Origin of the sequence: Streptomyces sp. NRRL S-1022, from assembly GCF_000720135.1 — a bacterium.
GTDB lineage: Bacteria > Actinomycetota > Actinomycetes > Streptomycetales > Streptomycetaceae > Streptomyces.
This window is the reverse complement of sequence record NZ_JOIU01000016.1, coordinates 57,461-111,117: the sequence shown is the minus strand read 5'-3', so window position 1 is coordinate 111,117 and position 53,657 is coordinate 57,461. Positions and strand designations below refer to the sequence as shown.

Annotated in this window: 65 protein-coding genes and 1 pseudogene (2 of these 66 running past the window's edge); 9 read left to right on the top strand and 57 right to left on the bottom strand. The window is 69.8% G+C overall.

All coding sequences use genetic code 11. The features are described from left to right. A protein-coding gene (gene tsaB, locus IG05_RS0123455) for a tRNA (adenosine(37)-N6)-threonylcarbamoyltransferase complex dimerization subunit type 1 TsaB (protein ID WP_030345482.1) crosses the window boundary here: on the bottom strand, positions 1–539 show its 5' portion. Its footprint begins 118 nt before the window's first position; the window shows 539 of its 657 coding nt (coding positions 1–539); it begins with the start codon at positions 537–539; the stop codon falls past the left edge of the window. Positions 540–661: 122 nt separating this feature from the next. On the opposite strand from tsaB, the gene IG05_RS0123450 reads away from it, so the two are divergent. Next, positions 662–1,213, top strand: a complete 552-nt coding sequence (locus IG05_RS0123450; protein ID WP_030345480.1) for a hypothetical protein — start codon at positions 662–664, stop codon at positions 1,211–1,213. Positions 1,214–1,302: 89 nt separating this feature from the next. On the opposite strand, the gene tsaE is transcribed toward IG05_RS0123450, so the two are convergent. The 5 genes from tsaE to IG05_RS0123425 form a co-directional block, all read right to left on the bottom strand. Continuing rightward, positions 1,303–1,815 carry a tRNA (adenosine(37)-N6)-threonylcarbamoyltransferase complex ATPase subunit type 1 TsaE gene (gene tsaE, locus IG05_RS0123445; protein ID WP_030345479.1) on the bottom strand — a complete coding sequence of 171 codons (513 nt, stop codon included), beginning with the start codon at positions 1,813–1,815 and terminating at the stop codon, positions 1,303–1,305. Next, entirely contained in the window at positions 1,781–3,040 is a 1,260-nt protein-coding gene (locus IG05_RS0123440; RefSeq protein ID WP_030345477.1) for an alpha/beta fold hydrolase, read from the bottom strand. The genes tsaE and IG05_RS0123440 overlap by 35 nt, the downstream gene beginning before the upstream one ends. Before the next feature lie 153 nt (positions 3,041–3,193). Beyond that, positions 3,194–4,357 (bottom strand): alanine racemase, encoded by a 1,164-nt coding sequence (alr, locus tag IG05_RS0123435; RefSeq protein ID WP_030345476.1) that lies wholly within the window; start codon positions 4,355–4,357, stop codon positions 3,194–3,196. Between the two features lie 173 nt (positions 4,358–4,530). Further along, on the bottom strand, positions 4,531–5,964 hold the full coding sequence (locus tag IG05_RS0123430; RefSeq protein ID WP_030345474.1) for a bifunctional ADP-dependent NAD(P)H-hydrate dehydratase/NAD(P)H-hydrate epimerase: 1,434 nt from the start codon (positions 5,962–5,964) through the stop codon (positions 4,531–4,533). 56 nt (positions 5,965–6,020) lie between these two features. Next, a complete protein-coding gene (locus IG05_RS0123425; protein WP_030345471.1) occupies positions 6,021–6,392 on the bottom strand; it encodes a holo-ACP synthase in 372 nt (123 codons plus the stop codon). Between the two features lie 78 nt (positions 6,393–6,470). Here IG05_RS0123425 and IG05_RS0123420 point away from each other — a divergent pair, with 78 nt between their 5' ends. Both IG05_RS0123420 and IG05_RS0123415 read left to right on the top strand, forming a co-directional pair. Further along, on the top strand, positions 6,471–7,250 hold the full coding sequence (locus IG05_RS0123420) for an SDR family NAD(P)-dependent oxidoreductase (RefSeq protein ID WP_030345469.1): 780 nt from the start codon (positions 6,471–6,473) through the stop codon (positions 7,248–7,250). A 104-nt stretch (positions 7,251–7,354) separates the two neighbouring features. Continuing rightward, on the top strand, positions 7,355–7,705 hold the full coding sequence (locus tag IG05_RS0123415; protein WP_030345468.1) for a hypothetical protein: 351 nt from the start codon (positions 7,355–7,357) through the stop codon (positions 7,703–7,705). Between the two features lie 54 nt (positions 7,706–7,759). Here IG05_RS0123415 and glmS read toward each other — a convergent pair whose 3' ends face one another. Further along, entirely contained in the window at positions 7,760–9,607 is a 1,848-nt protein-coding gene (gene glmS / locus IG05_RS0123410; protein ID WP_030345466.1) for a glutamine--fructose-6-phosphate transaminase (isomerizing), read from the bottom strand. Positions 9,608–9,782: 175 nt separating this feature from the next. Between glmS and coaA the strand changes: the two genes are divergently transcribed. Beyond that, positions 9,783–10,751: a type I pantothenate kinase gene (coaA, locus tag IG05_RS0123405; RefSeq protein WP_051790162.1), complete on the top strand. Its 969-nt coding sequence runs from the start codon at positions 9,783–9,785 to the stop codon at positions 10,749–10,751. A 22-nt stretch (positions 10,752–10,773) separates the two neighbouring features. Continuing rightward, positions 10,774–11,706 (top strand): DUF389 domain-containing protein, encoded by a 933-nt coding sequence (locus tag IG05_RS0123400; protein ID WP_030345462.1) that lies wholly within the window; start codon positions 10,774–10,776, stop codon positions 11,704–11,706. An 11-nt stretch (positions 11,707–11,717) separates the two neighbouring features. Here IG05_RS0123400 and glmM read toward each other — a convergent pair whose 3' ends face one another. The 3 genes from glmM to rplM all read right to left on the bottom strand — a co-directional run bounded on the left by glmM (position 11,718) and on the right by rplM (position 14,231). Next, positions 11,718–13,076, bottom strand: coding sequence for a phosphoglucosamine mutase (gene glmM, locus IG05_RS0123395; protein WP_030345459.1), 1,359 nt, complete (start codon positions 13,074–13,076; stop codon positions 11,718–11,720). 156 nt (positions 13,077–13,232) lie between these two features. After that, entirely contained in the window at positions 13,233–13,745 is a 513-nt protein-coding gene (gene rpsI / locus IG05_RS0123390) for a 30S ribosomal protein S9 (protein WP_030345457.1), read from the bottom strand. A 42-nt stretch (positions 13,746–13,787) separates the two neighbouring features. After that, on the bottom strand, positions 13,788–14,231 hold the full coding sequence (gene rplM, locus IG05_RS0123385) for a 50S ribosomal protein L13 (RefSeq protein ID WP_030345455.1): 444 nt from the start codon (positions 14,229–14,231) through the stop codon (positions 13,788–13,790). Between the two features lie 278 nt (positions 14,232–14,509). Between rplM and IG05_RS0123380 the strand changes: the two genes are divergently transcribed. Next, positions 14,510–15,382: a hypothetical protein gene (locus tag IG05_RS0123380; RefSeq protein WP_030345453.1), complete on the top strand. Its 873-nt coding sequence runs from the start codon at positions 14,510–14,512 to the stop codon at positions 15,380–15,382. 5 nt (positions 15,383–15,387) lie between these two features. Here IG05_RS0123380 and IG05_RS0123375 read toward each other — a convergent pair whose 3' ends face one another. From IG05_RS0123375 to IG05_RS0123150, 46 genes are all read right to left on the bottom strand, one after another. Then, positions 15,388–16,131: a polyprenol monophosphomannose synthase gene (locus tag IG05_RS0123375; RefSeq protein WP_030345450.1), complete on the bottom strand. Its 744-nt coding sequence runs from the start codon at positions 16,129–16,131 to the stop codon at positions 15,388–15,390. A 39-nt stretch (positions 16,132–16,170) separates the two neighbouring features. Further along, positions 16,171–18,054 (bottom strand): glycosyltransferase family 39 protein, encoded by a 1,884-nt coding sequence (locus IG05_RS0123370; protein WP_030345449.1) that lies wholly within the window; start codon positions 18,052–18,054, stop codon positions 16,171–16,173. Next, the gene (locus IG05_RS0123365) at positions 18,051–19,079 is read right to left on the bottom strand and encodes a glycoside hydrolase family 26 protein (protein ID WP_030345447.1); all 1,029 of its coding nucleotides are present in this window, start codon (positions 19,077–19,079) and stop codon (positions 18,051–18,053) included. The genes IG05_RS0123370 and IG05_RS0123365 overlap by 4 nt, the downstream gene beginning before the upstream one ends. After that, positions 19,079–20,695: a glycosyltransferase family 2 protein gene (locus IG05_RS0123360; RefSeq protein WP_420707618.1), complete on the bottom strand. Its 1,617-nt coding sequence runs from the start codon at positions 20,693–20,695 to the stop codon at positions 19,079–19,081. The genes IG05_RS0123365 and IG05_RS0123360 overlap by 1 nt, the downstream gene beginning before the upstream one ends. 185 nt (positions 20,696–20,880) lie before the next feature. Beyond that, a complete protein-coding gene (truA, locus tag IG05_RS0123355) occupies positions 20,881–21,744 on the bottom strand; it encodes a tRNA pseudouridine(38-40) synthase TruA (protein WP_030345443.1) in 864 nt (287 codons plus the stop codon). A 74-nt stretch (positions 21,745–21,818) separates the two neighbouring features. Beyond that, positions 21,819–22,313, bottom strand: coding sequence for a 50S ribosomal protein L17 (rplQ, locus tag IG05_RS0123350; RefSeq protein WP_030345442.1), 495 nt, complete (start codon positions 22,311–22,313; stop codon positions 21,819–21,821). 85 nt (positions 22,314–22,398) lie between these two features. Continuing rightward, on the bottom strand, positions 22,399–23,421 hold the full coding sequence (locus tag IG05_RS0123345; protein ID WP_003966937.1) for a DNA-directed RNA polymerase subunit alpha: 1,023 nt from the start codon (positions 23,419–23,421) through the stop codon (positions 22,399–22,401). Between the two features lie 151 nt (positions 23,422–23,572). Beyond that, positions 23,573–23,977, bottom strand: coding sequence for a 30S ribosomal protein S11 (gene rpsK, locus IG05_RS0123340; protein WP_003956432.1), 405 nt, complete (start codon positions 23,975–23,977; stop codon positions 23,573–23,575). 65 nt (positions 23,978–24,042) lie between these two features. Then, complete coding sequence (gene rpsM / locus IG05_RS0123335) at positions 24,043–24,423, bottom strand: 30S ribosomal protein S13 (RefSeq protein WP_014674386.1); 381 nt, start codon at positions 24,421–24,423, stop codon at positions 24,043–24,045. A 192-nt stretch (positions 24,424–24,615) separates the two neighbouring features. Further along, positions 24,616–24,729 (bottom strand): 50S ribosomal protein L36, encoded by a 114-nt coding sequence (gene rpmJ / locus IG05_RS0123330; RefSeq protein WP_003998809.1) that lies wholly within the window; start codon positions 24,727–24,729, stop codon positions 24,616–24,618. A 60-nt stretch (positions 24,730–24,789) separates the two neighbouring features. Beyond that, positions 24,790–25,011 (bottom strand): translation initiation factor IF-1, encoded by a 222-nt coding sequence (infA, locus tag IG05_RS0123325; protein WP_003948620.1) that lies wholly within the window; start codon positions 25,009–25,011, stop codon positions 24,790–24,792. Between the two features lie 145 nt (positions 25,012–25,156). After that, complete coding sequence (gene map, locus IG05_RS0123320; protein ID WP_030345441.1) at positions 25,157–25,993, bottom strand: type I methionyl aminopeptidase; 837 nt, start codon at positions 25,991–25,993, stop codon at positions 25,157–25,159. Positions 25,994–26,091: 98 nt separating this feature from the next. Beyond that, positions 26,092–26,757, bottom strand: coding sequence for an adenylate kinase (locus tag IG05_RS0123315; protein WP_030345440.1), 666 nt, complete (start codon positions 26,755–26,757; stop codon positions 26,092–26,094). Beyond that, positions 26,757–28,070, bottom strand: a complete 1,314-nt coding sequence (secY, locus tag IG05_RS0123310; protein ID WP_030345439.1) for a preprotein translocase subunit SecY — start codon at positions 28,068–28,070, stop codon at positions 26,757–26,759. The genes IG05_RS0123315 and secY overlap by 1 nt, the downstream gene beginning before the upstream one ends. A 189-nt stretch (positions 28,071–28,259) precedes the next feature. Further along, positions 28,260–28,715, bottom strand: a complete 456-nt coding sequence (gene rplO, locus IG05_RS0123305) for a 50S ribosomal protein L15 (RefSeq protein ID WP_014674382.1) — start codon at positions 28,713–28,715, stop codon at positions 28,260–28,262. A 2-nt stretch (positions 28,716–28,717) separates the two neighbouring features. Next, positions 28,718–28,900, bottom strand: coding sequence for a 50S ribosomal protein L30 (gene rpmD / locus IG05_RS0123300; RefSeq protein ID WP_003974250.1), 183 nt, complete (start codon positions 28,898–28,900; stop codon positions 28,718–28,720). Between the two features lie 2 nt (positions 28,901–28,902). Further along, entirely contained in the window at positions 28,903–29,508 is a 606-nt protein-coding gene (gene rpsE, locus IG05_RS0123295) for a 30S ribosomal protein S5 (RefSeq protein WP_014674381.1), read from the bottom strand. Between the two features lie 36 nt (positions 29,509–29,544). Then, entirely contained in the window at positions 29,545–29,928 is a 384-nt protein-coding gene (rplR, locus tag IG05_RS0123290) for a 50S ribosomal protein L18 (RefSeq protein ID WP_014674380.1), read from the bottom strand. A 3-nt stretch (positions 29,929–29,931) separates the two neighbouring features. After that, on the bottom strand, positions 29,932–30,471 hold the full coding sequence (rplF, locus tag IG05_RS0123285; RefSeq protein ID WP_030345438.1) for a 50S ribosomal protein L6: 540 nt from the start codon (positions 30,469–30,471) through the stop codon (positions 29,932–29,934). A gap of 24 nt (positions 30,472–30,495) precedes the next feature. Next, positions 30,496–30,894 carry a 30S ribosomal protein S8 gene (gene rpsH / locus IG05_RS0123280; protein WP_014674378.1) on the bottom strand — a complete coding sequence of 133 codons (399 nt, stop codon included), beginning with the start codon at positions 30,892–30,894 and terminating at the stop codon, positions 30,496–30,498. A gap of 237 nt (positions 30,895–31,131) precedes the next feature. Continuing rightward, positions 31,132–31,317, bottom strand: coding sequence for a type Z 30S ribosomal protein S14 (locus IG05_RS0123275; protein ID WP_003948630.1), 186 nt, complete (start codon positions 31,315–31,317; stop codon positions 31,132–31,134). Positions 31,318–31,322: 5 nt separating this feature from the next. After that, on the bottom strand, positions 31,323–31,880 hold the full coding sequence (gene rplE, locus IG05_RS0123270) for a 50S ribosomal protein L5 (RefSeq protein ID WP_030345436.1): 558 nt from the start codon (positions 31,878–31,880) through the stop codon (positions 31,323–31,325). Continuing rightward, positions 31,880–32,203 carry a 50S ribosomal protein L24 gene (rplX, locus tag IG05_RS0123265; RefSeq protein ID WP_030345434.1) on the bottom strand — a complete coding sequence of 108 codons (324 nt, stop codon included), beginning with the start codon at positions 32,201–32,203 and terminating at the stop codon, positions 31,880–31,882. The genes rplE and rplX overlap by 1 nt, the downstream gene beginning before the upstream one ends. A gap of 2 nt (positions 32,204–32,205) precedes the next feature. After that, positions 32,206–32,574 carry a 50S ribosomal protein L14 gene (gene rplN / locus IG05_RS0123260; RefSeq protein WP_003998823.1) on the bottom strand — a complete coding sequence of 123 codons (369 nt, stop codon included), beginning with the start codon at positions 32,572–32,574 and terminating at the stop codon, positions 32,206–32,208. A 100-nt stretch (positions 32,575–32,674) separates the two neighbouring features. Beyond that, on the bottom strand, positions 32,675–32,959 hold the full coding sequence (gene rpsQ, locus IG05_RS0123255; RefSeq protein WP_014674375.1) for a 30S ribosomal protein S17: 285 nt from the start codon (positions 32,957–32,959) through the stop codon (positions 32,675–32,677). Continuing rightward, complete coding sequence (gene rpmC, locus IG05_RS0123250; protein ID WP_003974259.1) at positions 32,959–33,183, bottom strand: 50S ribosomal protein L29; 225 nt, start codon at positions 33,181–33,183, stop codon at positions 32,959–32,961. Before rpmC ends, rpsQ begins: the two co-directional genes overlap by 1 nt. Continuing rightward, positions 33,183–33,602, bottom strand: coding sequence for a 50S ribosomal protein L16 (gene rplP / locus IG05_RS0123245; RefSeq protein ID WP_009190136.1), 420 nt, complete (start codon positions 33,600–33,602; stop codon positions 33,183–33,185). Before rplP ends, rpmC begins: the two co-directional genes overlap by 1 nt. Before the next feature lie 5 nt (positions 33,603–33,607). Next, positions 33,608–34,429 (bottom strand): 30S ribosomal protein S3, encoded by an 822-nt coding sequence (rpsC, locus tag IG05_RS0123240; protein ID WP_014674374.1) that lies wholly within the window; start codon positions 34,427–34,429, stop codon positions 33,608–33,610. Then, positions 34,429–34,776: a 50S ribosomal protein L22 gene (gene rplV / locus IG05_RS0123235; protein WP_030345431.1), complete on the bottom strand. Its 348-nt coding sequence runs from the start codon at positions 34,774–34,776 to the stop codon at positions 34,429–34,431. The genes rpsC and rplV overlap by 1 nt, the downstream gene beginning before the upstream one ends. Before the next feature lie 43 nt (positions 34,777–34,819). After that, positions 34,820–35,101 (bottom strand): 30S ribosomal protein S19, encoded by a 282-nt coding sequence (gene rpsS / locus IG05_RS0123230; protein WP_009190133.1) that lies wholly within the window; start codon positions 35,099–35,101, stop codon positions 34,820–34,822. A gap of 12 nt (positions 35,102–35,113) precedes the next feature. Beyond that, entirely contained in the window at positions 35,114–35,950 is an 837-nt protein-coding gene (rplB, locus tag IG05_RS0123225) for a 50S ribosomal protein L2 (protein ID WP_030345428.1), read from the bottom strand. 38 nt (positions 35,951–35,988) lie between these two features. Beyond that, on the bottom strand, positions 35,989–36,408 hold the full coding sequence (gene rplW, locus IG05_RS0123220) for a 50S ribosomal protein L23 (protein ID WP_030345427.1): 420 nt from the start codon (positions 36,406–36,408) through the stop codon (positions 35,989–35,991). Then, positions 36,408–37,058: a 50S ribosomal protein L4 gene (gene rplD, locus IG05_RS0123215; RefSeq protein WP_030345426.1), complete on the bottom strand. Its 651-nt coding sequence runs from the start codon at positions 37,056–37,058 to the stop codon at positions 36,408–36,410. The genes rplW and rplD overlap by 1 nt, the downstream gene beginning before the upstream one ends. Before the next feature lie 8 nt (positions 37,059–37,066). Continuing rightward, positions 37,067–37,711, bottom strand: a complete 645-nt coding sequence (rplC, locus tag IG05_RS0123210) for a 50S ribosomal protein L3 (protein ID WP_020135811.1) — start codon at positions 37,709–37,711, stop codon at positions 37,067–37,069. A gap of 17 nt (positions 37,712–37,728) precedes the next feature. Continuing rightward, positions 37,729–38,037 (bottom strand): 30S ribosomal protein S10, encoded by a 309-nt coding sequence (rpsJ, locus tag IG05_RS0123205; RefSeq protein WP_003948644.1) that lies wholly within the window; start codon positions 38,035–38,037, stop codon positions 37,729–37,731. Between the two features lie 432 nt (positions 38,038–38,469). Beyond that, the gene (locus tag IG05_RS0123200) at positions 38,470–39,540 is read right to left on the bottom strand and encodes a hypothetical protein (protein ID WP_158838998.1); all 1,071 of its coding nucleotides are present in this window, start codon (positions 39,538–39,540) and stop codon (positions 38,470–38,472) included. Between the two features lie 28 nt (positions 39,541–39,568). Further along, a complete protein-coding gene (locus IG05_RS0123195; RefSeq protein WP_030345422.1) occupies positions 39,569–41,803 on the bottom strand; it encodes a hypothetical protein in 2,235 nt (744 codons plus the stop codon). A 46-nt stretch (positions 41,804–41,849) separates the two neighbouring features. Further along, a complete protein-coding gene (locus IG05_RS0123190; protein WP_030345421.1) occupies positions 41,850–42,230 on the bottom strand; it encodes a hypothetical protein in 381 nt (126 codons plus the stop codon). 165 nt (positions 42,231–42,395) lie between these two features. Next, positions 42,396–42,866 carry a hypothetical protein gene (locus IG05_RS0123185; protein ID WP_030345419.1) on the bottom strand — a complete coding sequence of 157 codons (471 nt, stop codon included), beginning with the start codon at positions 42,864–42,866 and terminating at the stop codon, positions 42,396–42,398. A gap of 61 nt (positions 42,867–42,927) precedes the next feature. Continuing rightward, positions 42,928–44,787: an alpha/beta hydrolase gene (locus IG05_RS0123180; RefSeq protein WP_234335976.1), complete on the bottom strand. Its 1,860-nt coding sequence runs from the start codon at positions 44,785–44,787 to the stop codon at positions 42,928–42,930. After that, positions 44,784–45,230 carry a hypothetical protein gene (locus tag IG05_RS0123175; protein ID WP_030345415.1) on the bottom strand — a complete coding sequence of 149 codons (447 nt, stop codon included), beginning with the start codon at positions 45,228–45,230 and terminating at the stop codon, positions 44,784–44,786. Before IG05_RS0123175 ends, IG05_RS0123180 begins: the two co-directional genes overlap by 4 nt. 257 nt (positions 45,231–45,487) lie before the next feature. Continuing rightward, positions 45,488–46,087 (bottom strand): hypothetical protein, encoded by a 600-nt coding sequence (locus IG05_RS0123170; protein WP_158838996.1) that lies wholly within the window; start codon positions 46,085–46,087, stop codon positions 45,488–45,490. Further along, positions 46,084–47,871 carry an alpha/beta hydrolase gene (locus IG05_RS0123165; RefSeq protein ID WP_030345412.1) on the bottom strand — a complete coding sequence of 596 codons (1,788 nt, stop codon included), beginning with the start codon at positions 47,869–47,871 and terminating at the stop codon, positions 46,084–46,086. The genes IG05_RS0123170 and IG05_RS0123165 overlap by 4 nt, the downstream gene beginning before the upstream one ends. Before the next feature lie 8 nt (positions 47,872–47,879). Continuing rightward, positions 47,880–48,302 (bottom strand): hypothetical protein, encoded by a 423-nt coding sequence (locus tag IG05_RS0123160; protein WP_030345411.1) that lies wholly within the window; start codon positions 48,300–48,302, stop codon positions 47,880–47,882. 120 nt (positions 48,303–48,422) lie between these two features. Next, a complete protein-coding gene (locus IG05_RS0123155; RefSeq protein WP_030345409.1) occupies positions 48,423–48,674 on the bottom strand; it encodes a DUF397 domain-containing protein in 252 nt (83 codons plus the stop codon). Further along, on the bottom strand, positions 48,671–49,516 hold the full coding sequence (locus tag IG05_RS0123150; protein WP_030345408.1) for a helix-turn-helix domain-containing protein: 846 nt from the start codon (positions 49,514–49,516) through the stop codon (positions 48,671–48,673). Before IG05_RS0123150 ends, IG05_RS0123155 begins: the two co-directional genes overlap by 4 nt. Positions 49,517–49,654: 138 nt before the next feature. On the opposite strand from IG05_RS0123150, the gene IG05_RS0123145 reads away from it, so the two are divergent. The 3 genes and pseudogenes from IG05_RS0123145 (at position 49,655) to IG05_RS0123135 (ending at position 51,859) form a co-directional block, all read left to right on the top strand. Next, positions 49,655–50,203, top strand: coding sequence for an ATP-binding protein (locus tag IG05_RS0123145; protein ID WP_030345406.1), 549 nt, complete (start codon positions 49,655–49,657; stop codon positions 50,201–50,203). Between the two features lie 140 nt (positions 50,204–50,343). After that, positions 50,344–51,221: pseudogene (locus IG05_RS42480) on the top strand (helix-turn-helix domain-containing protein). A 47-nt stretch (positions 51,222–51,268) separates the two neighbouring features. After that, on the top strand, positions 51,269–51,859 hold the full coding sequence (locus IG05_RS0123135) for a Uma2 family endonuclease (protein ID WP_030345404.1): 591 nt from the start codon (positions 51,269–51,271) through the stop codon (positions 51,857–51,859). Here the strand turns inward: IG05_RS0123135 and IG05_RS0123130 are convergent. After that, on the bottom strand, positions 51,850–53,657 hold the 3' portion of the coding sequence (locus tag IG05_RS0123130) for a glycosyl hydrolase 115 family protein (protein ID WP_030345403.1). The gene runs 1,264 nt beyond the window's last position; only the last 1,808 of its 3,072 coding nucleotides appear in the window; the start codon falls outside the window, past its right edge; it ends in the stop codon at positions 51,850–51,852. The two genes, IG05_RS0123135 and IG05_RS0123130, sit on opposite strands and share 10 nt — an antisense overlap.

The window sequence follows — 53,657 nt, the reverse complement described above, 5'->3', positions numbered from 1 at the left end:
GCGAGGGCGGCGGCGGACACGTGCTCGGGCTCGTGGACGCTCGGGAACGTGTCCGGGTAGAGCAGCGCGCCCGCGCCGACCGCGGGCAGGCCCGCGACCTGCTCGGCGATGTCGGCCGGACGGTCGACGGCCGGGCCGGTCAGCCGGGTCCGGGAGTCGGCGTACGTGGCCCAGTAGACCTCCTTGCGGCGGGCGTCGGTCGCCACCACGAAGGGGCCCTTCTCGATGTCGGCGGCGTAGGCGAGGCCGTCCAGCGTGCACACGCCGTGCACCGGGACGCCGAGCGCGAGGCCGAAGGTGTCGGCGGTCATCAGGCCGACGCGCAGACCGGTGTAGGGGCCGGGCCCGGTGCCGACGACGATGCCGGTGACGGCGTCGAGTTTCAGGCCGGCCTCGGCCAGGACGCGGTCGACGGCCGGCAGCAGCAGCTCCCCGTGCCGGCGCGCGTCCACCTGGCTCGACGAGGCGATGACGCGGGTGCCGTCGTGCAGCGCGACGGTGACAGCGGGTGTGGCGGTATCCAGAGCGAGCAAGAGCACGCGAACAGCCTACGGCGCCCGCGGCTCGCGCATCGCCGTCCCGGACGGACGGTCACCGACTGCTACGGTCGGTACGAAGTACGACATATGACACGAGTCCGACGAGGCAGAGGTGGGCGCAGGTGGCAGGGACCAGCTCGGCGATCGTGGCCGGCCTCACCGCGGCGGCTCTCGGAACCGTCGGTTTCCTCGGCTACCGGGCCCAGGCGACCGCCCCGGCCCGCCCCGGCGCGGGACCGGTGGCGCACGCGACGGCCCCGTCCAAGGCGCCCCGGGACCGGAACCACCCGACCGCCCTGCCGGGCGGCTCCGGAACGGGAGAACGGGTCGTGTACTCGGTGGACGACGACCGGGTCTGGCTGGTGTCCCCCGGGAACCGGGTGCAGCGCACCTTCCCGGTGCACCCGGGCCGCGTCGACCCGCCGGCCGGCACGTACTGGGTCACCTCCCGCTCCAACGCGGCCACCGGCACCGACGGCGTCCCCATCGAGCACGTGGTGCGGTTCACCAGCGTGGACGGGGTGGCCGTCGGGTTCAGCGCGGCCGTGGACGACGGCTCGGGCATGGTGGCCGACGCGAGCGCGAAGACGGGCGGCATCCGGGAGAGCCGGCCGGACGGGGACGCGATGTGGAGGTTCGCCACGATCGGGGTGCGGGTCGTCGTGATCCGCTAGCCGGGCACGCCCGCGCGGCGGCGGCCCGCCGGTTGCCGCACCGTCGTGCGCGCCAGGGTGCCGGGGCCCGCCGGTGCCTTCCGCCGGGCTCAGCCGGGCAGCGTCCCCAGGCCGGCCCCGGACCAGCGCTCGCCGAGCCCCGTGACCGTCACGTGCCGTACCTCGTCGGTGGTGTCGCCGACCGCGCGGTGGATGACGACCTGGAGCCGTTCCTCGGTCAGCTCCTCGACCTTGCCCTCGCCCCACTCCACGACGATCACCGAGTCGGGCAGCGAGACGTCGAGGTCCAGGTCCTCCATCTCGTCCAGGCCGCCCGAGAGCCGGTAGGCGTCGACGTGCACCAGGGGCGGGCCGTCGCCGAGGGACGGGTGGACCCGGGCGATCACGAAGGTCGGCGAGGTGACCGCGCCGCGCACGCCGAGGCCCTCGCCGAGCCCGCGGGTCAGCGTGGTCTTGCCCGCGCCCAGCTCCCCGGAGAGCATGACCAGGTCGCCCGCGCGCAGCAGTTCGGCCAGCCGGCGGCCCAGCTCCCGCATCTGTTCCGGGGAGGTGACGGTCAGCCGGGTCTCAGCGGGGTCGTGCGGTGCTGCTGGTGCTTCCATAGCCACTTACCGTAGCTCCTGCCGGCACCGCGCCCGCACGGGTGAGCAGGTCGGCGAGCCGGTCGGTGACCACTTCCGGGTGCTCCAGCATCACCAGGTGCCCGGCGTCCGGCACGAGGACCAGCTCGGCGTCGGGCAGCAGGTCGGCGATGGCCTCGCTGTGCTCGCTGGGCGTGACCAGGTCCCGCACCCCGGCCAGCACGAGCACCGGTATGTCCCGGAAGCAGGCGAGCGCCTCGGTCTTGTCGTGGTCGGTGAAGGCCGGGTAGAACTCGGCGACCACGTCGATCGGGGTGGACTCGATCATCCGCTCGGCGAACCGCTCGACGGCCGGGTCGACGTCCCGCCCGGCGAACGAGTACCGCTTGATGACCCCGGCGAACAGGTCGGCGGTGGCCCGGCGCCCCCTCTCCACCAGCTCGGCCTGCTGCCCGAGGGCCTTCAGCACGGCGGGGAGGATCCGGCGCACCGCGTTGACGCCGGCCACCGGGAGCCCGAAGTTGACCTCGCCGAGCCGCCCGGACGACGTGCCCACGAGGGCGGTGGCGACGACCCGGTCCCGGATCAGCTCCGGGTACTCGGAGGCGAGGGCCATCACGGTCATGCCGCCCATGGAGTGGCCGACCAGGACGAGCGGCCCCTCCGGCGCGGCGGCGTCGAGGACGGCCTTGAGGTCGCGGCCGAGCTGGTCGATGGTGAGGGGCTCCCGGTCCCGGGTCTGGGCCACGCCCCGCCCGGACCGCCCGTGGCTGCGCTGGTCCCAGTACACGGTCCGCACCACCCCGCGCAGGGCCGCCCGCTGGAAGTGCCAGGAGTCCTGGCTGAGGCAGTAGCCGTGGCAGAAGACGACGGTGACCGGGGCGGGCGCCTTGCGGCCGAAGAGCCTGCGCCGGCGCGGTGAGACGTTCGGGCCGGGGTCGGGCTCGGCCTCGTCGACCTCGTAGTACAGCTCGGTGCCGTCGTCGGCGTACGCCTTGCCGGGGGTGCCGCGCAGGGTGCCGTAGGGGCCCGCCGAGTCCAGCGCCAGCCGTGCCTTCCTGCGCATCCCGCGGCCCACCGTCATCCGCTCGACGGCGACGCCGGCCGCCGCGCCCGCGGCGAGCACGCCTATCGCGGCACCGGCGATGCCGGTCGCCCTGCGCCAGCTCCCGGCCGCCCCCGCGGCGGACGCGGCGGCCGCCGCGGCGACGACGTCCGCCACGGCCTCCGCGCTGCTCTCGCTCACGTACCGCTCCTCTTCGCCGTACTGCAGTTCGCCTGGACGGGTGTCGCTGCGGAACGGTTACCCGACTTCTTCCCCGTTCACAGAAGCGCGTTCACACGGCCCGGCCTTCACATGGACCCGCGTTCGGAAGGACCGTGTTCAGTCGGACCGTGTTCAGTCGGACCCGTTCACATAGACGCGGGGAACGCGCGTTCCGATGCGTGTGACGATCTCGTACGCGATCGTGCCGCAGGCCTGGGCCCAGTCCTCGGCGGTGGGCTCGCCCCGGTCACCGGGGCCGAACAGCACCGCCTCGCTGCCCACCGGGGGCTCGTCGCCGCCCAGGTCCACCACGAACTGGTCCATGGCGACCCGCCCGGCGATGGTCCGCCACTTGCCGTCGACCAGCACCGGACCGGCGCCCGAGGCGTGCCGCGGGACACCGTCCGCGTAACCGACCGGCACCAGGCCGAGGGTGGTCTCGCCGGGGGTGACGTAGTGGTGGCCGTAGCTGACGCCGTGGCCGGCCGGGGTGCGCTTGACCAGGGCCAGCGAGGCGCTGAGCGTCATCACCGGGCGCAGCCCGAGATCGGCGGGGGTGCCGAGCTCCGGGCTGGGCGAGACGCCGTACACGGCGATGCCCGTGCGGACCAGGTCGAAGTGGGACTCGGGCAGGGTGAGGGTGGCCGGCGAGTTGGCGATGTGCCGCACCTCGGGCCGCACGCCCCGCTCCTCGGCGTACGCCGTCATCTCCCGGAACCGGGCGAGCTGGGCGGCGACGGACGGGTGGCCCGGCTCGTCGGCGCACGCGAAGTGCGACCACAGCCCGGTGATCCGGACCAGGCCCTCGGCCTCCGCGCGCAGGGCCGCGGCGACCAGTTCGGCCCAGTCCTCGCCGGGCTGGCAGCCGTTGCGTCCGAGTCCGGTGTCGGCCTTGAGCTGCACGCGTGCGGGGCGCCCCGCCGCCCGGGCGGCCTCGACGACCTCCCGCAGGGCCCACATGCCGCTCAGCGAGACGTCGAGGTCGGCCTCGATCGCCTGCCGCCAGGGGCCGCCCGGCACCCACAGCCAGCACAGGATGCGGCCGGGCAGCCCGGCCGCGCGCAGCGCGAGGGCCTCCTCGGCCGTGGCCGTGCCGAGCCAGGTCGCACCCGCGGCGAGGGCCTCGCGGGCGCACCGCAGCGCGCCGTGGCCGTACGCGTCGGACTTGACGACGGCCATCACGGCGGCGCCCCGCGCCCGGGCGCGCAGGGCCCGCACGTTGGCGCGCAGGGCGCCCAGATCGATCTCGGCGCGGGCGCGCAGGGCGGCGGTCGGCTCAGCTGCTGTCTCACTCATGGCGCCCCCAGTGTCTCAGAGGCCGCCGACCGCCCCCGGGCACCGCCCCCTCCGGGCCGGCGGACAGCGGCCCGGACGCCCCGCCGCTGCTGCCCGCGGGCCGTCGCCCGGGTCGCCCGCGCGGTTCCCCGCGCCCCTCCGGGCCCCCCCCCGCGGGGCCCGCGCCCGGTGGGTCAGGACCGTACGTTCCGCCAGGCCTGCGGGATGTGTGACGCGACGTCATGGGCGCCCGCGGGTGCGCCGGCCGCGGCGAGGCGGCCCGCCAGGCCGTGCAGGTACGCGGCGACGCTGCCCGCGTCCGGCGCGCTCAGCCCCGCCGCCAGCAGGGACCCGGCGAGCCCGGACAGCACGTCCCCGCTCCCGGCGGTGGCCAGCCACGGCGTCCCGGTGGCGTTGACCCGCACCGCCCCGCCCGCCGGCCCGGCGACCAGCGTCGTCGAGCCCTTCAGCAGCACCGTCGCCCGGTAGCGGGCCGCCAGTTCGCGCACCGCCGCCAGCCGGGCGCCCTCGACCTCCTCGCGCGGCACACCCAGCAGCGCGGCGGCCTCCCCGGCGTGCGGGGTCATCAGCGTCGGCGCCGTACGCCGCCGTACCGTGTCCCGCTCGGCCAGCCGCAGCCCGTCCGCGTCCAGCAGCACCGGCACGTCGGCCTCCAGCACCTCGGCCACGTTCCCCGCGTCGTCCCCGGCCCCGGGACCGGCCACCCAGGCCTGCACCCGGCCGGCCCTGGCGGGTCCGGCGTCGGACACGAGGATCTCCGGGAAGCGCGCGAGGACCGCGTCCCCGGCCGGCCCGACGTACCGGACGGCCCCGGCCCCGCCCCGCAGCGCCCCGGACACCGCCAGCACGGCCGCCCCCGGATACCGCTCCGACCCCGCGGCGATCCCGACGACGCCCCGCCGGTACTTGTCGCTCTCCGCCGCCGGCGCCGGCAACAGCCGGGCCACGTCGGCGTGTTGCAGCGCCTCCAGTTCGGCGGCGGCGGGCGGCGGCGCCAGCCCGATGTCGACGAACCGCACCACCCCGGCGTACTCCCGCGCGGGGTCCACCAGCAGTCCGGGCTTGTACGCGCCGAAGGTGACGGTCAGGTCGGCCCGCAGCGCGGCCCCGCGCACTTCCCCGGTGTCCGCGTCCACGCCACTGGGCAGGTCCACGGCCACCACCGCCGCCCCGGACCGCGCCACCACCCCGGCCAGCCGCTCGGCGTCCGGCCGCAGCCCGCCCTTGCCGCCGATGCCGACGATCCCGTCCACCACCAGGTCGGCCCGCAGGACCGGTTCCTCCGGGGAGCCGGCGGCGGCGACCGTGCCGCCCGCCCGCCGCAGGGCCGCCAGTCCCCCGCCGTGGGCCCGTTCCGGTGTCAGCAGCACGGCCGTCACGCCGGCGCCGCGGCGGGCCAGCCGGGCCCCCGCGTACAGGGCGTCCCCGCCGTTGTCCCCGCTGCCCACGAGCAGCACCACCCGGCTGCCGTACACCCGCCCGAGCAGTTCGGCGCAGGCGGCGGCCAGCCCGGCGGCGGCCCGCTGCATCAGCGCATCCTCCGGCAGCCGTGCCAGCAACGCCCGCTCGGCCGCCCTTACCGTCTCCACGCTGTACGCAGTACGCATGGCACCGAGTCTGCCCCGCAACCCCCACCGTCCACACCCGCGGGCCGCGTCGCCGGTCAGCCCTCGGCGATCACCACGGCGGAGGCCACGCCCGCGTCGTGGCTGAGCGACACGTGCCAGGCCCGTACACCCAGCTCCGCCGCGCGCGCGGCCACCGTGCCCTTCACCCTGAGCCGTGGCTGCCCGGTGTCCTCCACGTACACCTCGGCATCGGTCCACTGCAGCCCGGGCGGCGCGCCCAGCGCCTTGGCCAGCGCCTCCTTGGCGGCGAACCGGACCGCGAGCGAGGCGATCCCGCGCCGCTCCCCGCTGGGCAGCAGCAGTTCGCGCGTCACGAACAACCGGTCGGCCAGTCCCGGCGTCCGCTCCAGGGACGCCCGGAACCGGTCGATCTCGGCGACGTCGATGCCCACCCCGATGATGCTCATGGCGAGCACCCTACGACTCCGGCGGAACGGGATCCGGCGACGCCACGTCGGCGGACCGCGCTCTAGGCTTCCGGCATGATCTCGTCACACGCGTATCTCTCCGGCCTGTTCTCCCTGGACGGCCGCACCGCCGTGGTGACCGGGGGAAGTTCCGGTATCGGACGGGCCGTCGCGGGGGCACTGGCCCGGGCCGGGGCGGGCGTGGTGGTCGTGGCCCGGCGGCCGGAGGAACTGGCCGCCACGGTGGACGAGCTGACGGCCGACGGCTGCCGGGCGGCCTGGGTCGCCGGGGACCTGGGGTCGCGGGAGGGCGTGCGCGCGGCGGCCGAGGAGGCCGCGGCCGTCTTCGGCGAGCCCGACATCCTCGTCAACTCGGCCGGGATCAACCTCCGGCCGCCGATGGGCGAGTTGGGCGAGGACGTCTGGGACGCCACGATGGCGGTGAACCTGGAGGCGCCCTTCCTGCTGGGGCAGCGGTTCGGTCCGGGCATGGCCGAGCGGGGCTTCGGGCGGATCGTCCACATCAGCTCCCAGCAGGCCCACCGCGCCTTCGTGCACAGCGGTGCCTACGGCGTCTCCAAGGGCGCGCTGGAGTCCCTGGCCCGCTCCCAGGCGGAGGCCTGGTCGCCGTACGGGGTCACCTGCAACACGCTGGTGCCGGGCTTCGTGATGACTCCGCTCAACCGGCGGCTGTCGTCCGATCCGGAGCGGGTGGCGGCGCTGGCCGCGCGCACGATGACGGGCCGCAACGGGCTCGCCGAGGACTTCGCGGGCGCGGCGGTGTTCCTGGCGAGCCGCGCCTCCGCCTACGTCACGGGCCAGTCGATCCACGTGGACGGCGGCTTCTCCGTGCACTGAACACACCCCCGGGACCGGCCGGGTTCGCCGCTCCCGTAATGTTCCCGGCGATCGGCGCTCCGTCCGCGGACGGGCGCCTCGCACCACAACGGGAGGACGAAGTAGTGAAGTTGAAGTCTCTGGGCACCGCGCTCACCACCGCGGCCCTGATCGGTACGGCCCTCACCGGCGCCGTCGCCACCGCCGGCACCGCTTCCGCGGCCACCCTGCCGAGGGACTGCAGCAAGGCGATCATCAACGTCAAGGCCAAGCAGACCGTCAACGTCCGCACCTCGCCCAAGACGTCCGCCACGGCCGTCGGCATCTGGGGCAAGGGCAAGAAGGGCTCCGTCTGCAACGACGGCAAGGCCTACAAGGGCGGCTCGTACACGGCCTGCGGCAAGAAGAGCAACCTGTGGTACTACGGCGGCGACAAGAAGACCGGCTGGGTGCCGAAGACCTGCATCAACTGGTGATCGCCCGAACAGGGTGCGGGGGGCGAACGGCAGCCGGCCGTCCGCCCCTCCCGCTCATTCCACCGTGACCGACTTGGCCAGGTTCCTCGGCTGGTCCACCTCGTTGCCGCGCGCCGTCGCCAGCTCGCACGCGAAGACCTGGAGCGGGACCGTCGCGACCAGCGGCTGGAGCAGCGTCGGGGTGGCCGGGATCCGGATCAGGTGGTCGGCGTACGGGACCACCGTCTCGTCGCCCTCCTCCGCGATCACGATGGTGCGCGCGCCCCGGGCCCGGATCTCCTGGATGTTGGACACGATCTTGTCGTGGATGACCGACCGGCCCCGCGGGGACGGTACGACGACGACCACCGGCACGTCCTCCTCGATCAGCGCGATCGGACCGTGCTTCAGCTCGCCCGCGGCGAAGCCCTCGGCGTGCATGTACGCCAGTTCCTTCAGCTTGAGCGCGCCTTCCAGGGCCACCGGGTAGCCCACGTGCCGGCCGAGGAAGAGCACGGTGTCCTTCGAGGCCAGGGTGCGCGCCAGCGCCCGTACCGGCTCCATGGTCTCCAGGACCCGCTCGACCTCCTCCGAGATCCGGGACAGGTCCTTGATCACGGCCTGGATCTCGTCGCCCCACTTGGTGCCGCGCACCTGGCCCAGGTACAGGGCGACCAGGTAGCAGGCGACCAGCTGGGTGAGGAACGCCTTGGTCGAGGCGACCGCGACCTCGGGGCCCGCGTGCGTGTACAGCACCGCGTCGGACTCGCGGGGGATCGTCGAGCCGTTGGTGTTGCAGATCGCCAGCACCTTGGAACCCTGCTCGCGGGCGTGCCGGAGCGCCATCAGGGTGTCCATCGTCTCGCCGGACTGGGAGATGGCGATCACCAGCGAGCGCCCGTCCAGGATCGGGTCCCGGTAGCGGAACTCGCTGGCCAGCTCCACCTCGCAGGGGATCCGTGTCCAGTGCTCGATGGCGTACTTGGCGATCAGGCCGGCGTGGAAGGCCGTACCGCAGGCGACGATGACGACCTTGTCGATCTCGCGCAGTTCGGAGGGGCTGATCCGCACCTCGTCCAGGGTGAGCGAGCCGGACGGGTCGATGCGGCCGAGGAGGGTGTCGGCGACCGCCTTCGGCTGCTCGGCGATCTCCTTGAGCATGAAGTAGTCGTAACCGCCCTTCTCGGCGGCGGAGGCGTCCCAGTCCACGTGGTAGGAGTGGACCTCGGCCGGGCGGCCGTCGAAGCCCGTCACGGTGACGCCGTCCCGGCGCAGCTCCACCACCTGGTCCTGGCCCAGCTCGATCGCCGACCGCGTGTGCTCGATGAACGCGGCGACGTCGGAGGCCAGGAACGCCTCGCCCTCCCCCACGCCCACCACCAGCGGCGAGTTGCGGCGGGCGCCGACCACCACGTCCGGCTCGTCGGCGTGCACCGCGACCAGCGTGAACGCGCCCTCCAGCCGCCGGCACACCAGCCGCATCGCCTCGGCCAGGTCGGCGCAGGAGGAGAACTCCTCGGCGAGCAGGTGGGCGACGACCTCGGTGTCCGTCTCGGAGGTCAGCTCGTGGCCGCGCTCGGCCAGTTCCGCGCGCAGGAGCGCGAAGTTCTCGATGATGCCGTTGTGGACCACGGCGACGCGGCCCGCGTTGTCCAGGTGCGGGTGCGCGTTGCCGTCCGTGGGACCGCCGTGGGTGGCCCAGCGCGTGTGGCCGATGCCGGTCGAGCCGGCCGGCAGCGGCCGGTCGACCAGCTCCTTCTCCAGGTTGACCAGCTTCCCGGCCTTCTTGGCGGCGGCCAGCCCGCCGTCCGCCAGCACGGCGACACCGGCCGAGTCGTACCCCCGGTACTCCAGCCGCTTCAGTCCGGCCGTCACGACGTCGAGTGCCGACTGTGACCCTACGTATCCCACGATTCCGCACATGAGCGGCAGCCTACGGTCCCACGACGATCAGAAAAGGCCTTCGGCTGCCCGGATTCGGAAATTCCCACCACCGTACGAAGGCCCTGACGGAGCCGGGCCGCGCGCGTGACGGACCCCACCCGCCGGCCCGTTCAAACTCCGTTAACAATGGACTGTGATCTCACCGGTCTCCTCGATGCCCCGGAGCGCCCACCGGCACAGGCCGGAGGCGACTCCCTACGTCGATCTCACCCGCGCCGAGTGGAGCGCGCTGCGCGACAAGACACCACTGCCGCTCACCGCCGAGGAGGTGGAGAAGCTCCGTGGTCTCGGCGACGTCATCGACCTGGACGAGGTACGGGACATCTACCTCCCGCTCTCCCGGCTCCTCAACCTCTACGTCGGCGCCACCGACGGCCTCAGGGGCGCGCTGAACACGTTCCTGGGCGAAAAGGGCTCCCAGTCGGGCACCCCGTTCGTCATAGGGGTCGCCGGCTCCGTGGCCGTGGGCAAGTCCACGGTGGCCCGGCTGCTGAGGGCCCTGCTCTCCCGCTGGCCCGAGCACCCGCGCGTGGAACTGGTCACGACGGACGGCTTCCTGCTGCCCACCCGGGAGCTGGAGGCCCGCGGCCTGATGTCCCGGAAGGGCTTCCCCGAGTCCTACGACCGCCGCGCCCTGACCCGCTTCGTCGCCGACATCAAGGCCGGCAAGGGCGAGGTGTCCGCGCCGGTCTACTCCCACCTCATCTACGACATCGTCCCGGACGAGAAGCTCACCGTCCGCCGCCCGGACATCCTGATCGTGGAGGGCCTGAACGTCCTCCAGCCCGCCCTGCCCGGCAAGGACGGCCGCACCCGGGTCGGTCTCGCCGACTACTTCGACTTCAGCGTGTACGTCGACGCCGGCGCCGAGGACATCGAGCGCTGGTACCTCAGCCGCTTCAGGAAGCTGCGCCAGACCGCCTTCCAGAACCCGAACTCGTACTTCCGCAAGTACACCCAGGTGTCCGAGGAGGAGGCCCTCGACTACGCCCGCACGCTGTGGCGGACCATCAACAAGCCCAACCTGGTGGAGAACATCGCCCCGACCCGCGGCCGGGCCACCCTCATCCTGCGCAAGGGCCCGGACCACAAGGTGCAGCGCCTGCGGCTGCGCAAGCTGTAGCCGACCCTGTTGGATGGGCGCCATGCTGCATCTGCGCCTGATCACCCCGGCGGAGCGGACCGACGAGGTGGTCCGTCTGATCGACAAGACGGTCGGTACCACCCACCTCGTCGTCCTGCCGGGCGCCGCCCGCGACCCCGCCGGCGACCTCGTCCTGTGCGACGTGGCCCGCGAGGCGGCCGACGAACTCATCGCCGGGCTGCGGCGGCTCGGCCTGGACGGCACCGGATCGATCGCCGTCGAGACCATCGACCTCTCGCTGTCCCGGCGCGCCGACGAGGCCGAGGCCCGGGCGCCGGGCGAGGGCGCGGACGCGGTGCTGTGGGAGGGGCTGACCGAGGCCACCCACGAGGAGTCGACGCTGTCGTTCACCTATGTGGCGTTCATCACCCTGGCCACGATGATCGCGGCCTGCGGTGTGGTGCTGGACAACGCGATCCTGATCGTGGGCGCGATGGCGGTGGGACCGGAGTTCGGGCCGCTCGCCGGCATCTGCACGGCCGTGGTCCGGCGCCGGCCGCGCCTGGCCTGGCGCTCAACTATCGCGCTGCTGGTGGGCTTCGCGGTCGCGATGGCCGTGACCTCGGGGTTCGGCCTGCTGATGGACGCGGTGGGCCTGTTCAGCAAGGCGCGGTTGGAGGCCGACCGGCCGAACACCGGGTTCATCTACGCCCCGGACTGGTTCTCGTTCGTCGTGGCCGTGCTCGCCGGGACCGCCGGGACACTGTCCCTGACCTCGGCCAAGTCGGGCGCCCTGGTGGGCGTGGCCATCTCGGTGACCACGGTCCCGGCCGCGGCCAACGCGGCGGTCGCGCTGGCCTACGGCGACACGTCCCAGACCAGCGGCTCGACGGTCCAGCTCCTGCTGAACCTGCTGGGCATCATCCTGGCGGGAACGCTCACCCTGCTGGCACAGAAGTACTTCTGGGCCAGGCAGAGGGAACGTCACGGCTGAGGTTTCGGACCTCAGCCCAGTGCGGACTTCACGGCGTCGGCCAGCCGCCCGGCGACCGCCCGGGCCTGCTCGATGTCCGCGGCCTCGACCATGACCCGGACCAGCGGCTCCGTACCGGAGGGCCGCAGCAGCACCCGCCCCGTGGCCCCCAGCTCCTTCTCGGCCTCGGCCACGGCGGCGGCGACGTCGGCGGACGTCCTCACCCGGGACCTGTCGACATCGGGAACGTTGATGAGGACCTGCGGCAGCCGCTCCATGACGGAGACCAGCTCCCGCAGCGTACGGCCGGTCCCGGCGATCCGCGCCGCCAGCAGCAGGCCGGTCAGCGTGCCGTCCCCGGTGGTCGCGTGGTCGAGGATGATGACGTGCCCGGACTGCTCGCCGCCGAGGGCGTAGCCGTGCTCCTTCATCTCCTCCAGGACGTACCGGTCGCCGACGGCGGTCTGCACGAGCCGGATGCCCTCGCGCTCCATGGCCAGCTTGAAGCCGAGGTTGGACATCACGGTCGCGACGACGGTGTCGGAGCGCAGTGCGGAACGCTCCCGCATCGCCAGCGCGAGCACGGCGAGGATCTGGTCGCCGTCGACCTCCTCGCCGGTGTGGTCCACGGCCAGGCAGCGGTCGGCGTCGCCGTCGTGCGCGATGCCGAGGTCCGCGCCGTGCTCCAGGACCGCGGCCTTGAGCTGGTCCAGGTGGGTCGAGCCGCAGCCGTCGTTGATGTTGAGGCCGTCCGGCTCGGCGCCGATCGTGACGACCTGGGCACCGGCCCGGGCGAACGCCTCCGGCGAGACCCCCGAGGCCGCGCCGTGCGCTTCGTCCAGGACGATCTTCAGTCCGTCGAGCCGGTTGGGCAGGACCGACAGCAGGTGGGCGATGTACTGCTCGAAGCCCTCGTCGTACGACCGTACGCGGCCCACCCCGGCGCCCGTCGGCCGCTCCCAGGGCTCACCGTGCCGGTGCGCGTCGTAGACCGCCTCGATCCGGTCCTCCAGCTCGTCGGCGAGTTTGTGGCCGCCGCGGGCGAAGAACTTGATGCCGTTGTCCGGCATGGCGTTGTGGCTGGCGGAGAGCATCACACCGAGGTCGGCGCCGAGCGCGCCGGTCAGGTGCGCCACCGCGGGCGTCGGCAGCACGCCGACGCTCAGCACGTCCACGCCCGCGCTCGCCAGGCCGGCGACCACGGCCGCCTCCAGGAACTCCCCGGACGCGCGCGGGTCCCGTCCGACCACCGCCGTCGGCTTGTGGCCCTCGAAGGTGCCCGCCTCGGCCAGCACGTGCGCCGCGGCGACGGAGAGGCCGAGCGCCATCTCGGCCGTCAGATCCGCGTTGGCGACACCGCGCACGCCGTCCGTGCCGAAGAGTCGTCCCACTTGTCCTCCCGGGGAAACATGACGAGGAAGCATGCGATCACACAAGCCTTTGAGCGTCTTGTGTCGTTATACGCCCTTGGCTCGGATAAGCGAACGCCCCGGGGGCACATGTGGCGTGCCGCCGGGGCGTTCGGAGTACGAGCAGGCAGCTCTTGATTAGCGCTTGCTGTACTGCGGAGCCTTGCGGGCCTTCTTCAGACCGGCCTTCTTCCGCTCGACCGCGCGGTCGTCGCGGCGCAGGAAGCCGGCCTTCTTCAGCGGGCCGCGGTTGTTGTCGACGTCGGCCTCGTTCAGCGCACGGGCGACACCGAGACGGAGCGCACCGGCCTGGCCGGAGACACCGCCACCGGCGATGCGGGCGATGACGTCGTAGCGGCCCTCGAGTTCGAGCACCTTGAAGGGCTCGTTCACTTCCTGCTGGTGCACCTTGTTCGGGAAGTAGTCCTCGAGGGTGCGACCGTTGATCTTCCACTTGCCGGTGCCCGGGACGATCCGGACGCGGGCGATGGCGTTCTTGCGGCGGCCCAGGCCGGCGGCCGGCTGGGGCTCGCCGAAGCGGGAGGCCATGGACTCCGAGGTGTACTCGCCCTCGACGGGGACCTCGGACTCGGTGGTGTAGCTCTCGATGTCGATCTCTTCGATCGGCTGCTCGGCAGTGGTCTCGGCCACGATTCTCCTCAGATTCTCTTCAGTCTTAGGGGGTGGCCGGACTTACTGCGCGACCTGGGTGATCTCGAACGGCACCGGCTGCTGGGCAGCGTGCGGGTGCTGGTCACCCTTGTAGACCTTCAGCTTCGAGAGCATCTGACGGCCCAGAGTGTTCTTGGGGAGCATGCCCTTGACGGCCTTCTCGATGGCCTTCTCGGGGTTCTTGTCGAGCAGCTCGTCGTAGCGGACGGAGCGCAGACCACCCGGGTAGCCGGAGTGGCGGTACGCCATCTTCTGGGTCCGCTTGTTGCCGGACAGGTGCACCTTGTCGGCGTTGATGATGATGACGAAGTCACCAGCGTCGACGTGCGGCGCGTAGATCGGCTTGTGCTTGCCCCGCAGGAGGGTCGCAGCAGTGGTGGCGAGACGGCCCAGGACAACGTCCTGAGCGTCGATGACGTGCCACTGGCGCGTCACATCGCCGGGCTTGGGGCTGTACGTACGCACGGTTCGTAGCCTTCGCTTCGAGTGAATGGTCCTAAACAAGGTCACCGAAACGATCACGACAGCCCTCACCCACTGCGGCGACGCATACCGCGTACGTGGGGTCGCTGGTCATCGGCCCGGTGGACCGGTGTAAGGGCCCGTCCCGTGAGAATGAGCAAGCCAATACACAACGAAGAAGTAGGTTACCGGGCGGCCCCCGGACGGGTCAAAACGAGGCAGGCCGACATAGGCCGACAGACGGACCCCGCACCCCCGGTCCCCCGTCTAAGATGCGCCCCATGAGTTACGGGCAGGGGGGACCCCAGTCTCAGTGGGATCCCTGGAAACCGCAATCCCAGCAGCCGTGGAACGCCGGAGACGACGGGACACCGGACTGGGCCGCGCTCGCCGAGGCCTCGGAGACACGGAACAAACGCCGCAAGCTGCTGTTCATAGCCGGCGGCGGCCTCGCCGTGGCCGCGATAGGCACCGCGGTCGCCATGGCCGTGGTCTCCGCGAACGGCGGTGATCCGCAGGCCGGCCCCGGCGACCTGCCCGCCAGCGCCTCCATACCGGGCTCCGCCGGCGCGACGCCGTCCTTCGCGCCCACCAGCGCCCCGCCGCCGCTCGACCCCGCGGACTTCATATCCAGCGCCAAGAAGGACACCGCCCCGCTCAGCCCGGACACCCTGTTCCCGGGCAAGCAGCTCACCATGAGCGGCACGGTGTACAAGAAGGGCCTGACGGCCGACACCACGAGCTGCGCCACCGCCGCGGGCGGCACCCTGCCCAAGATCCTCACCGCCAACGGCTGCACCCGCCTGATGCGCACCACCTACAGCAACGGCGGCATCGCGGTCACCGTCGGCGTCGCCGTGTTCGACACCGCGGCCCAGGCCACGAAGGCCAAGGCGCAGACCGACGACCGGAGCATCGTGCGCTCGCTGTTCGGCAAGGGCGTCAAGCCGTTCTGCGACGGCGCGTTCTGCCGCTCCACCCGCAACGCCTACGGCCGCTACGCCTACTTCACGATCTCCGGCTTCACCAGCGGCAAGAACGTCACCACCAAGGACACCAAGGTCTTCCGCACCGGCAACGATCTGGCCCAGTTCACCGCGAACCAGATCCACCGCCGCGGCCAGGCGCAGGCCTCGGCCGCCGCCAACCGGTAGCCCGGCTAGCGCCGCCGCAGCCGCAGCCGCAGCGGGATCACCGCCGACTCCAGCTGGGTGCGCAGGGTCATCTTGGAGACACCCTCCGTGCGCTCGGTGAAGCGGATCGGGATCTCCACCGCCGGGTGCCCGGCCCGTACGGCCTTGTACTTCAGCTCCACCTGGAAGCTGTAGCCCGCGCTGTCCAGGGACGACAGGTCCACGTCCCGCAAGGTCGGCGCCGACCACAGGTTGAAGCCGGCGGTGATGTCCCGGATCTCGGTGCCGAGGACCGCGCGCGCGTACCGGTTGGCGAAGCGGGACAGCAGCACCCGGTGCGCCCCCCACGCCTCGTCCAGCGAGCCGCCCTCGACGTACCGGCTGCCGACGACCAGCCCGGCGCCGGAGTCCAGGGCCGCCCGGAGCATGCGGGGCACGGCCTCCACGGGGTGGCTGCCGTCGGCGTCCATCTGGACGACGTACGCGGCGCCCTCCTCCAGCGCGGCGGACATGCCGGCCGCGTATGCCCGCCCCAGCCCGTCCTTCCCGGTGCGGTGCAGCACGCTCATCCGGCGCCGGCCGGCCCGGTTGTACCGCTCGGCCAGCTCCTCGGCGATCCGCCCGGTGCCGTCCGGGCTGGAGTCGTCGACGACCTTCAGATGGAGTCCGTCCAGCGGCAGGGCGAGCACCGCCTCGGCCATGCCCGGCAGGTTCGCCGCCTCGTTGTAGGTCGGCATCACCACGGTGACCGCTGTCTCGTCGTGCGTCATCCTCGCTCTTCTTTCCCCGTGGGCGTCTTGGTCAGGAGGTCACGGTCGTGAGGTCTTGACCCAGACGCGGTAGTGACCCGTGCCGCTGGAGTTGCGGAACGGCAGGTCGGCGAGGAGCCGGTAGTGCGCGTTGCCCTTGAGCGCGTCCGCGACGACGGTGTCCACCCGCGGGTTGGTCAGGCCGTCCAGGACGATCAGGTCGTACTCGCCGTCGCGCAGCGCGGCCCGGTAGCCGGCGTCACCCGAGTGGTGCCGGCCCTTCCTGTCCGTGTACTCCATGGCGAACGCGCCCTGCCACTGCCGCTGGCTGGTCTTCTCGCGCAGGTAGTAGACGGGGACCTCGGGCGTCGACGCCAGGTAGTGGCCCTTGCGGTCCACGTGGGAGTCGATGACCTGGATCATCTTCGCGGAGTCGGGCCAGACGCCGAACCGCCAGTCCGCCTGGGAGATGCCGAGGCAGAGCGTCGCCGTCCACAGCATGATGCCGAGCTGGGGATAGCGGAAGTGGGCGCCGATCAGCCGGGTCACGCCCACGCCGGCCATCGGCGCGGCGAAGAGCAGTCCGAAGCCGACGTGCTTGAACAGCGAGACCACGGTCCCCAGGTGCACCTGGTACGCGGGCGCGAGCAGGGCGGTGCCGCACAGCACCAGACCGAGCAGCGCGCGCCAGCGCCAGCCGGGGTTGCCCAGCCGCTGGGCGAGCGGCGACTCGTTCATCCGGCTGCGCCGCACGTAGGAGAGCGCGCCGCCGACGGCGGTGAGGAACATCAGCCCGCCCCACTCGGCCGACCGCTGGAGCAGGAAGGCGGCGCTGTCGGAACCGTGGTCGCGGTCGGTGGTGGTCTGCCGCACGCCGGCCAGCAGGTCGGTGCTGTACATGCCGGCCGCCAGCAGGGCGCCGATGCCGAGCCCGAGCAGCAGCATCCGCACGAAGGCCTTGCCGCCCTTGTGCGGCCAGCCGGTGAGCAGCGCGAGCACGACGATGGTCGGCAGGTACAGCGCGGAGGCGTACTTCACGCCGACGGCGAGCACGGCGACGGGCGCGGCGAGCAGCACGGCGGCCACGGGTGCCCGGTCGGTGCGTACGACGATCCAGGTGGCCAGGGCCAGCAGGAAGACGGCGGCGGCGTCGTAGGTGGCGAAGTACCCCATGACGACGGTCGACTGCACCACGGCGAAGAGCGCCGCGCCGGCCAGCGCCGCCCGCTCGTTGAACAGCCGCCGGGTGAAGGAGTACAGCAGCGCGGTGGTGCCCAGCATGAAGGCCAGGCTGAGGGTGCGCGCCCCCGCGAGCCCGAAGCGGTCGTCGACGGCGGCGGCGAGCACCGGGTACAGCTGCGGCGAGCCGGAGAAGTACGCCGCGTAGTTCACCGGCAGCGGGGTGCCGTGCACCAGGTGCTGCAGCTCGGCGTGGCCGGCCGACAGGTACAGGGCCTCGTCCTGGAACGCCGAGTTGGCAAGGCGCAGCGAGAGCACCGCCTGGACGGCCAGCACGAACAGCAGCACGGCCCGGCTGACCCAGGCGCGCCGCCGGCTGGCGGCCATGTCCCAGCCGACCTCGGGGGTCTCCGGCACGTGGTACCCCGGCTCGGCCTCCTCGGCCGCTTCCGGCACGGTGTGCAGGGCGAACGTCGGCTGGTCGGCCGGCTGCTGGTACGGATAGGTCCGGGGGTCGTAGTCGTACCCCTCGGGTGTCTCGTACCCGTCGGGGGTCCCGTACGTCCGGGGGACCTCGTGCGCCTCGGGGACCTCGTACGCCTGGGGGGCGTCGTAGGACTGGGGGGCGTCGTAGGACTGGGGGACGTCGTAGGACTGCGGCTGGCGCGGGATGTGGCCGTCGGAGTTGAACCAGCCGTCCTGCGGCTCGTCGTCGGCGTACGGGTCGTACGGCTCGGGGGTGTAGTACTGCGGTCGTGAGGTCATGACGGCTTCCGTACGTCGAAGCCGAACCGGTCGTCGGCTGCCAGGTGCTTGAACTCCTTCAGCGCCCGCGGGCTGGCCTCCAGCCGCCAGTCGGCGCGCTTCTTGTGGTTGAACCAGACGAAGCCGAGCATGTCGTCGTCGGCCGCGACGCCCGCGAACAGGTTGCGGATGTCGGCGCGGCGCCGCTCGCCGGGCATGGCGGCGGTCTCCAGGAGCAGGAACGGCTTCTTGGTGAAGGTGCGGATCCGGTCGCGGGTGAGCCCGAAGACGCTGTCGAAGGTGTTGTCGGAGCCGGTGGTGAAGTAGCCGATCAGACCGATCCAGTCGACGTAGGCGTCGCCCGGGTAGTACGGCTCCAGCTTCACGTTCCGCACCGGGTTGACGATGTTGGGCGACCAGGCCCAGATGACGTTGGTGGCGCCGGCGTCCACGAAGGTCTGGTGGATGTGCCGCCAGGCGGCCACGTACTGGGCCGGGGTCACGTCGTCCGTGCCCCACTTCTCCCAGTGGCCGTTGAACTCGTCCGCGAAGTCGATCACCACGGGCAGGTTCAGCCGGCGGACGGCGGTCGCGTACTCCTTGATGTACGCGTCCGACCTGGCCGCCGCGATGTCGGTGAGCGGGGTGTCGAAGGGCTCCCAGGACATCAGCGTCAGCGCGCCCTCGGCCCAGGCGTTGCGCACCCCGGTGGCGTCGAAGCCGTCGCCCCAGCCGGCGTAGTACTCGACGAGGTTCGGCTGCTTGCCGGTCATCCCGGTGTACGCGTCGACGCTCTTCATGGAGGTCGGGGCGCCCGGCACGGCCACGCCGTAGTACTTCTTCGCGGGCTTCAGCAGGGGCGTGACGTCGTAGGGGATGTCCTGGCCGGCCCTCGCGGAGGAGTGCGGGGCCACGGTGCCGGTGCCGGACCCCGGCGAGCCGCCGTCGTCGTCGCCGAGGAGCGAGCAGCCGGTGAGCGCCAGGAGGCCGGCGAGAGCGCCGGCCAGCGCCGCACGGCCCCTGGCGGGAGGTTTCGCCGATCGCATCAGACGGCCTCCGCCCCCACGCGCGGCTGGACCAGGACGCGGCCGACGACCAGCGCGTAGAACAGCCCGGAGGACAGGACCAGGGCGAAGTCCGGGGCGTTCATGGTGAACGTCCGGTACACCGCAGCGGTGACCCAGACCAGCGCCGTGCCGCCGCTCCACGCCCACATGCCGATCCAGAAGCGCCGGGTCTTGTTCTTCTTGGCGCCGGAGGAGCCGGTCGGCTGCCAGCCCATGCGGTTCTTGCGCAGGATGTCCCAGATGGCGAAGACGTGCGCCCAGCCGTACATCATGCGGGCCGCCCACGCCTCCAGGCGGTACGGCGCCCGGTGCCACATCGGGAAGACGATCGTGGTGTAGAGGATGCTCGGCAGCACCAGCAGCAGGTGCTCGACCTTGAGCTTCTCCGGCATCATCAGCAGCAGCACGATCGGGATGACCGGGGCCGCGAAGGTGAACAGCGCGGTGTGGATGTAGTAGAAGAACCCGGACATGTAGCACAGCCGGCTGGAGAGCCGGATCCTGGCCTGCCAGAACTTGCGGCTGCCCAGCAGGCTCATCGAGCCCGAGCACCAGCGGTACTGCTGGTTGAAGAAGGCGCCGGCGTTGTCCGGGCACACGCCGGTGGAGACGGCGACCGGCACATAGCGCAGGTCCCAGCCGAGCCCCCGCAGGTCGAAGCCGGTGTGCACGTCCTCGGAGTGCTCGATCAGGGTCGTGCCGCCGTTGGTCTCCAGGGCCGCCCGCCGGTAGATCGCGCAGGAGCCGACGCAGATCGCGCCGTCACTGCCCTGCCGGGACACCTGCACGGAGCGGTAGAACAGCTCCTGCACCGCGCCCGCGCCGCGCTCGATCCAGTTCTGCGAGTCGAGCACCCGGAAGTACTGCGGGGACTGGACGATGCCGATCCGCGGATCGTCGTCCATGTACGGCAGCAGCTCCTCCAGCAGGTCGGCCCGCGGGGTGAAGTCGGCGTCGAGGATGAGGATGTACTCGCCGTCGGACTGCCCGAAGCCGAAGTGCAGGTTGCCGGCCTTCTTGAACCAGCCCCGGTTCTCCCGGGTGCCGTAGCGGAAGCCGAAGTCCCGGGCCATCGCCGCCAGCTCCGGGCTCGCGCCGTCGTCCAGCACGAACGGCACGCAGACCCCGGGGTACCGGTCGGCCATCGCCCGCACGTGCCGCCAGGTGTTGTGCAGCACCTCGATGGGCTCGCCGCACACCGGCAGGAACACGTCGACGGTCGGGTACACCGCGGGCCGCCAGTTCTGCGCCAGCCGCCGGTGGTGGGCGATGTCGAAGTCCCGGGTGAAGCCGTTCACCCGGAGCGACACCAGGTAGTAGACGACCGTGAACACCAGCAGCGGGGTGTAGATCCACAGCACCGGCGTGGACTGCGCCAGCTTGAACTGGCTCGTCACCAGGCAGCAGAAGCTGATCAGCGAGCTGATCGTCAGGATCCACAGGTTGCGGTGCGCGTAGGAGTACTTCTCCTTGTCCGAGGGCGGGAGCGGCAGCAGCCCCAGCGCGGGGCGGCCACCGCGCCCCGCCCGTCGCCGCCCGCTGCTCCGGGGCGCCGCGCGACGCCCCCCGGTCCGCGCGGGACCCACTGAAGTCATGCCGTTGTCCAACCCCGGGCCCGTACGACCCGTCGACCCCCCAGCCAACCCGGCCACCCCCTGTGGAACATGCGGCCGGAAGGCGCAACAGTAATCGAGAGGTATGAACGGCGTAAGAGGCGACCAGGACGACTACGCCCGGTAAGTCCAGACATGGGGCATAAGCGCTGCTAAATGCAACGTAACTAACAGGTTTCGCAGCCAGGTGCGCCGGGCAACGACCGCTTGTTCCGGGCCTCCTTGTTCCGCGCCGCCAGCAGCTCGTCCGCCGGGTAGCCGACCTCCTCCAGCGTCAGCCCGTGCGGCCGTACGACATGGACGGCCGAGTCCCGCACCCCCGCGGCCAGCACCTTCCCGGGCCACTCCGGCCCCCGGTGCCCGTCCCCCACGAACAGCAGCGCCCCGATCAGCGAGCGCACCATGTTGTGGCAGAACGCGTCCGCCCGCACGGTAGCGGTGATGATGCCGTCGTCGCCCCGGACCAGGCTCAGCTCCTGGAGTGTGCGGATGGTGGTCGCGCCCTCGCGCCTCTTGCAGTAGGCGGCGAAGTCGTGCTCGCCGAGCAGCGCCCGGGCCGCCTCGTTCATGGCGCCCACGTCGAGCGGCCAGTCGTGCCAGAGGACGTGTCCCCGCAGCAGGGGGTCCACTCCCCCGGGGTTGTCGGTGACCCGGTAGGCGTACCGCCGCCAGACGGCGGAGAACCGCGCGTTGAAGCCGCTCGGCGCCTCCCGCAGCGCCCAGACCCGCACGTCCCTCGGCAGCCGGCCGGCGAGCCGCTTGAGCAGCTTCTCGTGGTGCTCGCGCCACACGCCTTCGGGCAGATCCACATGGGCCACCTGCCCGCGCGCGTGCACCCCGGCATCGGTCCGCCCGGCGACCGTCAGCTCGTAGGTCTCCCGCGACCGGGTCACCGTCCGCAGCGCGTCCTCGATCTCCCCCTGCACGGTCCGCCGGCCACCGGCCTGCTTGGCCCAGCCGTGGAAGCCGGTGCCGTCGTAGGAGAGATCGAGACGGAGACGGACGTGCCCGGGCTGTACTTCATCACTCACGTACGGATCCTCTCAGGAACACGAGAGCGGGCCCGCTCCTCGAAAGGAACGGGCCCGCGAACGCCACGGAGCGCTTACGCGTCCTTGGACTCCTCGGCAGCGGCCTCCTCGGCCGGAGCCTCGGTCGCCTCGGGGGCCTTGGCCTCCTCGGACTCCTTGACCGCACGCTTGGTGGCGGCCTCGGCCTCACCGGTCGCCTGCTGCGCGACCGTCAGCGCCTCGACCAGCTCGATGACGGCCATGGGCGCGTTGTCGCCACGGCGGTTACCGATCTTGGTGATGCGGGTGTAACCACCCGGACGGTTCTCGTACCGCGGGCCGATCTCGGTGAAGAGCGTGTGGACGACGCTCTTGTCCGTGATGACCTGGAGCACCTGACGGCGGTTGTGAAGGTCGCCCTTCTTCGCCTTGGTGACCAGACGCTCGGCGTACGGCCGCAGACGGCGGGCCTTCGCCTCGGTGGTGGTGATACGGCCGTGCTCGAAGAGGCTCTTCGCCAGGTTGGCGAGGAGGAGCTTCTCGTGCGCGGCGCTGCCGCCCAGACGGGCACCCTTGGTGGGCTTCGGCATGTTCTTTCTCCTGTGTGTCTGCCCCGGCCGTATCAGGTACCGGGGTCAGGAACCCGATGAGCGGATGCTCACCGGCAACGACCGATCAGTACTGCTCGGTCTCCACGAAACCCGCGTCCGCGTCGTCGTCGGCGCCGAAGGCGTCGGCAGCGGCCGTGGGGTCGAATCCGGGCGGGCTGTCCTTCAGGGCCAGGCCCATGCCGGCCAGCTTCGCCTTGACCTCGTCGATGGACTTCGCACCGAAGTTGCGAATGTCGAGGAGGTCGGCCTCGGAGCGCGCGACCAGCTCACCCACGGAGTGGATGCCCTCACGCTTGAGGCAGTTGTACGACCGAACGGTGAGCTCCAGCTCCTCGATCGGCAGCGCCAGGTCGGCGGCAAGGGCGGCGTCCGTCGGGGACGGGCCCATGTCGATGCCCTCGGCGTCGATGTTCAGCTCGCGGGCGAGACCGAACAGCTCGACCAGCGTCTTGCCCGCGGAGGCCATGGCGTCACGCGGACGCATCGCCTGCTTGGTCTCGACGTCGACGATCAGCTTGTCGAAGTCGGTGCGCTGCTCGACACGCGTGGCCTCGACCTTGTACGTGACCTTGAGAACCGGCGAGTAGATCGAGTCGACCGGGATACGGCCGATCTCCTGGCCCACCTGCTTGTTCTGCACGGCGGAGACGTAACCGCGACCGCGCTCGACGGTCAGCTCCATCTCCAGCTTGCCCTTGCCGTTGAGCGTGGCGAGGACGAGGTCGGGGTTGTGCACCTCGACACCGGCCGGGGGCGCGATGTCGGCGGCGGTGACCAGACCCGGGCCCTGCTTGCGCAGGTACATCACGACCGGCTCGTCGTGCTCCGAGGAGACGACCAGCTGCTTGATGTTGAGGATCAGGTCGGTGACGTCCTCCTTGACGCCCGGCACGGTGGTGAACTCGTGCAGCACGCCGTCGATCCGGATGCTGGTGACAGCGGCACCGGGGATCGAGGAGAGGAGGGTACGGCGGAGGGAGTTGCCGAGGGTGTAGCCGAAGCCCGGCTCCAGCGGCTCGATCACGAACCGGGAGCGGAACTCGTCGACGACCTCTTCGGTCAACGAGGGGCGCTGAGCGATCAGCATGTGTGGATCAGATCCTTCTTTCGTGGACGCCCGCTATTTGACGTCCGACGGAATCCGCACCCGTGAGAAGTGCGGGTACTGCAAGGGTACGGGCGATACGGCCCTTTTCAGGGGGCCGTACCGCCCGGAAAACCCTGAAGCAGCCGGTGCGTCAGACGCGGCGGCGCTTCGGCGGGCGGCAGCCGTTGTGCGGGGTCGGGGTGACGTCCTGGATGGAGCCGACCTCGAGGCCCGTGGCCTGCAGGGAGCGGATCGCGGTCTCACGACCGGAACCCGGGCCCTTCACGAACACGTCGACCTTGCGCATGCCGTGCTCCTGGGCGCGGCGGGCAGCCGACTCGGCGGCCATCTGCGCGGCGAACGGCGTGGACTTCCGGGAGCCCTTGAAGCCGACGTGGCCGGCGGAGGCCCAGGAGATCACGTTGCCGGACGGGTCCGTGATGGAGACGATCGTGTTGTTGAACGTGCTCTTGATGTGCGCGTGGCCGTGAGCGACGTTCTTCTTTTCCTTGCGGCGCACCTTCTTGGCAGCGCCCTGACGTCCCTTGGGGGGCATCTACTAACTCCTACGGGAGGTGGTCGGTCCTACAGCGAAGACCGTGGACAGGTGTCCGCTGCGGACTACTTCTTGCCCGGCTTCTTCTTGCCGGCGATGGCGCGACGCGGCCCCTTGCGGGTACGGGCGTTGGTGCTGGTGCGCTGACCGCGGACGGGCAGACCGCGACGGTGACGGAGACCCTGGTAGGTACCGATCTCGACCTTGCGGCGGATGTCGGCCTGGATCTCGCGACGGAGGTCACCCTCGGTCTTGATGTTGTTGTCGACGTACTCGCGAATCGCGACCAGCTGCTCTTCGGACAGGTCACGAACACGGGTGTTCGGGTCGACGCCGGTCGCAGCCAGCGTCTCCTTCGAGAGGGTCCGGCCGATGCCGAACACGTAGGTGAGGGCGATCTCCACGCGCTTGTCGCGCGGGATGTCGACACCGGAAACGCGTGCCATTCAATGGCTCCTGGTGAATCTTCGGAGGTCTTCCACAGAACCGGCTCCCGGCCGCCGTACCAGGTACGAACCGGGTCCCCGGCCTCCGAACCGGGGGTGTCGAGCTGGATGGCTCGGGTTCTGCGTATGAACATATTCAGCTCGCGTCGCGCGAATCTCTGCGATAGAGGTGCAGAGGGTGATGGTCGTGCGTCAGCCCTGGCGCTGCTTGTGGCGCGGGTTCTCGCAGATGACCATGACCCGGCCGTGACGGCGGATCACCCTGCACTTGTCGCAGATCTTCTTGACGCTCGGCTTGACCTTCATGGGGTGAGGTTCTCCGGGTCAGTGCCATCGCACCGGGCGGGCCCGGGGCGCGGGCAAGATCTACTTGTACCGGTAGACGATCCGGCCACGCGTCAGGTCGTACGGAGACAGCTCCACCACGACCCGGTCGTCAGGGAGGATGCGGATGTAGTGCATACGCATCTTGCCGCTGATGTGTGCCAGGACCTGGTGGCCGTTCTGGAGCTCGACCTTGAACATGGCGTTCGGCAGAGACTCGACGACAGTGCCCTCGATCTCGATGGCACCTTGCTTCTTGGCCACGCTTCGCCCTTCGAATCGACTACCTTGATCGACTCCGTCACACTTGCAAGCATGCGGACATGCGGGTGCACGAGAGCCGACGAGTCAGTCTACGTCGGCGCACCCCGAAAGGCGAATCGAGGAAGTCTGCCCCCGGGGGTGATCGTTAAGCAAGCGGATCCGGCGCCGTCGTGATGCCGTACTCGGCGAGCTTGGCCTTGCCGCCGTCGGGGGCGGTGAGGACGAGGGGACCCTGCTCCGTCAGGGCGACCGAGTGCTCCCAGTGGGAGGACCAGGTGCCGTCCGTCGTGATGACCGTCCAGTCGTCGGAGAGGACCTCGGTGCGCGGGGTGCCCAGCGAGACCATCGGCTCGATCGCGAGGCAGAAGCCGGGCACCAGCTTGGGGCCCTTGCCGCGGCGGCGGTCGACGTAGTTCAGCAGGTGCGGGTCCATGTGCATCTCGGTGCCGATGCCGTGGCCGCCGTAGTCCTCGATGATCCCGTACCGGCCGCCGCCCGGCTTGGGCTGGCGGCGGATGTACGTCTCGATCGCCCGGGAGACGTCGACCAGCCGGTTGCCCTGCTTCATGGCCGCGATGCCGGCCCACATCGACTCCTCCGTCACCCGGGAGAGCTCGATCAGCTCCGGGGAGTGGCCGGAGCCGACGAACGCGGTGTAGGCCGCGTCACCGTGCCAGCCGTCGACGATCGCGCCGCAGTCGATGGAGATGATGTCGCCGTCCTTCAGGACGACGTCGTCGGAGGGGATGCCGTGCACGACCACGTCGTTCACGGAGGTGCAGATGGTGGCGGGGAAGCCGCCGTAGCCCAGGAAGTTCGACTTCGCGCCGTGCTCGGCGAGGACCTTGCGGGCCACCTCGTCCAGGTCCCTGGTGGTGGCACCCGGCACCGCGGCCTCCCGCGTGGCCGCGTGGATGGCGGCTACGACCAGGCCCGCCGCCCGCATCTTCGCGATCTGCTCGGGGGTCTTGATCTGCACCATGGGGGCCTGCGCTCTCCGTCACTCACGTCGACTGGGATACCTGTACAACAGTACGGCCGCGGCGCCCGGGCAGGCACCGCGGCCGGAAGGACCGGGGACTACTTGTTCTCGGCCTTCTCGCGCTTGAGGGCCTCCAGTGCCCGCTGCGTGATCTCGTCCACCGGGCCCAGGGCGGAGATCGTACGTACCAGGCCCTGCGACTTGTAGTAGTCGATGATCGGCTCGGTCTGCGTGTGGTAGACCTCCAGCCGCTTGCGCACGGTCTCCTCGGAGTCGTCGTCGCGCTGGTACAGCTCGCCGTCGCAGACGTCGCAGACGCCCTCCTGCTTCGGCTTGCTGTACGTCACGTGGAAGACGTGGGAGGAGTCGTTGCGGCAGATGCGCCGGCCGGCGATGCGCTTGACGACCTCGTCCTCGGGGACCTCCAGGTCGAGCACGGCGTCCAGCGTGATGCCCTCGCTCTGCAGCAGCTCGTCCAGCGCCTGGGCCTGCGAGACGTTGCGCGGGAAGCCGTCCAGCAGGAAGCCGTTCTCCGCGTCGGGCTGCTCCATCCGGTCCTTGGCCATCGCGATGGTCACCTCGTCGGGGACGAGGTTGCCGGCGTCCATGTAGGACTTCGCGAGCTTGCCCAGCTCGGTCTGCTGACTGATGTTGGCCCGGAACAGGTCGCCCGTGGAGATGTGCGGGATGGCCAGCTTCTCTGCGAGCCGAACGGCTTGCGTTCCCTTACCGGCACCCGGCGGCCCGACGAGGACGATACGCATCAGCGGAGGAACCCTTCGTAATTGCGCTGCTGGAGCTGGCTCTCGATCTGCTTCACCGTCTCAAGGCCGACACCCACGATGATGAGGATGCTGGTCCCGCCGAACGGGAAGTTCTGGCTTGCCCCAAAGCCCACCAACGCCATTGTCGGTACGAGAGCGATCAGACCCAGATACAGCGAACCCGGCCAGGTGATCCGGTTGAGCACGTAGCTCAGGTACTCAGCGGTCGGTCGGCCAGCCCGGATGCCCGGGATGAAGCCACCATACTTCTTCATGTTGTCGGCGACTTCCTCGGGGTTGAAGGAGATCGCCACGTAGAAGAACGCGAAGAATACGATGAGCAAGAAGTACGAAACGATGTAAATCGGGTGGTCGCCCTTGGTGAGGTTCTGCTCGATCCAGGTCTTCCAGCCCGACTTGCCCCCCGCGAACTGCGCCACCAGCGCCGGAATGTAGAGCAGCGAGGAGGCGAAGATGACGGGAATCACACCGGCCTGGTTCACCTTGAGCGGGATGTACGTGGACGTACCGCCGTAGGACCGGCGCCCGATCATGCGCTTCGCGTACTGCACCGGGATGCGGCGCTGGGCCTGCTCGACGAAGACGACGAGCGCGACCATGACCAGGCCCACCGCGATGACGGTGCCGAACTCGATCCAGCCGCCGGCCAGCGTGCCCTGCTTCTTGATGGCCCACAGCGCGGACGGGAAGGTCGCGGCGATCGAGATGAACATCAGGATCGACATGCCGTTGCCGATGCCGCGGTCGGTGATCAGCTCACCGAGCCACATGACCACGGCCGTACCGGCGGTCATGCAGATGACCATGGTGATCGTCGAGAAGATCGCCTGGTCCGGGACGATGCTCGACGCGACCGAGCAGCCGTTGAAGAGGGCGCCGCTGCGGGCGGTGGCGACGAGGCCGGTGCCCTGAAGGATGGCGAGCGCCACGGTCAGGTAGCGGGTGTACTGCGTGATCTTCGCCGTGCCGGCCTGGCCCTCCTTCTTCAGGGCCTCCAGACGCGGGATCACCACGGTCAGCAGTTGCAGGATGATGCTCGCCGTGATGTACGGCATGATGCCGAGCGCGAAGATCGTGATCTGCAGCAGCGCGCCACCACTGAACATGTTCACGAGACCGAACAGGCCCTGGTTGCCCGAGGCCTCGTTCACACACTTCTGGACGGCCTGGTAGTTGACGCCGGGGATCGGGATGTGGGTACCGACCCGGTAGACCACGATGATGCCCAGCGTGAAGAGCAGCTTCTTGCGCAGGTCGGGCGTCCTGAACGCCCGGGCGAACGCGGTGAGCACGGTGCCTCCTGCGACCCCCGCGCAACTGCGTCAAGGGTGACGGTCTGAGGTTCGACGAATACGAAAAAGAACAGTGCAGGCCACCTTACCGGCGACACTGCCCCCCTAGGAACGACCAACCGGGGATACCTCATTGTGAGGTACCCCCGGTCGGGATCGTCTACGTCATCGAGGCGTCGTCCGAAGGACTCAGACGAGCTCGGTGACCGTACCGCCGGCGGCGGTGATCTTCTCCTTGGCGGAGCCGGAGACGGCGTCGACCGTCACCTGCAGCGCCACGGAGATCTCGCCCTGGCCGAGGACCTTGACGAGGCTGTTCTTGCGAACGGCACCCTTGGCCACCAGACCCTCGACCGTGACCTCGCCACCCTCGGGGTAGAGCGCGGCCAGCTTGTCGAGGTTGACGACCTGGTACTCCGTCTTGAACGGGTTCTTGAAGCCCTTCAGCTTCGGGAGGCGCATGTGGAGCGGCATCTGGCCACCCTCGAAGCGCTCCGGAACCTGGTAACGGGCCTTGGTGCCCTTGGTACCACGACCGGCCGTCTTACCCTTCGACGCCTCACCACGACCCACACGGGTCTTGGCGGTCTTGGCGCCCGGGGCGGGACGGAGGTTGTGGATCTTGAGCGGGTTCTGCTCCGCCATGATCAGTCGACCTCCTCGACCGTCACGAGGTGGCGGACGGTGTGCACCATGCCGCGGAACTCGGGGCGGTCCTCCTTGACGACCTGCGTGTTGATGCCCTTGAGACCAAGGGAGCGCAGGGTGTCACGGTGGTTCTGCTTGCTGCCGATGTAGGACTTGACCTGCGTGATCTTGAGCTGCGCCATGATTACGCACCCACCCCGGCACGCGCACGCAGCAGGGCCGCGGGAGCGACGTCCTCAAGCGGCAGACCACGGCGGGCCGCGATCTCCTCGGGACGCTGCAGACCCTTCAGGGCCTCCACGGTCGCGTGCACGATGTTGATGGCGTTGTCGGAGCCGAGCGACTTCGACAGCACGTCGTGGATACCGGCGCACTCCAGCACGGCACGCACCGGACCACCGGCGATAACACCGGTACCCGGGGACGCGGGCTTGAGCAGCACGACGCCGGCAGCCTTCTCACCCTGGATGGGGTGGGGGATGGTGCCCTGGATCCGGGGGACCTTGAAGAAGTGCTTCTTGGCCTCCTCAACACCCTTGGCGATGGCGGCCGGCACCTCCTTGGCCTTGCCGTAACCGACACCCACGGTGCCGTCACCGTCGCCCACCACGACCAGCGCGGTGAAGCTGAAGCGACGACCACCCTTCACAACCTTGGCGACGCGGTTGATCGCGACGACGCGCTCGACGTACGCGGTCTTCTCGGCGGCAGCAGCGCCGCCGTCACGGCCCTTCCGGTCCCGCCGCTCGCCGCCACCGGCACCGCTTCCGCGGCGCTGGGGTCCAGCCATTGGATTACCTCTCTCTTTCCGCTAGCTACAAGCGGCTCAGAACTTGAGCCCGGCTTCGCGGGCGGCGTCCGCCAGGGCGGCGATGCGCCCGGCGTACTGGTTGCCACCACGGTCGAACACGACGGCCTCGACACCGGCGGCCTTGGCACGCTCGGCGACCAGGGCGCCGACCTGCTTGGCCTGCGCGGACTTGTCGGCCTCGCCGCCACGGATCGACGCGTCCAGAGTGGACGCCGACGCCAGGGTGTGGCCCTTCAGGTCGTCGATCACCTGCGCCACGATGTGGCGGTTGGAGCGGGTCACGACCAGACGGGGGCGCTCCGCCGTACCGGAGATCCGCTTGCGGATCCGGATGTGACGGCGCTTGATCGCGGCGCGCTTGTAGGCGTCGCCCTTGAGGATCTTCTGCCCGTATGCCATGGCTTACTTACCCGCCTTTCCGACCTTGCGGCGGATGACTTCGCCCTCGTACTTGACGCCCTTGGCCTTGTACGGGTCGGGCTTGCGCAGCTTGCGGATGTTGGCCGCAACCTCGCCGACCTTCTGCTTGTCGATGCCCTCGACCGAGAAACGGGTCGGGGTCTCCACCTTGAAGGTGATCCCCTCGGGGGCCTCGACCACGATCGGGTGGCTGTAACCGAGAGCGAACTCCAGGTTCGAACCCTTGGCGGTCACTCGGTAACCGACACCGCTGATTTCGAGCTTCTTCACGTAACCCTGCGTCACGCCGGTGATCATGTTCGCCACCAGCGTGCGGGAGAGGCCGTGCAGGGCCTTGCTCTGACGCTCGTCGTTCGGGCGCAGCACCTGGAGGGTGCCGTCCTCGCCCTTAGCGATGTCGATCGGCGCGGCAACGGTGTGGGTCAGCGAGCCCTTGGGGCCCTTGACCGAAACCGTACGGCCGTCGATGGTGACGTCCACGCCGGCGGGAACCGCGATGGGGAGCTTGCCGATGCGCGACATAGCTGTTTCCTCCGTTCCCTTCTGCTACCAGACGTAGGCGAGGACTTCCCCACCCACGCCCTTCTTGCCGGCCTGCTTGTCGGTGAGGAGCCCGTGCGACGTGGAGATGATCGCCACGCCCAGGCCGCCGAGCACCTTCGGCAGGTTGGTGGACTTCGCGTACACCCGGAGACCGGGCTTGGAGATCCGCTTGATGCCCGCGATGGAGCGCTCACGGTTGGGGCCGAACTTCAGCTCCAGGACGAGGTTCTTGCCGACCTCGGCGTCCTCGACCTTCCAGCCCGTGATGAAGCCCTCCTGCTGGAGGATCTCCGCGATGTGAGACTTGATCTTGGAGTGCGGCATCGACACCGAGTCGTGGTACGCCGAGTTCGCGTTCCGCAGACGCGTCAGCATGTCTGCGATCGGATCAGTCATGGTCATGAATTGGCCTGTGGCCTTTCTCGCCGGGGTTTCCTATATGCGCCATCCCTCTCCCCGTACATGGACGGGACGGGTGCGGCGCGGGGACCTACGGCGTAGTAAGCAATTACTAGCGGACGCTGTCCGCGGGCGTTCAGGGCGGCAGAGGCCCAACCCTCCTAGCCTAAGCCATGAGGGCGGGAGCCCCTGCCGTCCCGGTTGCTTACCGAGAGGTCCAGGAATCCCTAAAAGTGGGGATTACCAGGAGCTCTTGGTCACGCCCGGCAGCTCGCCACGGTGAGCCATCTCACGAAGGCACACGCGGCAGAGGCCGAACTTGCGGTAAACGGAGTGCGGACGACCGCAGCGCTGGCAGCGGGTGTAGCCACGCACTCCGAACTTGGGCTTGCGAGCAGCCTTCGCGATGAGAGCCTTCTTCGCCATCTCGCTCACGCCTCCTTGAACGGGAAGCCGAGGTGACGGAGAAGGGCACGGCCCTCTTCGTCGTTGGTCGCCGTGGTCACCACGGTGATGTCCATACCCCGGACGCGGTCGATCTTGTCCTGGTCGATCTCGTGGAACATGACCTGCTCCGTGAGACCGAAGGTGTAGTTGCCACGGCCGTCGAACTGCTTGGGGGACAGGCCGCGGAAGTCGCGGATGCGCGGGAGCGCGAGCGACAGGGTGCGGTCCAGGAACTCCCACATGCGGTCGCCACGGAGCGTGACGTGGGCACCGATCGGCTGACCCTCACGCAGCTTGAACTGCGCGATGGACTTGCGGGCCTTGGTGACGGCCGGCTTCTGACCGGTGATGGTGGTCAGGTCGCGGATCGCGCCCTCGATCAGCTTCGAGTCACGGGCGGCGTCGCCGACACCCATGTTGACCACGATCTTGACGAGGCCGGGAACCTGCATGACGTTCTCGTACTTGAACTCGTCACGCAGCTTGCCCGCGATCTCCTCGCGGTACTTCTGCTTCAGACGCGGAGTCGTGGTGGTAGCCATCAGATGTCCTCACCCGTCCGCTTGGCAACGCGGATCTTGTTGCCCTCTTCGTCGAAGCGGTAGCCGACACGCGTGACGACCTTCTGACCGTCCTTCTCCACGACCAGCTGAACGTTGGACACGTGGATGGGGGCCTCGGTCGTCACGATGCCGCCGGCCTGGGAACCGCTGGCGGTCGGACCGGCCTTGGTGTGCTTCTTGACCCGGTTGACACCCTCGACCAGGACTCGGTCCTCGCGGGGGTAGGCCGCGATGACCTTGCCCTGCTTGCCCTTGTCCTTGCCGGTGATGACCTGGACCAGGTCGCCCTTCTTGATCTTCATGCTTACAGCACCTCCGGCGCGAGCGAGATGATCTTCATGAACTTCTTCTCGCGCAGCTCACGGCCGACCGGGCCGAAGATGCGGGTGCCGCGAGGGTCGCCGTCGTTCTTCAGAATGACGGCGGCGTTCTCGTCGAAGCGGATGTACGAGCCGTCCGGACGGCGGCGCTCCTTGACGGTGCGAACGATGACCGCCTTGACGACGTCACCCTTCTTCACGTTGCCACCGGGGATCGCGTCCTTGACGGTGGCGACGATGACGTCACCGATGCCCGCGTAGCGGCGACCGGAGCCACCGAGCACACGGATGCAAAGGATCTCCTTCGCACCAGTGTTGTCGGCGACACGCAGTCGCGACTCCTGCTGGATCACGTCTATCTCCTGATCGTCTGCCGGTTCCCGGCAGGGGCCTCAGTCATGAGCGCCCCTGCCGAGCCTGGCGGAACTGACCTGCGGGTTTGCCCGCAGGAAATTACTTGGCCTTTTCGAGGATCTCGACGACGCGCCAGCGCTTCGTCGCAGACAGCGGCCGGGTCTCCATGAGGAGGACACGGTCGCCGACGCCCGCGGCGTTCTGCTCGTCGTGGGCCTTGAGCTTGTTCGTACGGCGGATGACCTTGCCGTACAGCGCGTGCTTCACACGGTCCTCGACGGCGACGACGACGGTCTTGTCCATCTTGTCGCTGACGACCAGACCCTCACGGGTCTTGCGGAAGCCTCGGGCTTCGGTGTTCTCAGTCACGTTGCTCTCGCTCATCAGGCGCTCTCCACCGTCTCGATGCCCAGCTCGCGCTCACGCATCAGGGTGTAGATCCGCGCGATGTCCTTGCGGACGGCCTTCAGCCGACCGTGGTTCTCGAGCTGACCCGTCGCCGCCTGGAAGCGGAGGTTGAACAGCTCTTCCTTGGCCTCGCGGAGCTTCGCCAGAAGCTCCTCGTTGCCCAGCTCGCGCAGCTCGGACGCCTTGGTACCGGCCGACATCACGCTTCACCTGCCTCGCGCTTGACGATCCGGCACTTCATCGGCAGCTTGTGGGCCGCACGCGTGAGCGCCTCACGGGCGATCTTCTCGTTGGGGTACGACAGCTCGAACATGACGCGTCCGGGCTTGACGTTGGCGATCCACCACTCCGGGGAACCCTTACCGGAACCCATGCGGGTCTCGGCCGGCTTCTTGGTGAGGGGACGGTCCGGGTAGATGTTGATCCAGACCTTGCCGCCACGCTTGATGTGGCGGGTCATCGCGATACGAGCCGCCTCGATCTGGCGGTTCGTCACGTAGGCCGGGGTCAGCGCCTGGATGCCGTACTCGCCGAACGCAACCTGCGTTCCACCCTTGGACATACCGTTGCGCTTCGGGTGGTGCTGCTTGCGGTGCTTGACCCTACGGGGGATCAGCATGACGGTCAGGCCTCCGTTCCGGTGCTCTCAGCCGGAGCGGCGGCGGGGGCCTCGGCCTTGGGGGCCTCGGCACCAGCAGCCTGCTGCGGCTTGCGACCGCGCCGCTCGCCACCGCGGCCACCACGGGCCGGGCGGTCGGCGCCACCGCGGGCCGGGCGGTTACCCGCACGGGCGGCAGCGTTCTCGGCGCGGACCTCGGCGATGTTCTTGACGTCGCCCTTGTAGATCCAGACCTTCACACCGATGCGGCCGAAGGTCGTCTTGGCCTCGAAGAAGCCGTAGTCCACGTTCGCGCGGAGCGTGTGCAGGGGCACACGGCCCTCGCGGTAGAACTCCGAGCGGGACATCTCGGCGCCGCCGAGGCGGCCACCGCACTGGATCTTGATGCCCTTGGCGCCGGCCTTCATGGCGGACTGCATGCTCTTGCGCATGGCCCGACGGAAGGAGACGCGGGAGGAGAGCTGCTCGGCGACGGCCTGCGCGACCAGCTGGGCATCGGTCTCGGGGTTCTTGACCTCGAGGATGTTCAGCTGGACCTGCTTGCCCGTGAGCTTCTCGAGGTCGCCGCGGATGCGGTCGGCCTCGGCGCCACGGCGGCCGATGACGATGCCCGGACGAGCGGTGTGGATGTCCACACGCACGCGGTCACGGGTGCGCTCGATCTCGACCTTCGAGATGCCGGCGCGCTCCATGCCGGACGTCATCATCCGGCGGATGGCGACGTCTTCCTTGACGTAGTCCTTGTAGAGCTTGTCGGCGTACCAACGCGACTTGAAGTCGGTCGTGACACCGAGCCGGAACCCGTGCGGGTTTACCTTCTGGCCCATTACCGGGTTCCTTCCTTGCTGCTGACGACCACGGTGATGTGGCTGGTCCGCTTGCGGATCCGGTAGGCGCGGCCCTGGGCACGCGGCCGGAACCGCTTCAGGGTCGGGCCCTCGTCGACGTAGGCCTCGGAAATGAAGAGGCTGTCGGCGTCGGTGTGGTCGTAGTTGTGCGCGGCGTTGGCAATGGCGCTGTCCAGCACCTTGCCCACCGGCACCGAGGCGGCCTGCGGAGCGAATCGCAGGACGGCCTGGGCCTCCGTGGCGTTCATGCCACGGATGAGGTCCACCACGCGGCGGGCCTTCATGGGCGTGACGCGGATGTACCGCGCCTGGGCCCTGGCTTCCATGGTTGTCCCTTCAGTTACTTACGTGTCTGAATGCGATCCGCTACTAGCGGCGCTTCGACTTCCGGTCTTCCTTGACGTGACCCCGGAAGGTGCGCGTCGGCGAGAACTCGCCGAGCTTGTGGCCGACCATCGACTCGGTGACGAACACCGGGATGTGGGTCTTGCCGTTGTGCACCGCGATCGTGTGACCGAGCATGGCCGGGACGATCATCGAGCGACGGGACCAGGTCTTGATGACGTTCTTGGTACCGGCTTCGTTCTGGACATCCACCTTCTTGATCAGGTGGTCGTCGACGAAGGGTCCCTTCTTCAAGCTACGAGGCATCTCAACCCGTCCTTAGCGCTTCTTGTTCGTCTTGCGGCGGCGGACGATGTACTTGTTCGACGCCTTCTTGGGCGAACGAGTACGGCCTTCCTTCTTGCCCCACGGGGACACAGGGTGGCGACCACCGGAGGTCCGGCCCTCACCACCACCGTGCGGGTGGTCAACCGGGTTCATGACCACACCACGGACGGTCGGGCGAACGCCCAGCCACCGCTTGCGGCCCGCCTTGCCCCAGTTGATGTTGCTCTGCTCGGCGTTGCCGACCTCGCCGACGGTGGCGCGGCAGCGCACGTCGACCAGGCGGATCTCACCGGAGGGCATGCGCAGGTGGGCGTAGGCGCCCTCCTTCGCGAGCAGCTGCACGGAGGCACCGGCGGAACGGGCGAACTTGGCACCGCCACCGGGACGGAGCTCGATCGCGTGGATCGTGGTACCGACCGGGATGTTGCGGAGGGCCAGGTTGTTGCCCGGCTTGATGTCGGCCCCGGGACCGTTCTCCACGGTGTCGCCCTGCTGCAGGTTGCGCGGGGCGAGGATGTAGCGCTTCTCGCCGTCGGCGTAGTGCAGCAGCGCGATGCGCGCGGTGCGGTTGGGGTCGTACTCGATGTGCGCGACCTTCGCCGGCACGCCGTCCTTGTCGTGACGACGGAAGTCGATCACTCGGTAGGCGCGCTTGTGTCCGCCACCCTGGTGGCGAACGGTCACACGACCGGCGTTGTTACGGCCGCCCTTGCTGTGCAGCGGGCGGACCAGCGACTTCTCCGGCGTGGACCGCGTGACCTCGACGAAGTCGGCGACGCTGGACCCACGACGGCCCGGCGTAGTCGGCTTGTACTTGCGGATTCCCATTTCTCAGTCCTCGTCCGATATCGGACGATCCGACCCGCTTAAGCGGTCGGACCGCCGAAGATGTCGATACGGTCGCCCTCGGCGAGGGTCACGATCGCGCGCTTGGTCGCGGCGCGCTGGCCGAAACCGGTGCGGGTGCGCTTGCGCTTGCCCTGGCGGTTGATCGTGTTGACCCCGGTGACCTTGACGTCGAAGACCGCCTGGACGGCCTGCTTGATCTGGGTCTTGTTGGCGTTCGGGTCGACGATGAACGTGTACTTGTTCTCGTCGAGGAGCGCGTAGCTCTTCTCGGAGACGACCGGCTTCAGCAGGACGTCACGGGGGTCCGTGTACGACTTGCTGAGCGGGGTCTCGACGGTGTTCTTGCCCTCGGTGGCGTGGCGACGCGCCTTGGCGACGCGCGCGGCCTTGGCGGCCTTGGCGGCCTTCGAGGCGATAGCGGGGTGACGGATGGCCATCAGACCTCGCTCCCTTCGGTGTCGTTGGCCTTCGGGCCGGCGACGAAGGACTCGAAAGCGGCCTGGGTGAAGACCACGTCGTCCGAGACGAGAACGTCGTACGTGTTCAGCTGGCCCGGCTCCAGGATGTGGACCTGGGGCAGGTTACGGGCGGACAGCCACGCGGCCTCGTCGGAGCGCTCGACGACCAGGAGCAGGTTCTTGCGCTCCGAGATCTTGCCGAACAGGCTCTTGGCGGCCTTCGTGGAGACGTCGCCCTCGACCACGCCGGAGACGACGTGGATGCGGTTGTGACGCGCCCGGTCGGTGAGGGCACCGCGCAGGGCGGCGGCCTTCATCTTCTTCGGGGTCCGCTGCGAGTAGTCACGCGGCACGGGACCGTGCACGACGCCACCACCGGCGAACTGCGGCGCGCGGGTCGAACCCTGGCGGGCGCGACCGGTGCCCTTCTGGCGGTACGGCTTCTTGCCACCACCACGGACTTCACCGCGGGTCTTGGTCTTGTGCGTGCCCTGGCGGGCAGCGGCCAGCTGCGCGACGACGACCTGGTGGATCAGCGGGACGCTGACCTTGGCGTCGAAGATCTCCGCGGGGAGCTCGACGGAACCGGCCTTCTCGCCAGCCGGCGAAAGGATGTCAACAGTGCTCATCGGTTACCTCAGGCCCCCTTGGCCGCGGTGCGGACCAGGACGAGGCCGCCGTTCGGACCGGGAACCGCGCCCTTGATGAGCAGCAGACCCTTCTCCGCGTCAACGGCGTGGACGGTCAGGTTCTGGGTGGTGACCCGCTCGTTGCCCATGCGACCCGCCATGCGGAGGCCCTTGAACACGCGGCCCGGGGTGGCGCAGCCACCGATGGAACCGGGCGAGCGGTGCTTGCGCTGGGTGCCGTGTCCGGCGCCGAGGCCCTTGAAGTTGTGACGCTTCATGACACCGGCGAAGCCCTTGCCCTTGCTCTTGCCGGTCACGTCGACCTTGATGCCGGCCTCGAACACCTCGGCGGTGATCTCCTGGCCGAGGGTGTACTCGCTGGCGTCAGCGGTACGGATCTCGACGAGGTGGCGGCGGGGAGTGACGTCGGCCTTGGCGAAGTGGCCCTTGAGGGGCTTGTTCACCTTGCGCGGGTCGATCTCGCCGAACGCGATCTGGACGGACTCGTAGCCGTCGACATCGTTCGTGCGGACCTGGGTGACGACGTTGGGGCCGGCCTTGACGACGGTGACCGGAACAACACGGTTGTTCTCGTCCCACACCTGCGTCATGCCGAGCTTCTCGCCCAGGATGCCCTTGATCTGCTTAGCCATCGTTCAGATCACCGGCCTCAGAGCTTGATCTCGATGTCGACACCGGCCGGGAGGTCGAGTCGCATCAGAGAGTCAACGGTCTTGGGGGTCGGGTCGAGGATGTCGATCAGGCGCTTGTGCGTGCGCATCTCGAAGTGCTCGCGCGAGTCCTTGTACTTGTGCGGCGACTTGATGACGCAGTACACGTTCTTCTCAGTGGGCAGCGGCACCGGGCCCGCGACCGACGCACCAGTGCGGGTCACCGTCTCGACGATCTTCTTCGCCGAGGAGTCGATGACCTCGTGGTCGTAGGCCTTGAGCCGGATGCGGATCTTCTGTCCCGCCATGGCTACTCAGTAGTCCTGTCTCTTCTTACGCTCTGGAACCCGGCGGATTCCGTCTGCTGCCTTCGTTCGTCCGACCCACGCGGTCGGGCGTGTCGCGCTCCCGCTGACACAGATGTCCCTTGTTCGAACATCCCTGCGGGAATGCACACGGCCCTTCCGGAACCGCAGGCCGGGGGCGGAAGGCCCACCGGGTGCCTGGCCGGTGCCGCGCCCACACTTCCCGGAAGATTCCCGTACGTCCGCCCCAGCGCTGCCTTACGGCAGTTAGGGCGACGAGTACTGTGGGACTCGCTTCCGGTCCTCCCGGCGGGAGGCGCGCAGCATCAACACTCGACCGAGCAACTCCGACAGTCTGCCATATGGGGCAGCCACTCCGCCAATCGAGCCGAAGAGATTACCCCGAAGGTGACGTAGGTCAAACCGGTGACGCGGTCACGGCCGGTCCATGATCCGCACCTTGCCGCAGCCGCGCCGCTCCGCCTCGTGCCCGGCGAAGGCCTTCAGCGCGGACCGGGCGAACGAGGCGGACCAGTGCGGGACCGGGTAGCTGTCGGTGTCCCGGTCGTAGAGGTGGTAGACCGCGAAGACCGCTTCGTGGCCGGCCCCGGGGCAGGCCGCGGTCGCCAGGACGGAATCGTGGTCCGGGCCGCCGTACCCGGCCGACTCGTAGTCCTTGGCGGCGGCGCCGTAGTACGCGTACAGCCCGTAGCCGGGCTTCTTCGCGGCGGTCACCAGGTAGCAGTTGGTCTGCGGGGCGTCCGGGTCCGCCGGGTACTCCATGATCCCGGGTGTGCCGCCGGCCGCCGCCGGTGTGTCCCGCAGCGCGGCGCAGGAGCCCTGTGCCCGCGCGAGCGGCTTCACCGTGCCGGGCTCCCCGAGGCGGGCCGTGGACACCCGGGTGAGCGGCTTGCCGGCCCTCACCCGGCAGCCGTACTTCCCGGCCGCCTTCCGGGCGGTTTCGGTGGTCACCCGGCCCAGCCCGGTGAGCGCGGTCCCGTCGGAGGCGCCGTAGAGGTCGCCGTACGCGACCAGCGCCTTGCCCTGCTGCCGGGCGCAGTCCAGCGCGACCATGATCTGCCAGGTGCCGTCGTAGCGGACGACGCCGGGCCAGCCGTCGCCGAGCGGTGCCGCCTGCGCCCGCACCCCGTTGTAGTCCGACTCGTACCAGACCGCGCTGCCCGAGGGCGCCCCCGCGGTGCTCCAGCGCAGGGTGATCCGCACGGCGCGGCCGGTCCCGGCGGACGCCTTGACGAAGCACCCGGCCAGGGTACCGCCGTCGTCCTGCTCGGCCCTCAGGTCGGAGGAGCCCAGCGCCGCGGTCAGTCCGTCCCGCGCCAGCGTGCCGTCGCAGGCCTGGTCCAGCGAGCGGCCGTCCCGCCAGGAGTCGTACGCCCCGGAGCCGTACAGGACGGCCGCCACGAGCCCCAGGACCAGCACGGCCACCCCCGCGTACCAGCCCGCGTGGACACCTCGGAGACCGGACTTCTTCTGCATCGCGCTCATTTTCGTCGGGTGACCGTTCCGTACCGGGTCAGCGGTCCGCGCGCAGCGTGCTCAGCGTGCGGTCCCGGCCGTGCTCGTAGTCGTTCTGGCCCGCGTGGACGTAGTACTTCGTCCAGTCGCTGTCGATGGCGTGGCCGCGGCTGTCCGCCCAGGACCGCACCAGCTTCTCGACGTCGTGCTGTCCGGCGTCGTAGGTCTTGGCGTTCTGCTCGGTGGCGGCGAGGTTCGCCTCCGCCGTGTGCTCCTTGTTCGACTCGTACGTCCACACGTCGAGGGTCTTGGAGGTGAGGTCCCCGACGGGGCTGAGGTCCTTCACGGGGTTGAACATCAGCGCCGTGCCGAGGGACGTGCCGAGGCCGTGGTTGAAGTCGGCGGCCCACTGCGTCTTCTTGAACCGCTCGTCGTAGATGATGTCCGACCGGATGCCGTCGTAGGCGCCCATGGCCCGGGAGGACTCCACGATCCGGTCGCGGATCGTCTTGTCGCCGGCGTCGGCGGGGATCGACTCCAGGACGTGGTGCGCGTACCCCTGCTCGGCCCCGTAGACGTGCCCGAACGCCTCGGGGTCGTTGGCGATGCCCCGCATGACGGCGGCCAGACGCTGGTGGCCCACGGCCATGTGGGCCCCGTCCTTGTCGCTCCAGACGGATCCCTCGCTGTCCCAGTCGACGGCGTACTGCGAGGACGACTCCGCGTAGGTCTCGTGCGTGTCGGGGGTGTACGCCGTCAGGATGTGGGCCAGCGGCGTGACCAGGCCCTTCGGGAGGTCCTGGGCGTGCTTGTCGGTGTACAGCGTGTTGATCGTGTGCTGCAGGATGCGGGCCTGCGGCTCGCTGTGCGGGGCCACGCCGTGGTAGCCGCCCGGTGCCTCCCCGGTGGTGGCGGCCTCCAGGGCAGCGCCGAAGCCCGTGCGGGCGTCGCCGTCCTCCGCGAGGACCGGTATGCCGACGGTGGTGCCGCCGGGCGGCGTCGCGTAGTGGTCGACGACGGTGTCCCAGTTCCGCCCGTGGAGCAGGTACCGGAGGTTGTCGTTGTGGGCCGGGTCCAGGTACTCGGTGCTGGTCTTCGGGTCGTGGGACATGATGCCGAGGACGCCGTCGAGCGGGTCGTTGGCGAACCAGCCCCGGTCCGCGCCGCTGAACTCGTCGCGCAGGCCCCAGATCGACTCGGCCGGGTTGCCGTCCTTCGGGGTGTACGACTCCTCGGCGTGCCGGATGTCGTCCGCGGTGTCCTTCAGGAACTGTCCGTCGTAGCCGTGGCCCTGCTGCATCAGGGTGACGAGGCTCTGGTAGCCGCGGACCTTCTCGTCGGGGATCGGGCTGAGGCCGTCCACCTTGAACTGCTCGGTGCCGGCCTTGCGCAGGTCCGCGCGGAAGCTCTGGTAGAAGTCCGAGTGCGGGTCCTTCGTGGCCGTCGCCAGCGTGGTGGCGAGGCCCTTCTGGATGTCCAGGTACTGGCCGCCGTGCCGGGTGTCGTCGTCGTGGGCGAGGCTGTCGAGGCTGTTGGACAGCTGGAGCGTGCCCTTCGCGCCCAGCTCGTCCAGCAGGGTCCGGCTGAAGGCCGTGTCACCGGAGTTGTCGTGGAAGAGCCGTTGCAGCTCCTGGTAGTCGCCCGCGCCGGCCTTGCCCGCGTTGACGCGCCCCGCGATGTCCTTGGCCTCGTCCGCCTCGTACTTCTCGATGTCGCCCTGTGCCTTGCCGTTGAAGCCGGGGACGGTGCCGCCGCCCGTGCGGGGGCCCTTCACGACGGCGGCGAAGGCGACCTCGACGCCCTTGTCGGCGTCGTCCACGTCCTGCACGCACTGGTCGATACGGGCCTGCCAGGACCCGACGGCCTTGCGCACGCTCTCCTGGTAGTCGGGGTCGTGGGCGAGTGCCTGGCGGTCCCCCTGGGTGAGCTTCCCGGTGTCGTACGAGACCACGCCCTGGTCCGACACCTTCATGCCCGCGGCGACCGCGTCGTCCCGGGCCGCCTCCAGCTTCTTGCGCAGGTCGGTGAACTGGGCGTGCGCGTCACGCAGGAGCGAGGCGATCGCCTTGGCCTCGGTCCGGGCGCTCTGGTACTCCGTGAGCCTGATCCCGAAGCGCGCGTTGGCGGCCTGCTGGCTCTCCCCCGCCCACGTCGGGCGCAGGGTGATGCCGTGCACGTCCCGCCGGTAGGCCGTCTCCTGCTTGTCCAGCTCCGTCGCCATGCCGTCCCAGCGGTCGGCGGCCGTGGTGAGCGTGGACAGTTCGGTCGTCAGGATCTCGTGGTACGTCGGCATGGGTCCCCGTCGGATGCGGTGGCGTACGAGTGGGTTCGGCAGGCGCTCAGTGCGCCGGCGGCGAGTACGTGTCGAGCACCGACACCTTGCGCGCGGTACCGCCCACCCCGATGTCCGTGCCGGCCAGCAGCGTGGAGTCGCTCCGCAGGGCCGACTCGTCACCCGCCAGCCGGTTCACGAAGTCCTGGACCTGTTCGCCCCAGGTCTTGTGCGCCTTGCTCACGGCGCCGGAGAGGAGCCAGCCGTGCCCGTCCTTCGCGCCGAACGCCTTCACCACGGCACTCGTCTCGTCGTCCGCCCACTGACCCGCCGCCTTGGTGTCCGGCTGGATGTCGTTGTGGAGCGTGTTCGCCGCGGCCGTCTTCTCCGCGGACGACGACGCGAGGTCCGGCCGGCCCCCGCCGGCCGTCTTGTCACTGCCTGCCACGATGCCAACCCCCGTCTGCAACTCTGGCGTGCTCTTGTCACGCTAACCAACGGGGGCCCCGCAGAGGCGAGTTGATCCACAACTTTGGCCTGACCTTTACGGGGTGGTCACCGCGCCCCGGAGCGTGCCGCCGGCCGAGGAGGCCGGCCGGCCCGGTCCCCGGCGTCAGCCCGTCCCGGTCGTGCCGCCGGCCCCGCTGCGGAAGCACTCGGACACCACCGTGGCCTCGATCATGGACGAGCGCTCGCTGCCCGCGGGCTCCCGCCACAGGCGCAGGTCGGCGGAGAGACGGCCGTCGGACGAGTTGGCCACGATCTGCGGGAGCTTCGCCCGGCTCTTGTCGGGACCGTCCTTGACGATCTTCCAGCCCTTGGCCGGCAACTGCGTGCGCAGGCGGTCCATGGCCTGTTCGAGATCGTCGCCCGGCACGCCGTAGACGCTCCACGGATGCCGCATGCGGTGCACCCCGCTGCCCTCCGGGTACGACGAGCACGGGGTGGCCACGGCGCCCGACCGGGTCACCTTGCCCTTCACCGCCAGGATGTCGAGGATCTCGCTGGACGCCCGCTCGACGCTCTGCTTGACGGCTCGCTCGTCGCGGACGGCGGCCTTCTTCTCGTCCTTCTCTCCGCTCACCTGAGAGCAGCCTCCCAAGAGGATGGCGGTCAGAGCCGCGCTGACAACGGTCGCGTATGTCTTATTCAAGGGTCACCTTGTCGTACTGGCCTGCCATCACGAGGGCCTGGTTGCGCAGGCTCGTCGAGCCCTCGTCCCAGAAGGCGCCGTGGTCCCCGGCGTCCGACTCCATGATGTTGGCACCGAACTCCGGGTCGGTCGGGATCGTCCAGTCGTCGCCGAGACCGGCCAGGTACTTCCCGCCGATGCGCACCGCAGCGTCGTTGCCACCGCCCTGCTCCGCCCACATGTGCCCCTGGGGGATGCCCAGGTCCGCGGCCCGCTTGGCCTGCATGCCGGGGCTGCCCACGGCGATGACGTCGTCCACCGGCAGCGCGCCCTCGGGCCACACCCGCGACTTCGCCGCGTCGCCGATGAGCGTGGTGCCGTAGCTGTGGCCCATCAGGGTGGTGTGGCCCAGGTGGGTGTTGCCGGACGCCATGCGGTGCGCTTCGAGGTTGCCGTCGAGGAAGTGCGACAGCCCCGGGCCGCCCTTGGCCGCCCACTCGTCCGACATCGCCTCCGGGAACAGGCCGCCGCCCTTCTCGAACGGCTTCGCCTGCAGGGGCGCGTCGTAGTCGAACCAGGTGATGGTGGAGACCTTCTGCCCCTGTGCGTACCGGTTGGTCTCGTGCCACAGGATCTCACCGCGGCCCATGTCCTTCTGGATGTCCGGCAGGAGGGTGCCCGTGCCGGGGACGTAGATGCCGGTGTGGTCGGCGGTGTCCGGGTTCCCGTTGGCGATGACGACCTTGCCGTCGTGGCCCTTGCCCTCGGGGTCGAAGCCGAGCAGGTAGGCCTCGGGCAGGCCGTCGGTCCCGGTTCTGTCGAAGCGCGACTGGATGGCGTCCATGCCCCGGATACGGCCCTCCAGGGCCTCCTTCTTCCTGTTCCACTCCTTCCACTCCTCGGTCTCGATCCGGGCGCCCTTCACCTCACGGCCGGTGACCGGGCTGATGTAGGGGGCGTAGCGGTCGGGTTCCTTCCCCATCCAGGCGTCCAGCTTGTCCTGGTAGCCGGCCCGGCTCTCGGCCAGCACGACGCGGTTGGCCTCGTCCCGCACGGTGGCGGGGAGGCCGTCCATGGCGCCGATGGAGTCGGGGTGCATGGAGACGTAGGCCGCCTTCTGCTCGTCGGTCAGGTCGGCCCACCAGTGGGCGACCAGCTCCGGATCACCGTCCTTGGGCGGCTTCGGAAGGGAGCGGGCGTAGGCGTCGGCACCCTTCACGACACCGTCGGTGTCGCTCTTGACGTCGGTCCAGTCCCGGCCGGACACCACCAGGTCGTCGTCGGCCTTCAGCGCGCGCAGCTTCGGCGCCCACTTGGCGTCAGCGTCCGCGGCCTCCTTCAGCGCGTCCCCGATACGGTTCGCGAAGCCGATGGCCTTGCCGAAGTTCGGGTTCGGGTGCTGGTGGATGGCCTGCTGCTCGATCGCGTTGGCCGTCGCGTCCGTCGAACTGGCCGAGGCGGACACGGTGCCGCCCTCGGGCACCTTGCCGTCGACCTCCTCGCCACCGGCCGGGAAGGTGACCGAACCGTCCGCGCCGACCGTGCACCCGGCCGCCCTGGCGTCCTCAAGGGCCGCCTCCAGCTTCCGCTTCGCGGCGGCCATGTCGTACGCGAACCCGTTCAGCGCGGTACCGGCCAGCGCGCACTCGGTCTGGGCGTAGTGGAAGTCCTTGCCCAGCTCCTTCAGCTCCCGCAGGGCCGCGCCGGCCGCCTCGCCCTTCAGCTGGTTGCGGATACCGGCGGAGATCTGGTTCTCCACCGTGTCCTTGGCCGCGCTCGCCATGTCGCTCGCGGCCCGGTAGCCGTCGGCCGCCTCCTGGAACTCCGAGGGCTTCAGCGCTTGCAGCGTCGCGATGTCCACGGCCGCGGTCACCGGCCCTTCGCCTGGCCGCCGACGGCCTCGGTGTCCTGGTACTTGTTCTTGATCCTGTCCAGCTCCGCCTTCACCCCGGCGTCGGTCATCGACAGGTCGCGCCCGGACTTCTCCATGAGCCCGCCCAGCTCACCGCAGCGGGCCTTGACGTCCCCGACGTACTTCTTCCAGGACTCGTACAGCTCCCGCTGCGCCGCCGCGGACTGCACGCCGGACAGCTCGCCGAGTCCGCTCTGCCCGTCGTCCAGCTTGCCGAGGGCCTTGGAGATGCCGTCCTGCAGCCCCTTGGTGTCCTCGCCGGCCTTCGTCCAGGCCTTCTTGTCCGACTTCAGGTCACCGGCGCCACCGCCGCCCGGCTCCGACGGAACGTGGTTCAACTGCATCCCCGTGGACCCACGCGCCGCGGCGTCCGCCTTCAGTCGCTCCCACTCGTCCCACGCCATCAGCGCGTACTCCCCCCTGTCATGACGGCGGTGCGGTCCAGCCGTAATGATCTTGTGCCACGGTGCGGAGCTTAAGCCCGCGGCATCGGGGGGCGCCTGAGTACGTGTACTCAGCTGTCGCCTGGAACCGCCGGGCCAGTCCGACGAACGCCGCCCAGGGTCTCTTCTGCAGCGCGCTCCTTTTCCTCGGGGCGTCCAAGGTCGTCCGACGCAGCTAGCGCAGCCGCCTCGTGCAGCAGGCTTCAGGCGGACACGGATCAGTACTCCGTGTTCAGGTCCGTACCCTTGGGCGCTCGCCAGCAGCCGGATACGACGTTGACGAGGATCTTGGGTTCCGGCTCGCGGCCGGCCGTCGGGCTGGACACCCAGAGTTCCACGTTCACCGAGAAGGGCTCGGTCCGGGAGTCCGCTGTCAGCTCCAGCGTCCGGTCCTTGCTCTTGTTCGGTCCATACTGAACGATCTTCCAGCCCTTCTCTGGGAGACCTTCCTTGAGGCGCCGGAAACCGGCCTTCAGCTCGTCCTCCGAGACGCCGTAGACGGACCAGGCGTGAACGGTCTGGTACAGATGATCAGGGTCTTGGTCGCAGGTGGCGATACTGGGGCCCGGCTGGGTCACCTTCCCGGTCCGAATGTCGATCAGCTCATAGATCTGGCTGGACACCGCTTTCGCTTTGCCCTTGGCTTTGCCGACATCCAGGGTGACCGCCTTCGATCCGCCGGTCTCGTGCCCCGGGACGGAGGCTTCATCGTGGTCCATCGTGCTTGAACACCCCGTTCCGGTGAGGAAGATGAGGCCACAGGCGACGGCGACGCCCAGCCGGTGAAGCCCCGGACGGTCACTGAGGCGGCGGGTCAATTGTCCTCCTGGACCTTGTCGTAGCGGCCGACGACCACCGCCGCCTGGTTCTTTATGCTCGTTGATCTCTCTGTCCAGTACCCGCTGTGACCACTGGTGTCCACGTCCATCCTGTGGGCACCGAATGACTCGTCGGACGGGATGGTCTGGATGTATCCCGCGTTGTAGGGCACACCGTGGTAGGTGTCCACCCCCCACTTCCAGCCCCCGAGGAAATCCCTGCCGATGTACGGCACCGGGTCGGAGCCGGCAGCTTCGGACCAGACATGGTCCTTGCCCACGCCCAGGTCACCCGCGTCGCCGACAAGCATGCCGGGGCTGCCGGCGACGACTATGTCATCGGCCGCAATGTGGTGCTCTTTGGCGGCCGCACCGATCACAGTCGTCCCATAGCTATGGCCGATGAGCGTGGTGTGGCTTGCGTTCGGACCACCCTGGGCTGTCTGCAGTCCGTCCATGAAGGTATTGAGGGTGGGCGCCGAGTGATAGGCATAGCTGGACCGCGGGGAGTCGGTAAGGATGTTCTGCGGAGCGTCGTATCCGATCCAGGTGATGGTGGAGGTCGACTGGCCGGAAGACATGGCATTGGCTTGTTGCCACACTCTTGTCATGCGGGTGATGTCGCCATGGGCCCCCTCCAGCTTCGACGTCGTACCCGGCACGTACACCGCCGTGTTGTCGGCCGTGTCCGGGTTGCCGTTGGCCAGGATGACGTGACCGTTGCCCTTGAGGTCGAAGCCGAGCAGATAAGCCGGGGGCAGGTCGTCGACGCCGGTCTGGTCGAAGCGGGCCTCGATGGCCTGGATGCCCGTGAGCTGGCCTTTGAGTCGACTGCCTCCCAGGGCGTCCCAGGCGGTCCACTCCGGATTGCGGACGACCCCGGCCGCCGTGACGATCGTCTTGGGCGGCTCCGGACCCAACTGGTGCAGGTCGTGCCGGACCTGAGCATGGACCTCGTCCAACACCGTGCGGTTCGCCGAGTCGCGCACCGCGCTCGGTATGCCGTCGAGCGCGCCGATCTCCGCGGGAAACAGCGTCTGGTACTCCTCACGCTGTTCCTGCGTGAGCCCGTCCCACCACTTCCGGTTCTCGGCCGGTGACTTGGCGTGCGGGATGTGATCCTTGCCGAGGTACTTGCCTGCCGCCTTCTGGACCTCGCCCATGTCACGGGCCTGGTCCATGATCATGTCGTCGGTGACTTCCAGACCGTCCGGCGCCTTCAGCCGGCGCAGGATCCCGGCGTACCGGTTGTCGATCTCGACGGCGCTGGTCACCGCCTGCCGGATGCGTTCGGCGATGTCCTCGGCCTTGCCCTTGTTGGGGTCGCCCTGCGCCTCCCCGGCGCCGGGCAGGAAGGGCACCGGGGCACCCGGCTTGGCAACACCCTTGCCGGCCGCCGCACCGGCGGCGAGCGGAGGCTGCGTGCTGTGCGGATACTCGACCGAGCCGTCCTCGTTGACCGTGAAGCCTAAATCCGCCGCGTCATCGAGGGCCTGCTGTAACTTCTTCTGAACGTCGACCAGTTCCGAGGCGAGGCCGTTCAGAGCCGTGCGGACGAGACCGCATTCACCATGCAGGTACTGGTAATTGCGGCTGAGCCGCGTCAGTTCGCGCTGGGCGGCGTTCTGGGCCTCGCCCTTCTGCGTGGTGTGGATCGGGGCCGCCATGTCCTGGTCGACCCGAATGCGCGCGGCATCGGCCCGGTTGCTGACCTTGCCCCAGCCGTCTGCGGCGTCCTCGTACTGGGTCAACTTCGCGTCACGTAACTGCTGCCAGGTGGGCATCGTTCACCTCACCGGGCCCAGTCGGGCTTGTCGGGAACGCGCACGCCGTCGACCTTGCCCGCGACAGCCGGATCGATCTCGCCGAAGTCGCGTCCGCTCCTGGCCAACGCGCCGTGCAGCCGACCGCACTCGTCGCGCACCGAAGTCAGCCGCTTCTCCCAGGTGGGCAGGATCTCGTGCAATGCATCGGTACTGGTGAAGCCTTCGGTTCCGGCCTTGGCGCCCTCATGGGCAGTCTTCAGGTCGGTGAGCGCCGAGCCGGTGGCGCTTCGCAGGTCCTCCGCCACTCCGGACGCCTTCGTCCACGGACCCTTCGACGCCTTCAGGTCCGGACCCGCCCCGCCGCCCCCGCCGGGGTCGGCGGGCACATGGTCGATCTGCATTCGCTGGGCCGCGCTGGACTTGAGCTGCTCCCACTCGTCCCACGCCATGAGCGCGTACTCCCCCTTTTCATGACGGCGGTGCGGTCATGCCGTGATGACCGCGTGTCACGGGGTGGAGCTTAGGGGCGTGACGTCGGGGGCGCCTGAGTACGTGTACTCAGCTGTCGCTCAAGACCGCCGGGCCAGGTCCACGAACGCCGCCCAGGCGGCCGGGGTGGCGGTGAGACGGGGGCCTTCGGGGCGCTTGGAGTCGCGGATGTGGATGGTGGTGGGGGTGGGGGCGACTTCGAGGCAGTCGTTGCCGTTACTGCTATCGCTGTAGCTGCTCTTGAACCAGTGGAGCGCGACTTCGACGCAGTCGCCAGGTTCACTGCTGCTGCTGTAGCTGCTCTTGAACCAGTGCAGGTCCGCGATGCTCATAGTCTCCCCAGCGCTGTCTCGATGAAGGCCTGTGACTCCCTCGGGGTGAGAGCCTGCGCCCGGATCATGCCATAGCGCAATTCGAGGATCCGGAGCTCTTTTGGACTGGAGACCGGGCGGCCGTTGAAGGCGCCGTCGGAACGTCCGATCGCCGTGCCGTCGGTGAACTTCAGCACCTCGATCAGGCCCTGCGTTCCGGCGTGCTCCTCCCGGTCCGTCGGCATGACCTGGAGCGTGACGTTCCTCAACCGCGCCACCTCCAGGAGGTGTTCGAGTTGTCGGCGCAGCACCATCTTCCCACCGTAGGGGCGCTCAAGCGTCACCTGTTCCTGGACGAAACTGACGGTAGGAGCGGGCTGCCGCTCCAGGACGGCCTGTCGAGCCACACGCGCAGCGGCTTCTCGCTCCACCACGTCTTCGGCGAGTGCGGGTTGCCTCATCTCAAACATCGTTCGTACGTACTCCGGCGTCTGCAACAGGCCATGAATGTTGTGGTTGCTGTACAGCAACATCTCCACCGCCCGCCCCTCCATCTCCGCCAGCTCCCGCACCTTCTTCGGATAGCGGGCCTTCTTCATGTCCTCCGTGAAGGCCCTCAGATGGCCCTGCGCCTTAAGGAACGTGTCCGCCCTGTCCAGCAGCTCCGGCCGGGGGATCCGCGCCCCGCGTTCGATCTTGCGGATCATGTCCTCGCCGTAGCCCATGGCCTCGGCCAGCTCCGGCACCGGGATACCGGCCGCCTCCCGGCAGACCTTGAGCAGGCGACCCACCGCCTGCACCACCGGCTCGATCTCGTCGCCGGGCTCGACGTCCCAGCCGGCCTCGTCCACTCCCTCACCCATCGCTCCTCCTCCGGCGCGCACTCGTACCCGTACAACGCCCGAGACAGGTGGGACAGCCGAGACAAAGCCGGGACAGTCGCCGTACGTACAGGCGTAGTCACTCCCACCACGGAAGCAGACTCCGCCACGCTCAGTGACGTGAATCAAGAAACGGCTGCCCCTGAAAACCAACACGACGGGCACATCCCGCACTTCAGCGTCCGCCTGTCCCCCACGCCACGCGGGGCCCGCCTCGCCCGGCTGCTCACCGAGCAGCAACTGCGCACGTGGGGGTTGCCGTTGGAGGCACCGACGCAGATCGTGGCCGAACTCGCCGCCAACGCCGCGACCCATGGCCGGGTCCCCGGCCGTGACTTCCAGCTGCTGCTCTACGTCGCCGGCGGCACGCTCCGCATCGAGGTCACCGACACGCGCGGTGACCGGCTGCCCCGGCTCACCACTCCGGCCGAGGACGGCGAATCAGGCCGCGGCCTGCTGCTCGTGGCGGCCCTCGCCGACCGCTGGGGCGTCACCGAGGGGCGGCACCCGCGCAAGACCGTCTGGGCGGAGGTCGCTCTCCCGGCACCGGAACCCGACGTCCCCCGCTCCGGTGCCACGGGCGGCTTCTTCCCAAGGAACCACGAGGTGAAAGAACCCCGCCAAGCCCCACCCCTCCCGCCCGCGGCGTCGACTCACCCCGGAGGGTGAACATCGCGAACTCGGCTGGATTTGGGACGGGTTGTCTGCCCTACGCTCGGCGCAACACCACCGCAGACATGCGACGGCCCTCGCCGGGAGTAGCGATCCCGTGCGAGGGCCTGACCACCGAGGAAGGCTCCAACTTCCTGATGGACGTTGAAAACCCTAGCGCGCCCCCGTGCCCCCAGTCCCGCGTTACCGCCGACAACCACCCGAACCGGGCCCGTCACAGCGGCGGGCTCATCCACGACCACACCCGCCACACCACCCGGTTCACGGTGATCGGCAACCACCTCGCCCAGCACCCCGACCTCTCGCTCCTCGCGATCGGCCTGGCCTGCCACATCCAGTCGCTGCCGCCCGGCGCCCGCGTCGACATCAAGACCCTCGCCGCCCGCTTCCCCGAGGGCGCGACCCGTATCGCCGCCGCCCTGCGCGAGCTGGAGGCCCACGGCTACCTGCGCCGCGAGCGTGCCCGGGTCCCCGGCGGCCGCATCGTCACCCGCACCATCTCCTGCAACCAGCCCGGCGGGCGGCGTGAGGCGTCCGAGGCCCCGCGAAGCCGCCGCGCGGCCACCACGGCGCAGCAGAAGCCCGCCCGCCGCGCGGCCCTCCCCGCCGTGCCGCAACCGGCGTACTCCTCCCCCGCCCTGCTGCACACGGCCACCGACGTCCTGGCCGGCCTGCGCCGCACGGACCCCCGCCTGCTCCTGTCCGCCGCCGACGCCGAGCACCTCGCCCCCGGTGTGGCGGCCTGGCTGGAGCGGGACCTCACCCCCACTGCCGTACGCCACGCCCTGACCACGGGCCTGCCGGCGGAACCCCTGACCCGCCCGGCCGCCCTCCTGGCCCACCGCCTGACGGCCGGGCTCCCGCCCCTGCCGCCGTACCGCGCACCCGAACCACCCCCGGCCGCCCGGCACCCCCTCCAGACCTGCGACGGCTGCGAGCGTGCTTTCCGGGCGCCGGCCCCGGTCACTGCCGCGACTGCCGAGCCGATCGATCTCCTGGAGGAGGCCTAGCATGAAGGCGACGATCCTTGCCCCTGGGCACAGACGACGAGGAGCGAGCGCCATGACCATCGCCCCGGACAACGCGCGGCAGGGCACCTCTCACCTGTACCGGGCCATGCGCGATTTCGTGGAGTCCACGGACGGCACCCTCCCCGGCAAGTTCGAGATCACCAAAGAAGGAATCGTCCTCGACATGATGTCGCCTGTGCGGCCGCACGAGCTCACCGCGCTCCGTCTCCGGAAACGACTGGAGAAGGTCATGCCCGAGGAGATCGTGGCCCACACGGGCGAGCCCGACGTCGAGATGGAGCCGGAAGGCATCATGCGCCGCCCCGACATCATGGTGATCGCCGAGGCGGACATGGAAGGAGAGGGGGCTTTCGACCCGCGTACGCTGATCGCCGCCGTGGAGATCGTCTCCCGCTCCAACCCGGACAACGACTGGGTCACCAAGTTGCGCGACTACCCCCTGATCGGCATCCCGGTCTACGCGGTCTTCGACCCCCGCACCGGCACCGGCGCCGTCCTCACCGACATCCACCCCACCCCCGACGGCCCCCGCTACGCCACCCGTAAGGACTTCGTCTACGGGGAGGACGTGACGATCGCCGACTGGACGATCGCGACGGACGGTCTGCCGCTCTACGAGTGACCCTCCCCCACCCGCAGGCTCTCCAGCGGCCCCAGGTACAGCTGCGGCAGGCCGCCCGTGTCGATCAGCAGGCGTTGCAGGACCACCGTCGGGTCCACCATCCAGAACTTCAGCCGGTGCGGGCCCCGCCGCGTCACCGTGTGCGTGGTCGCCGTCGCGTTGATGTTGTCCGAGGTGTGGCGGGCCCAGACCGTGTTCAGCGCGCCGTCGTCCGCGCCCGCGGTGATGTCCACCGTGCGGATCGGGCCGTCGTCCAGCGAGATGCCGTAGCGCAGGCCCGGGACGCCGGGGACGGCCGGGTTGCGGGGGGACAGGTGGGCCCACACGGTCACCTCGGTGGCGGCGGACAGCAGCGTCACCTCGTACTCCAGGCGGGGTGAGCCGCCGCCCGGGGTCCGGTTCGGGGACGTCACCGGCCAGGGAGTCATGCCCGCGCCCGTCCGTCCGATGCCGTCGATGCGACGCCAGTGGCCCACGGCGCGCTCGTAGTGCCCGGCGTCGATCGCCACGTAGCCGCCGGCCTCGACGAAGCCCGGCAGCGGCCCGCCCACGGGGCGTTCCGCCACGCAGCGGACCGGGACCGACACGCCCGCGCCGTGCACCGTCAGGGTCGCCTCCGCGCGCCCGGCCGGTGCCCGGGACCAGTCCACCTCCACCTCCAGGCGGACCTGCTGCTCCACCCGGCCCCGGGGGCGGTCCACCCGCAGCCACGGCGCCGAGACCGAGACCTCGTAGGGGAAGGGCGTACGGCCCCGGTTGAAGATCTCCACGTACTGCCGGGGGCGGGTCTGGTACGGGCTGAACGGCGGCAGCGACGCGGCCGAGGAGGAGCCTCCGGGCCACCACTCCCCCGTGTCCTCGGCCCCGTCCACGGACACCCCCGGCTCCGCACCCGCGGGCACCTCGATGCGCCGCACCGCGGGGAACAGCACGTCCGGCAGCGCCACGTCGTCCTTCTCCGGCTGCTGCCACGGCGCGTTCGGGCCGTAGCGGTCCACGTCGCCGTAGTCGATGTGCGGCTGGGTCTGGAAGCCCCGCCACTTACCGTCCGCCACGCGGGAGTCGAAGCGGTCGGCCAGGGCCAGGTCCCGGTCGAGGGCCGCTTCCGTCCGGGCCGCGAGGTCGTTCGTCGCGGCCCGGCCCTGCGCCGCGTACAGCAGGTTCGTGAACTCCGCCGCCCGCAGCGCGTACAGGTTCGCGGTCGCCGTGACCGCGTAGCCGGCCAGTTCGAACCACGCGTCCCGCAACCGCTCCGGCAGTCTGCGCTCGACGCGTTCCGCGCGGCGGCCCAGTTCGCGCCACTCCTCGGTGACGCGTTCCAGTTCCCGGTGCGCGAAGTAGAACGGCGTCTGCCGGTCGTCGTAGACCACGCGGTCGCCGGAGAGGGTGATCCGGCGGTTGAGCAGCTCCGGTTTGCGGCGGGCCTGGAGCCGGCCGTAGGCCGCCAGCAGCGCGGCGATCTCCTCGGCCTGCGCGGCGCCGAAGTTCTGGCGGGCGTAGCGTTCCTCCCAGGCGCCGAGGCGTTCCAGGGGCCAGGCGTCGGGGTTCCAGGCGTAGCCGAGGAAGAACTCGGTGGGCAGTTCGTTGCCCTTCAGGTCGCCGACGTTGGCCACCCACAGGCCGTGGTTGCCGTGGGCGTGCGCCTGGTGGAGCTGGTCCCAGACGTTCCTGAGGTTGGCGGTGTCCACCCACTTGTAGTTGCGGCCGGCGCCGACGTAGTCGAAGTGGTAGTAGAGGCCGTGACCGCCGGGGCGCGGGCCGTCCGGGTGCCTGCGGATGTTGCCCCAGTTGTCGTCCG

Bases quoted from the DNA above. Each gene is read 5' to 3' on its own strand.
- tsaE (WP_030345479.1), bottom strand. From the start codon at position 1,815: ATGGAAGCACCAGCAGCACCGCACGACCCCGCTGAGACCCGGCTGACC.
- alr (WP_030345476.1), bottom strand. From the start codon at position 4,357: ATGAGTGAGACAGCAGCTGAGCCGACCGCCGCCCTGCGCGCCCGCGCC.
- IG05_RS0123430 (WP_030345474.1), bottom strand. From the start codon at position 5,964: ATGCGTACTGCGTACAGCGTGGAGACGGTAAGGGCGGCCGAGCGGGCG.
- IG05_RS0123425 (WP_030345471.1), bottom strand. From the start codon at position 6,392: ATGAGCATCATCGGGGTGGGCATCGACGTCGCCGAGATCGACCGGTTC.
- glmS (WP_030345466.1), bottom strand. From the start codon at position 9,607: ATGTGCGGAATCGTGGGATACGTAGGGTCACAGTCGGCACTCGACGTC.
- coaA (WP_051790162.1), top strand. From the start codon at position 9,783: ATGCCCCGGAGCGCCCACCGGCACAGGCCGGAGGCGACTCCCTACGTC.
- IG05_RS0123400 (WP_030345462.1), top strand. From the start codon at position 10,774: ATGCTGCATCTGCGCCTGATCACCCCGGCGGAGCGGACCGACGAGGTG.
- IG05_RS0123380 (WP_030345453.1), top strand. From the start codon at position 14,510: ATGAGTTACGGGCAGGGGGGACCCCAGTCTCAGTGGGATCCCTGGAAA.
- IG05_RS0123375 (WP_030345450.1), bottom strand. From the start codon at position 16,131: ATGACGCACGACGAGACAGCGGTCACCGTGGTGATGCCGACCTACAAC.
- IG05_RS0123370 (WP_030345449.1), bottom strand. From the start codon at position 18,054: ATGACCTCACGACCGCAGTACTACACCCCCGAGCCGTACGACCCGTAC.
- IG05_RS0123365 (WP_030345447.1), bottom strand. From the start codon at position 19,079: ATGCGATCGGCGAAACCTCCCGCCAGGGGCCGTGCGGCGCTGGCCGGC.
- IG05_RS0123360 (WP_420707618.1), bottom strand. From the start codon at position 20,695: ATGACTTCAGTGGGTCCCGCGCGGACCGGGGGGCGTCGCGCGGCGCCC.
- rplQ (WP_030345442.1), bottom strand. From the start codon at position 22,313: ATGCCGAAGCCCACCAAGGGTGCCCGTCTGGGCGGCAGCGCCGCGCAC.
- IG05_RS0123345 (WP_003966937.1), bottom strand. From the start codon at position 23,421: ATGCTGATCGCTCAGCGCCCCTCGTTGACCGAAGAGGTCGTCGACGAG.
- rpsK (WP_003956432.1), bottom strand. From the start codon at position 23,977: ATGCCCCCCAAGGGACGTCAGGGCGCTGCCAAGAAGGTGCGCCGCAAG.
- rpsM (WP_014674386.1), bottom strand. From the start codon at position 24,423: ATGGCACGCGTTTCCGGTGTCGACATCCCGCGCGACAAGCGCGTGGAG.
- rpmJ (WP_003998809.1), bottom strand. From the start codon at position 24,729: ATGAAGGTCAAGCCGAGCGTCAAGAAGATCTGCGACAAGTGCAGGGTG.
- map (WP_030345441.1), bottom strand. From the start codon at position 25,993: ATGGTGCAGATCAAGACCCCCGAGCAGATCGCGAAGATGCGGGCGGCG.
- IG05_RS0123315 (WP_030345440.1), bottom strand. From the start codon at position 26,757: ATGCGTATCGTCCTCGTCGGGCCGCCGGGTGCCGGTAAGGGAACGCAA.
- rplO (WP_014674382.1), bottom strand. From the start codon at position 28,715: ATGGCGGAGCAGAACCCGCTCAAGATCCACAACCTCCGTCCCGCCCCG.
- rpmD (WP_003974250.1), bottom strand. From the start codon at position 28,900: ATGGCGCAGCTCAAGATCACGCAGGTCAAGTCCTACATCGGCAGCAAG.
- rpsE (WP_014674381.1), bottom strand. From the start codon at position 29,508: ATGGCTGGACCCCAGCGCCGCGGAAGCGGTGCCGGTGGCGGCGAGCGG.
- rplR (WP_014674380.1), bottom strand. From the start codon at position 29,928: ATGGCATACGGGCAGAAGATCCTCAAGGGCGACGCCTACAAGCGCGCC.
- rplF (WP_030345438.1), bottom strand. From the start codon at position 30,471: ATGTCGCGCATCGGCAAGCTCCCCATCGCGGTTCCCGCCGGCGTGGAC.
- rpsH (WP_014674378.1), bottom strand. From the start codon at position 30,894: ATGACCATGACTGATCCGATCGCAGACATGCTGACGCGTCTGCGGAAC.
- IG05_RS0123275 (WP_003948630.1), bottom strand. From the start codon at position 31,317: ATGGCGAAGAAGGCTCTCATCGCGAAGGCTGCTCGCAAGCCCAAGTTC.
- rplE (WP_030345436.1), bottom strand. From the start codon at position 31,880: ATGGCTACCACCACGACTCCGCGTCTGAAGCAGAAGTACCGCGAGGAG.
- rplX (WP_030345434.1), bottom strand. From the start codon at position 32,203: ATGAAGATCAAGAAGGGCGACCTGGTCCAGGTCATCACCGGCAAGGAC.
- rpsQ (WP_014674375.1), bottom strand. From the start codon at position 32,959: ATGAGCGAGAGCAACGTGACTGAGAACACCGAAGCCCGAGGCTTCCGC.
- rpmC (WP_003974259.1), bottom strand. From the start codon at position 33,183: ATGTCGGCCGGTACCAAGGCGTCCGAGCTGCGCGAGCTGGGCAACGAG.
- rplP (WP_009190136.1), bottom strand. From the start codon at position 33,602: ATGCTGATCCCCCGTAGGGTCAAGCACCGCAAGCAGCACCACCCGAAG.
- rpsC (WP_014674374.1), bottom strand. From the start codon at position 34,429: ATGGGCCAGAAGGTAAACCCGCACGGGTTCCGGCTCGGTGTCACGACC.
- rplV (WP_030345431.1), bottom strand. From the start codon at position 34,776: ATGGAAGCCAGGGCCCAGGCGCGGTACATCCGCGTCACGCCCATGAAG.
- rpsS (WP_009190133.1), bottom strand. From the start codon at position 35,101: ATGCCTCGTAGCTTGAAGAAGGGACCCTTCGTCGACGACCACCTGATC.
- rplB (WP_030345428.1), bottom strand. From the start codon at position 35,950: ATGGGAATCCGCAAGTACAAGCCGACTACGCCGGGCCGTCGTGGGTCC.
- rplW (WP_030345427.1), bottom strand. From the start codon at position 36,408: ATGGCCATCCGTCACCCCGCTATCGCCTCGAAGGCCGCCAAGGCCGCC.
- rplD (WP_030345426.1), bottom strand. From the start codon at position 37,058: ATGAGCACTGTTGACATCCTTTCGCCGGCTGGCGAGAAGGCCGGTTCC.
- rplC (WP_020135811.1), bottom strand. From the start codon at position 37,711: ATGGCTAAGCAGATCAAGGGCATCCTGGGCGAGAAGCTCGGCATGACG.
- rpsJ (WP_003948644.1), bottom strand. From the start codon at position 38,037: ATGGCGGGACAGAAGATCCGCATCCGGCTCAAGGCCTACGACCACGAG.
- IG05_RS0123200 (WP_158838998.1), bottom strand. From the start codon at position 39,540: ATGAGCGCGATGCAGAAGAAGTCCGGTCTCCGAGGTGTCCACGCGGGC.
- IG05_RS0123195 (WP_030345422.1), bottom strand. From the start codon at position 41,803: ATGCCGACGTACCACGAGATCCTGACGACCGAACTGTCCACGCTCACC.
- IG05_RS0123175 (WP_030345415.1), bottom strand. From the start codon at position 45,230: ATGGCGTGGGACGAGTGGGAGCGACTGAAGGCGGACGCCGCGGCGCGT.
- IG05_RS0123165 (WP_030345412.1), bottom strand. From the start codon at position 47,871: ATGCCCACCTGGCAGCAGTTACGTGACGCGAAGTTGACCCAGTACGAG.
- IG05_RS0123160 (WP_030345411.1), bottom strand. From the start codon at position 48,302: ATGGCGTGGGACGAGTGGGAGCAGCTCAAGTCCAGCGCGGCCCAGCGA.
- IG05_RS0123155 (WP_030345409.1), bottom strand. From the start codon at position 48,674: ATGAGCATCGCGGACCTGCACTGGTTCAAGAGCAGCTACAGCAGCAGC.
- IG05_RS0123150 (WP_030345408.1), bottom strand. From the start codon at position 49,516: ATGGGTGAGGGAGTGGACGAGGCCGGCTGGGACGTCGAGCCCGGCGAC.
- IG05_RS0123135 (WP_030345404.1), top strand. From the start codon at position 51,269: ATGACCATCGCCCCGGACAACGCGCGGCAGGGCACCTCTCACCTGTAC.